General features: G+C 71.4%; 54 protein-coding genes (1 of these 54 cut by a window edge). 34 read left to right on the top strand and 20 right to left on the bottom strand.

The genetic code is table 11. From position 1 onward, the window contains the following. Nucleotides 1–56, bottom strand: the 5' end (the start) of a protein-coding gene (locus tag A5481_RS01415; protein ID WP_048434440.1) for a DUF3297 family protein. Its footprint begins 226 nt before the window's first position; only the first 56 of its 282 coding nucleotides appear in the window; its start codon is at nucleotides 54–56; its stop codon lies beyond the left edge, outside the window. A gap of 232 nt (nucleotides 57–288) precedes the next feature. On the opposite strand from A5481_RS01415, the gene A5481_RS35645 reads away from it, so the two are divergent. The 4 genes from A5481_RS35645 to A5481_RS01400 all read left to right on the top strand — a co-directional run bounded on the left by A5481_RS35645 (nucleotide 289) and on the right by A5481_RS01400 (nucleotide 1,915). Beyond that, nucleotides 289–423: a hypothetical protein gene (locus tag A5481_RS35645; RefSeq protein WP_280818851.1), complete on the top strand. Its 135-nt coding sequence runs from the start codon at nucleotides 289–291 to the stop codon at nucleotides 421–423. After that, nucleotides 420–770 carry a hypothetical protein gene (locus tag A5481_RS01410; RefSeq protein WP_245238872.1) on the top strand — a complete coding sequence of 117 codons (351 nt, stop codon included), beginning with the start codon at nucleotides 420–422 and terminating at the stop codon, nucleotides 768–770. The genes A5481_RS35645 and A5481_RS01410 overlap by 4 nt, the downstream gene beginning before the upstream one ends. 572 nt (nucleotides 771–1,342) lie before the next feature. Then, complete coding sequence (locus A5481_RS01405) at nucleotides 1,343–1,606, top strand: type II toxin-antitoxin system RelE/ParE family toxin (protein ID WP_245238870.1); 264 nt, start codon at nucleotides 1,343–1,345, stop codon at nucleotides 1,604–1,606. A 9-nt stretch (nucleotides 1,607–1,615) separates the two neighbouring features. After that, nucleotides 1,616–1,915 carry a helix-turn-helix domain-containing protein gene (locus A5481_RS01400; protein ID WP_048434438.1) on the top strand — a complete coding sequence of 100 codons (300 nt, stop codon included), beginning with the start codon at nucleotides 1,616–1,618 and terminating at the stop codon, nucleotides 1,913–1,915. A gap of 186 nt (nucleotides 1,916–2,101) precedes the next feature. Here A5481_RS01400 and A5481_RS01395 read toward each other — a convergent pair whose 3' ends face one another. From A5481_RS01395 to A5481_RS01380, 4 genes are all read right to left on the bottom strand, one after another. Next, the gene (locus A5481_RS01395; RefSeq protein ID WP_048434437.1) at nucleotides 2,102–2,476 is read right to left on the bottom strand and encodes a hypothetical protein; all 375 of its coding nucleotides are present in this window, start codon (nucleotides 2,474–2,476) and stop codon (nucleotides 2,102–2,104) included. Continuing rightward, a complete protein-coding gene (locus A5481_RS01390) occupies nucleotides 2,476–4,044 on the bottom strand; it encodes a GMC family oxidoreductase (RefSeq protein ID WP_048434436.1) in 1,569 nt (522 codons plus the stop codon). Before A5481_RS01390 ends, A5481_RS01395 begins: the two co-directional genes overlap by 1 nt. 90 nt (nucleotides 4,045–4,134) lie before the next feature. Beyond that, entirely contained in the window at nucleotides 4,135–4,683 is a 549-nt protein-coding gene (locus A5481_RS01385; protein WP_048434435.1) for a twin-arginine translocation signal domain-containing protein, read from the bottom strand. A gap of 92 nt (nucleotides 4,684–4,775) precedes the next feature. Next, nucleotides 4,776–5,171, bottom strand: coding sequence for a VOC family protein (locus tag A5481_RS01380; RefSeq protein WP_048434434.1), 396 nt, complete (start codon nucleotides 5,169–5,171; stop codon nucleotides 4,776–4,778). A 307-nt stretch (nucleotides 5,172–5,478) separates the two neighbouring features. On the opposite strand from A5481_RS01380, the gene A5481_RS01375 reads away from it, so the two are divergent. The 5 genes from A5481_RS01375 (at nucleotide 5,479) to A5481_RS01355 (ending at nucleotide 9,074) form a co-directional block, all read left to right on the top strand. Next, entirely contained in the window at nucleotides 5,479–5,742 is a 264-nt protein-coding gene (locus tag A5481_RS01375; RefSeq protein ID WP_048434433.1) for a hypothetical protein, read from the top strand. A 287-nt stretch (nucleotides 5,743–6,029) separates the two neighbouring features. Continuing rightward, the gene (locus A5481_RS01370; RefSeq protein WP_048434432.1) at nucleotides 6,030–6,341 is read left to right on the top strand and encodes a hypothetical protein; all 312 of its coding nucleotides are present in this window, start codon (nucleotides 6,030–6,032) and stop codon (nucleotides 6,339–6,341) included. Nucleotides 6,342–6,420: 79 nt separating this feature from the next. Then, the gene (locus A5481_RS01365; RefSeq protein ID WP_048434431.1) at nucleotides 6,421–7,170 is read left to right on the top strand and encodes a YidB family protein; all 750 of its coding nucleotides are present in this window, start codon (nucleotides 6,421–6,423) and stop codon (nucleotides 7,168–7,170) included. Between the two features lie 44 nt (nucleotides 7,171–7,214). Continuing rightward, the gene (locus tag A5481_RS01360; RefSeq protein ID WP_048434430.1) at nucleotides 7,215–7,922 is read left to right on the top strand and encodes a glutathione S-transferase; all 708 of its coding nucleotides are present in this window, start codon (nucleotides 7,215–7,217) and stop codon (nucleotides 7,920–7,922) included. A 465-nt stretch (nucleotides 7,923–8,387) separates the two neighbouring features. Then, nucleotides 8,388–9,074, top strand: coding sequence for a response regulator transcription factor (locus A5481_RS01355; RefSeq protein WP_048434429.1), 687 nt, complete (start codon nucleotides 8,388–8,390; stop codon nucleotides 9,072–9,074). Between the two features lie 125 nt (nucleotides 9,075–9,199). Here the strand turns inward: A5481_RS01355 and A5481_RS01350 are convergent, their stop codons facing one another. Then, the gene (locus A5481_RS01350; protein ID WP_048434428.1) at nucleotides 9,200–10,975 is read right to left on the bottom strand and encodes a flagellin N-terminal helical domain-containing protein; all 1,776 of its coding nucleotides are present in this window, start codon (nucleotides 10,973–10,975) and stop codon (nucleotides 9,200–9,202) included. A 559-nt stretch (nucleotides 10,976–11,534) separates the two neighbouring features. Beyond that, nucleotides 11,535–13,313, bottom strand: coding sequence for a flagellin N-terminal helical domain-containing protein (locus A5481_RS01345; protein ID WP_048434427.1), 1,779 nt, complete (start codon nucleotides 13,311–13,313; stop codon nucleotides 11,535–11,537). 449 nt (nucleotides 13,314–13,762) lie between these two features. Between A5481_RS01345 and motA the strand changes: the two genes are divergently transcribed. The 8 genes from motA (at nucleotide 13,763) to A5481_RS01305 (ending at nucleotide 20,221) form a co-directional block, all read left to right on the top strand. After that, complete coding sequence (gene motA, locus A5481_RS01340; RefSeq protein ID WP_048434426.1) at nucleotides 13,763–14,635, top strand: flagellar motor stator protein MotA; 873 nt, start codon at nucleotides 13,763–13,765, stop codon at nucleotides 14,633–14,635. Between the two features lie 19 nt (nucleotides 14,636–14,654). After that, nucleotides 14,655–15,593, top strand: coding sequence for a flagellar motor switch protein FliM (locus A5481_RS01335; protein WP_048434425.1), 939 nt, complete (start codon nucleotides 14,655–14,657; stop codon nucleotides 15,591–15,593). Next, complete coding sequence (locus A5481_RS01330; RefSeq protein ID WP_048434424.1) at nucleotides 15,577–15,885, top strand: hypothetical protein; 309 nt, start codon at nucleotides 15,577–15,579, stop codon at nucleotides 15,883–15,885. Before A5481_RS01335 ends, A5481_RS01330 begins: the two co-directional genes overlap by 17 nt. Nucleotides 15,886–16,116: 231 nt before the next feature. Beyond that, on the top strand, nucleotides 16,117–16,470 hold the full coding sequence (gene fliN, locus A5481_RS01325) for a flagellar motor switch protein FliN (protein WP_048434423.1): 354 nt from the start codon (nucleotides 16,117–16,119) through the stop codon (nucleotides 16,468–16,470). A gap of 10 nt (nucleotides 16,471–16,480) precedes the next feature. Continuing rightward, on the top strand, nucleotides 16,481–17,512 hold the full coding sequence (locus A5481_RS01320) for a flagellar motor switch protein FliG (protein ID WP_048434422.1): 1,032 nt from the start codon (nucleotides 16,481–16,483) through the stop codon (nucleotides 17,510–17,512). A gap of 191 nt (nucleotides 17,513–17,703) precedes the next feature. Continuing rightward, nucleotides 17,704–18,768, top strand: coding sequence for an EscU/YscU/HrcU family type III secretion system export apparatus switch protein (locus A5481_RS01315; protein ID WP_048434421.1), 1,065 nt, complete (start codon nucleotides 17,704–17,706; stop codon nucleotides 18,766–18,768). After that, nucleotides 18,765–19,205, top strand: a complete 441-nt coding sequence (locus A5481_RS01310; protein ID WP_048434420.1) for a hypothetical protein — start codon at nucleotides 18,765–18,767, stop codon at nucleotides 19,203–19,205. Before A5481_RS01315 ends, A5481_RS01310 begins: the two co-directional genes overlap by 4 nt. Before the next feature lie 305 nt (nucleotides 19,206–19,510). Next, entirely contained in the window at nucleotides 19,511–20,221 is a 711-nt protein-coding gene (locus A5481_RS01305; protein ID WP_048434419.1) for a response regulator transcription factor, read from the top strand. 173 nt (nucleotides 20,222–20,394) lie between these two features. Here A5481_RS01305 and A5481_RS01300 read toward each other — a convergent pair whose 3' ends face one another. From A5481_RS01300 to fliF, 6 genes are read right to left on the bottom strand one after another with little or no spacing between them, the layout of a single operon-like run. Continuing rightward, complete coding sequence (locus A5481_RS01300; RefSeq protein WP_048434418.1) at nucleotides 20,395–20,997, bottom strand: transglycosylase SLT domain-containing protein; 603 nt, start codon at nucleotides 20,995–20,997, stop codon at nucleotides 20,395–20,397. Then, a complete protein-coding gene (fliK, locus tag A5481_RS35040; RefSeq protein ID WP_245298612.1) occupies nucleotides 20,951–23,506 on the bottom strand; it encodes a flagellar hook-length control protein FliK in 2,556 nt (851 codons plus the stop codon). Before fliK ends, A5481_RS01300 begins: the two co-directional genes overlap by 47 nt. Then, nucleotides 23,503–24,822, bottom strand: a complete 1,320-nt coding sequence (locus A5481_RS01290) for a chemotaxis protein (RefSeq protein WP_048435932.1) — start codon at nucleotides 24,820–24,822, stop codon at nucleotides 23,503–23,505. The genes fliK and A5481_RS01290 overlap by 4 nt, the downstream gene beginning before the upstream one ends. Beyond that, a complete protein-coding gene (locus A5481_RS01285; protein ID WP_048435933.1) occupies nucleotides 24,819–26,150 on the bottom strand; it encodes a MotB family protein in 1,332 nt (443 codons plus the stop codon). Before A5481_RS01285 ends, A5481_RS01290 begins: the two co-directional genes overlap by 4 nt. Before the next feature lies 1 nt (nucleotide 26,151). Next, nucleotides 26,152–27,126 carry a hypothetical protein gene (locus A5481_RS01280; protein ID WP_053082518.1) on the bottom strand — a complete coding sequence of 325 codons (975 nt, stop codon included), beginning with the start codon at nucleotides 27,124–27,126 and terminating at the stop codon, nucleotides 26,152–26,154. Further along, entirely contained in the window at nucleotides 27,126–28,829 is a 1,704-nt protein-coding gene (gene fliF, locus A5481_RS01275; RefSeq protein WP_048435934.1) for a flagellar basal-body MS-ring/collar protein FliF, read from the bottom strand. Before fliF ends, A5481_RS01280 begins: the two co-directional genes overlap by 1 nt. A gap of 183 nt (nucleotides 28,830–29,012) precedes the next feature. On the opposite strand from fliF, the gene A5481_RS01270 reads away from it, so the two are divergent. Next, nucleotides 29,013–30,806, top strand: coding sequence for a L,D-transpeptidase family protein (locus tag A5481_RS01270; protein WP_048435935.1), 1,794 nt, complete (start codon nucleotides 29,013–29,015; stop codon nucleotides 30,804–30,806). A 393-nt stretch (nucleotides 30,807–31,199) separates the two neighbouring features. Continuing rightward, nucleotides 31,200–32,573: a TadE/TadG family type IV pilus assembly protein gene (locus tag A5481_RS01265; protein ID WP_156312001.1), complete on the top strand. Its 1,374-nt coding sequence runs from the start codon at nucleotides 31,200–31,202 to the stop codon at nucleotides 32,571–32,573. 15 nt (nucleotides 32,574–32,588) lie between these two features. On the opposite strand, the gene A5481_RS01260 is transcribed toward A5481_RS01265, so the two are convergent. Further along, on the bottom strand, nucleotides 32,589–33,635 hold the full coding sequence (locus A5481_RS01260; protein ID WP_048435936.1) for a YeiH family protein: 1,047 nt from the start codon (nucleotides 33,633–33,635) through the stop codon (nucleotides 32,589–32,591). 75 nt (nucleotides 33,636–33,710) lie between these two features. After that, nucleotides 33,711–34,031, bottom strand: coding sequence for a hypothetical protein (locus A5481_RS01255; protein WP_048435937.1), 321 nt, complete (start codon nucleotides 34,029–34,031; stop codon nucleotides 33,711–33,713). A 172-nt stretch (nucleotides 34,032–34,203) separates the two neighbouring features. On the opposite strand from A5481_RS01255, the gene A5481_RS01250 reads away from it, so the two are divergent. The 3 genes from A5481_RS01250 (at nucleotide 34,204) to A5481_RS01240 (ending at nucleotide 36,386) form a co-directional block, all read left to right on the top strand. After that, nucleotides 34,204–34,902, top strand: a complete 699-nt coding sequence (locus A5481_RS01250) for an HAD family hydrolase (RefSeq protein WP_048435938.1) — start codon at nucleotides 34,204–34,206, stop codon at nucleotides 34,900–34,902. A 139-nt stretch (nucleotides 34,903–35,041) separates the two neighbouring features. Beyond that, entirely contained in the window at nucleotides 35,042–35,620 is a 579-nt protein-coding gene (msuE, locus tag A5481_RS01245) for an FMN reductase (protein WP_064503738.1), read from the top strand. Nucleotides 35,621–35,867: 247 nt separating this feature from the next. Then, nucleotides 35,868–36,386, top strand: a complete 519-nt coding sequence (locus A5481_RS01240) for a hypothetical protein (protein WP_048435844.1) — start codon at nucleotides 35,868–35,870, stop codon at nucleotides 36,384–36,386. Between the two features lie 273 nt (nucleotides 36,387–36,659). Here the strand turns inward: A5481_RS01240 and A5481_RS01235 are convergent, their stop codons facing one another. Continuing rightward, nucleotides 36,660–37,682, bottom strand: coding sequence for a gamma carbonic anhydrase family protein (locus tag A5481_RS01235; protein ID WP_048435843.1), 1,023 nt, complete (start codon nucleotides 37,680–37,682; stop codon nucleotides 36,660–36,662). 139 nt (nucleotides 37,683–37,821) lie between these two features. On the opposite strand from A5481_RS01235, the gene A5481_RS01230 reads away from it, so the two are divergent. The 3 genes from A5481_RS01230 to A5481_RS01220 all read left to right on the top strand — a co-directional run bounded on the left by A5481_RS01230 (nucleotide 37,822) and on the right by A5481_RS01220 (nucleotide 40,034). Then, nucleotides 37,822–38,286, top strand: coding sequence for a molybdenum cofactor biosynthesis protein MoaE (locus A5481_RS01230; protein WP_064503737.1), 465 nt, complete (start codon nucleotides 37,822–37,824; stop codon nucleotides 38,284–38,286). A 70-nt stretch (nucleotides 38,287–38,356) separates the two neighbouring features. Then, a complete protein-coding gene (locus A5481_RS01225) occupies nucleotides 38,357–38,779 on the top strand; it encodes a hypothetical protein (protein WP_064503736.1) in 423 nt (140 codons plus the stop codon). Between the two features lie 88 nt (nucleotides 38,780–38,867). Then, the gene (locus tag A5481_RS01220; protein ID WP_082984882.1) at nucleotides 38,868–40,034 is read left to right on the top strand and encodes an AI-2E family transporter; all 1,167 of its coding nucleotides are present in this window, start codon (nucleotides 38,868–38,870) and stop codon (nucleotides 40,032–40,034) included. Between the two features lie 24 nt (nucleotides 40,035–40,058). Here the strand turns inward: A5481_RS01220 and gshB are convergent, their stop codons facing one another. Further along, on the bottom strand, nucleotides 40,059–41,015 hold the full coding sequence (gene gshB / locus A5481_RS01215; RefSeq protein ID WP_048436067.1) for a glutathione synthase: 957 nt from the start codon (nucleotides 41,013–41,015) through the stop codon (nucleotides 40,059–40,061). A gap of 350 nt (nucleotides 41,016–41,365) precedes the next feature. After that, nucleotides 41,366–41,827, bottom strand: a complete 462-nt coding sequence (locus tag A5481_RS01210; RefSeq protein WP_245239074.1) for a YcgN family cysteine cluster protein — start codon at nucleotides 41,825–41,827, stop codon at nucleotides 41,366–41,368. Nucleotides 41,828–42,238: 411 nt separating this feature from the next. Between A5481_RS01210 and A5481_RS01205 the strand changes: the two genes are divergently transcribed. From A5481_RS01205 to A5481_RS01195, 5 genes are all read left to right on the top strand, one after another. Beyond that, nucleotides 42,239–44,392: a transglycosylase domain-containing protein gene (locus tag A5481_RS01205; protein ID WP_048436068.1), complete on the top strand. Its 2,154-nt coding sequence runs from the start codon at nucleotides 42,239–42,241 to the stop codon at nucleotides 44,390–44,392. A 439-nt stretch (nucleotides 44,393–44,831) separates the two neighbouring features. Further along, nucleotides 44,832–45,818 (top strand): glycosyltransferase family 2 protein, encoded by a 987-nt coding sequence (locus A5481_RS32070; RefSeq protein ID WP_082173376.1) that lies wholly within the window; start codon nucleotides 44,832–44,834, stop codon nucleotides 45,816–45,818. Between the two features lie 303 nt (nucleotides 45,819–46,121). Then, entirely contained in the window at nucleotides 46,122–46,778 is a 657-nt protein-coding gene (locus tag A5481_RS32065) for a glycosyltransferase (protein WP_167350090.1), read from the top strand. Nucleotides 46,779–47,033: 255 nt separating this feature from the next. Next, the gene (locus tag A5481_RS01200) at nucleotides 47,034–47,726 is read left to right on the top strand and encodes a DUF1214 domain-containing protein (protein WP_064503735.1); all 693 of its coding nucleotides are present in this window, start codon (nucleotides 47,034–47,036) and stop codon (nucleotides 47,724–47,726) included. Beyond that, nucleotides 47,723–48,304, top strand: coding sequence for a DUF1254 domain-containing protein (locus A5481_RS01195; protein ID WP_048436154.1), 582 nt, complete (start codon nucleotides 47,723–47,725; stop codon nucleotides 48,302–48,304). Before A5481_RS01200 ends, A5481_RS01195 begins: the two co-directional genes overlap by 4 nt. Nucleotides 48,305–48,321: 17 nt before the next feature. On the opposite strand, the gene A5481_RS01190 is transcribed toward A5481_RS01195, so the two are convergent. Continuing rightward, nucleotides 48,322–49,110: a hypothetical protein gene (locus A5481_RS01190; protein ID WP_048436155.1), complete on the bottom strand. Its 789-nt coding sequence runs from the start codon at nucleotides 49,108–49,110 to the stop codon at nucleotides 48,322–48,324. Between the two features lie 499 nt (nucleotides 49,111–49,609). Here A5481_RS01190 and A5481_RS01180 point away from each other — a divergent pair, with 499 nt between their 5' ends. The 3 genes from A5481_RS01180 to A5481_RS01170 all read left to right on the top strand — a co-directional run bounded on the left by A5481_RS01180 (nucleotide 49,610) and on the right by A5481_RS01170 (nucleotide 52,657). Continuing rightward, nucleotides 49,610–50,722: a DUF2336 domain-containing protein gene (locus A5481_RS01180; RefSeq protein WP_064503734.1), complete on the top strand. Its 1,113-nt coding sequence runs from the start codon at nucleotides 49,610–49,612 to the stop codon at nucleotides 50,720–50,722. A 181-nt stretch (nucleotides 50,723–50,903) separates the two neighbouring features. Then, on the top strand, nucleotides 50,904–52,202 hold the full coding sequence (locus A5481_RS01175) for a 2-oxo acid dehydrogenase subunit E2 (protein WP_064503733.1): 1,299 nt from the start codon (nucleotides 50,904–50,906) through the stop codon (nucleotides 52,200–52,202). Nucleotides 52,203–52,255: 53 nt separating this feature from the next. Next, the gene (locus A5481_RS01170) at nucleotides 52,256–52,657 is read left to right on the top strand and encodes a GNAT family N-acetyltransferase (protein ID WP_082173605.1); all 402 of its coding nucleotides are present in this window, start codon (nucleotides 52,256–52,258) and stop codon (nucleotides 52,655–52,657) included. A 7-nt stretch (nucleotides 52,658–52,664) separates the two neighbouring features. Here the strand turns inward: A5481_RS01170 and A5481_RS01165 are convergent, their stop codons facing one another. Next, nucleotides 52,665–53,573: a LysR family transcriptional regulator gene (locus A5481_RS01165; RefSeq protein WP_048437392.1), complete on the bottom strand. Its 909-nt coding sequence runs from the start codon at nucleotides 53,571–53,573 to the stop codon at nucleotides 52,665–52,667. Between the two features lie 267 nt (nucleotides 53,574–53,840). Here A5481_RS01165 and benA point away from each other — a divergent pair, with 267 nt between their 5' ends. Beyond that, nucleotides 53,841–55,169: a benzoate 1,2-dioxygenase large subunit gene (gene benA / locus A5481_RS01160; protein WP_048437391.1), complete on the top strand. Its 1,329-nt coding sequence runs from the start codon at nucleotides 53,841–53,843 to the stop codon at nucleotides 55,167–55,169. The last annotated feature ends 8 nt before the right edge of the window (nucleotides 55,170–55,177 follow it).

Genomic DNA, 55,177 nt, shown 5'->3' with positions numbered 1-55,177 from the left:
TCGTGGAAGGGGCTGCGCGGGTCGGTGCTGAGGCGGTCGGGCGGGGTATCGGTCATCGGGCAAGGCTCCGGAACGGAATCGGCGCCCCAGGTAGCCGCTCCCGGCGCCGCTGCCAATCCGCCTCCGGTCCGGGCCGCTCCTTGGAATTTTCATAATTCGCACGATAATACAGAATAGGATCTCCAAAATAGAAATCCTCCAATATTTCGGTGTGATCTTGCGCCGTCCCGTGTCGTGCTGCATTCAGGGCGAGCCGATCCCCGGCACTATCCCGACCAGGATCCCGACATGGAGGCCGCGATGGCGCGCGCGCTGATGCTGATTCACGGCTGTGCCGGACTGATCCGGGAAGGCTGGCCCCCGGTCGGCCTGTCCTGGGAGCGGCTGGTCGTCCTGTTCAGCGAGGCGGAGGGCGCACGATGACGACGATGAAGACCGACGCGACGACCCTGCACCGGCGCGAGCGCCTGCGGAGCGAGGCCGAGGCCCGCGGCCAGGCCGCCCTCGAACAGGCCCTGACGCTCGCCTTCTGGGACGCGCTGGAGCGCGGCCCGCTGCCGCCGATGGCGGCGCTCGAGGCCGCTGCCCGCACCGTCGGCGCGCTCTATCGCCAGATCGCCTCCCTGCACGGCCCGTCGCCGCGCTGCGGCTGCGGCTGGAGCCCCGAGCCCGACGAGGACCTGATCCGGCTCGAGGCGATGCTGGCGGCGACCCTGGTCGAGCGGCCGCGGCCGGCCTTGGCCGACCTGCCGGTGCAGGGGCGGGCGTGAGGGCCTGCTTACCCTGTACGGCGGATCCGACGCCATCCCTCGTCGTGCCGCGATAGCGAAACTCGGCCTGATATCGATCCTGCCGAGGCCTCGTCCGGTGCAGTGAACGCCGGCTCGTCGGACGATGCCTCGCATTCATCGATCCGTCTCGGCGCGATCGGGCAGGCATCGACACGGTCCACGACACCGCGACCTAAGCCCGCGCGCCTTGCCCGGACGCCTCGGCGCCGACGCGAGGAGAGAGACCTCGCGGGCTTAGCCAGCACCTTCGAACGGCTCCGTCCGAAGGCGCGGCGGTATCACAGGATGACGATCCTCATAGGCCTGCCCCTGTCACCGACGGCTGAACCGAAGCGGAAGGAGATCCGGGAAAGAAGTGCGATGCATGAAGGATCTTGCGTCTGCCGGAACCACGCTTGCCGGTGCCCAACCAAGTGCCGAGCCTACTGGGTGCCGTGCCTGCTGGTCGGCACCGTTGACGCATATGCGCCATTGGCGTACAAGCCCACGTGCCCGACGAATTGCACACCGTCATCGAGACCGAAACATACCTTCGCTCGGCCGAGAGGCTGATGACCGAGGCGGAGCGGGCGGCCGTCGTCGACTTCTTCGCCGGCAATCCGCAGTCAGGAGACGTGATCCCGGGCGCCGGAGGGCTGCGCAAGGTCCGCGTTCCCCTGGCGGGCCGCGGCAAGCGGGGTGGAGCCCGGGTCATCTCGTGCTTCGTCGGCCGGCGCGGCGTCTACCTGCTCCTCGCTTACGCGAAGAACGAGCAGGTCAACCCGACCCCGGAGCAAGCCCGCATCCTGGCCCGGCTGGTCGAAGACCTGTCCTGAGGAGGCTTCATGGACGACGCCCTGTTCAACGATCTCACGCGCAGCCTGGAGCAGGCTGCCGTCCATGCCCGCGGCGAGAGCGTGCCGGGCCTGCAGGTCCACGTCCCGCGTGAGGTCGATATCGCGGCGATCCGGAAAGCGGCCGCACTCTCTCAGGATGCGTTCGCCAGGCGGATCGGCGTCGCCGTCGGCACCCTGCGGAACTGGGAGCAAGGCCGCCGCAGACCCGAGGGACCCGCACGTGTGCTGCTGGCGCTCCTGGAGCGGAATCCCCGCCTCGTCGAGGAGACCCTGGAGCCGCAGAGATAATGCCGCCGCGCCCTCGAACGGACTCGTTCGCGGGCGCGGCGGCACAAGGCCAGCGGTCGCCGAAGAACGATCGTCGGTTCCACGCTCGGGATTTCGATGCCGGATCGACGACCTCCTCGATTCCTGGCGGGCCCGGGATCGAATCCGGGTGACGATCGAGGGCGTCGACACGACGCCCTCGGCCTCTCACCGCGGCGCCGTCCCGTCCGGCCGGTTCGACGGCATCCCGCCGGGGGCGTCGGGATAGGCGGTGCTCGGCACCGGGCCGGCCTGGCCGACCGAACTGCTCGGCGTCGGCGTCCGGCTCGCATCCGCCGCGCCCGAGGGGCCGGGCGCCGCCGGGCACGGGCCCGAGCCCGGGCAGGCGGCGTGGTCGGTGGCGACCGGGCGGCCGTTCCGCTCGGCGGCGGGCTGGCCGCCCGGGCTGTCCGGGTAGGCCGCGGCCCCGCCGGGCTGGCGCGAGGGGGCGGCCGGGGTCGGCGAGCCCTGGGCGAGGGCCGGGGCCGCCGGGAGAGCGCCGGCGGCGAGGGCGGCGAGCAGGGCGAGGGATGCTCGGCGCATCAGATGTCCCGCCTCTGCATCGCGCCGGCGATGTGGTCGGCCTGGCGGAGCGCCAGCGCCACGATGGTCAGGGTCGGGTTGCAGGCCGCCCCTGACGTGAACTGGCTGCCGTCGGAGACGAACAGGTTCTTCACGTCGTGGGTCTGGCCGAACTTGTTCAGCACGCCGTCCCGCGGCTTCGCGCTCATCCGGTTGGTGCCCATGTTGTGGGTGCTCGGATAGGGCGTGACCGGGTAGGTGACGGTGGCGCCGACCGCCTCGTAGATCGCCGCGCCCTGCTTGTAGGCGTGGTTGCGCATCGCGACGTCGTTGGGGTGGTCGTCGTAGTGGACGCTCGCCACCGGCATGCCGTGCTTGTCCTTGACGGCCGGGTCGAGGGTGATGCGGTTCGTCTCCTGCGGCATGTCCTCGCCGACGAGCCACATCCCGGCCATGCGCGGGTACTGCTCCATCGCGCTGGTGAAGGAGCGGCCCCAGGCGCCGGGATTGAGGAAGGCCGCCATGAACGGCACGCCGAGCGACACCGTCTCCATCTCGTAGCCGCCGGAGAAGCCGCGCTTCGGGTCGTGATGGGCCTCGTCCCGGATGATGCCCGCCATGGTGGTGCCGCGGTACATGTGCACCGACTTCTCGAACACGCCGTAGACGCTGCCGGTCATGTGCCGCATGTAGTTGCGGCCGACCTGCCCCGAGGAATTGGCGAGCCCGTCCGGGAACAGCGACGAGGCGCTGTTGAGGAGCAGCCGCGGGCTCTCGATCGAGTTGCCGGCCACCGCGACGATGCGGGCCTTCTGGCGCTGCAGCTTGCCGTCGGCATCGGCATAGACCACGCCCGTCACCTTGCCGGCGGCGTCGTGCTCGATGCGCAGCGCCATGCAGTTCGGGCGGACCTCCAGGTTGCCGGTCTCCTCGCCGCGGGGGATCTCGGCGATCAGCGTCGACCACTTCGCGCCCGATTTGCAGCCCTGGAAGCAGAAGCCGATCTGCTGGCACGCGCCGCGGTCGTGGCGCTCCTCGCTGTTGATCGCCATCCGGCCGGTATGGACCTCCTTGTAGCCGACGCGGCGGGCGCCGGCCTCCATGACCTTGAAGTTGTTGTTGCCGGGCAGGCCCGGGATGGCGTTGGTGCGGGTCACGCCCATCCGGTCCTCGGCCTTCGTGTACCACGGGTCGAGCTCGGCCCGGGTGATCGGCCAGTCGAGGAGGTTGGCGCCCGGCAGCGCGCCGTAATGGTCGCGGATGCGGAACTCGTGCTCCTCGAAGCGCAAGCTCGCGCCGGCCCAGTGCACGGTGGAACCGCCCACCGCCTTGACGATCCAGGCCGGCAGGTTGGGGAAGTCCCGCGCCACCCGCCACGAGCCCGAGGTCGTGCGCATGTCGGTCCAGGCGAGCTGGGCGAAGCTCGCCCATTCGTCGTTGACGAAATCCTCCATGTTGTGGCGGGCGCCCGCCTCGAGGATGACGGTGCGGATGCCCTTGAGCGCCAGCTCGGTCCCCAGCGTGCCGCCGCCGGCGCCGGAGCCGACGATGACGACGAGACCGTCGTCGTTCAGGTCGAATGTGGCCATGGTTTCCTCCGGTCCGCGCGGCCGGGCCGGCGCGGTCGTTCATTGATTGTTCTTATGATGACGGTCAGCGGAAGTGGCGTGCGAGACCGGTCAGACCTTCGGCAGCCAGTCGATGTCGTTGAAGCCGCGGTTGATGTAGCCGCCCTTGTCGGCCGAGGATCCCTCGTAGCCGAATTTCGGCCAGATCTCGGGCTGGTTGTAGAGCGAGACGACGAGGTCGGAGCGGATCTTCTTGAAGAAGTCGGTGTGGCTGATGCCGTCCAGCACCGCGACGCGGTCGGCCTCCCAGCCGATCTGGGCGTAAGGGACCTTGTGGCGGGCCTGCGCATCCTCGTCGAGGCGGCGCACGCCGGAGGTCAGCAGCCCCTTCACGGCCGGGTCGGCGGCGGCCTTGCCGTCCCAGGGCTTGATCGCCGTGACGTAGTAGACGTCGGCGAGGAAGTCGTGCGGGTAGATGTCCCGCGCCATCTTCACCAGGGTCTTCAGCTCGGCCGGGGACAGGGCGGCGCCGTTCTCGGCCCAGGCCTCCGACACCTGGAGCCCGGCGCCGGTGGCGAGCGCGGCGGCCGGCGCCGCGACGGCGGCGCTCTGCAGGAAGCCGCGGCGGCTGAACCGCGTGCGCGGATCGACTTCTCTCATCGGGTGTCTCCTCGGATGGTGGTGTTATGGTGTGCTCGTCCCGGCCGGCGCGGGGCGCGTCTGCGCGCGCTCCCGCACCGCCCGTCGTCGGGTCAGGCGAAGCGGCCGCCCTTCTGGATCACCTCGATCTTGTAGCCGTCGGGATCGGTGGCGAAGAAGAACCGGGCCAGCGTCCTGCCCTGGTGTTGGAAGTCCTTGACCGGGGTCGCGGGCAGCCCCTCCTTCGTGAAGCGGGCATGCTCGGCATCGACGTCGTCGACGACGACCGCGAGGTGGCCGTAGCCGTTGCCGAGGTCGTAGGGCTCGGTGCGGTCGAAGTTGACCGTCAGCTCCAGCTCGAACGGCGACGAGGGGTGACGCAGGTAGAGAAGCGCGAAACCGTCGAAGCCGATGCGCTCGGCGAGCTCGAGGCCGAAGGCGCGGGCGTAGTAGGCGCGGGAGCGCTCCTCGTCGAGGACGCGGATCATCGAGTGGACGGGCTTGGCCATCGGCAGCGGGAACCTCGTTGCGGTGCGGGCGCCGCGCCGTGCGGCCGCCCTCTCGCCCTTAGACTAGCTCCAGGGAGCCGGCCCGGGTGGTAGCGGGATGTGACGCCCGCCGCGGCATGGGCGCGGGGCGCGCACCTCGCGCAGCGAAACGGCAGGCCGGCGCACGCCGGGCGAGCGGTTCTTGTTCCGCGCCGCCGCGTGCGCGGGGACACATCACGGGGCTCGGCGCATCCCTATATTCCAATCATCGCAGCAGAGGCGGGCCACGACGACCGGTCCGCACAACGTCAAGGAGCCTGAATACCACATGAAGACCCGCATCGCCGCCGTCGTCACCGCGTTTGTCCTTGGCGCCGCTCCGATCTCGTCCGCCATGGCATTCAGCGCCAACTCTCCCGCTACCCCGTTCGCCCCCCGCGACGTCGAGATCACGGGTTCGATCGGTTCGGCCAATACCAGCGTGCCGTTCTACGGCGCCTGCCCGATGAGCTCGGCCTCCGAGGGCAACGCCAACCAGCAGAACTTCCCGGTCAAGCAGTACGGCCAGACCGCCGGCGGGCACCGCTGCTGATCCACGCGACCGACCCGGCCCTTCGAACGGAGATTTTTCCATGAGCGACATGAAGCTTCTGCGCGCCGTCTCCTACGGCATGATCGGCGTCCTGGCCGGCGGCCTCGCGATGACGATCGTCGGCACCGCCAACGCCCTGATGAGCATGTGACCGCCAAGAAGGACCGCCCCCGGGGCGGTCCTTTCCGTTCGCGCCGGACCGTTTTGGCGGCTCCGCCCGGAACCGCAGAGCTTCCGGGCGCTTTGCCCTGGTGCCCGCCCGATCGCGAACCGTCCCGGAGCCTGCCATGTCCCCGCTCGTCTCCCCGCTCGTCCGCCCCGGCCTGACGGCCCTGCTCGCGATCCTGGCGATCGCCACCCCGGCCCTCGCGATCTCGGATCGCCGCGACCAGCCGACCCAGGCCGATGTTCCGGACACGGCGCGGGGCGGATCGTCCGAGGTGGCGCCGCCGCAGGCGATCCGGCCCGACACCAAGGTGATGCCCGGCGATACCGGCCTGAGCGGCAATGCGCGGGCGCGCACCAACCCCCTCGAGCAGCTCGACGCCAAGGACCGCCGCGCCACCGGCGGCGGCGACGGGGCCGGCGACCGGCGCTGAGGCAACCGCGGCGGGGCGTTGCGGTTTAACCCTGGCGCGCGGCGAACCTCCCGCGCGGCACGTGCGACGGGAGACGCCCATGGGACTGCTCGACCAGGTCATCGGTTCGGTGCTCGGCAACGTGCTGGGGGGCGGGAGCCGGCAGGGCGGCCATCCGGATAGCGGCGGCGGGGCGATGTCGCCCCTCGTCAAGGCGCTGCTGATGCTGCTCGCCGCCAAGGCGATGAACGGCGGCTTCGGCGACATCTTCGGCGGCGGCCGCCGCCCGGTGCCGCAGGCCGGGCCGGAGGACGGCTACGCGCCCGATCCGCACGGCTACGGCGCGCCCGACCCGCGCGACGAGGCGCCCCGCTCCCGGCGCGGCGAGGACCCGAACAATCCCTATTCCGACCTCGCCGGCATGCTCGACGGCCCCGGCGGCGGCACCGCGTCCCCCTCCCCGTCGGCCGGCGGCGTCCGGAACCCGTTCGACCAGGACCCCTCCGGCCGGAGTTCCGTCGACAACGGCGCCGGCCCCTATTCCCGACTCGACCGGGAGCAGCCCGACGACGCGGGCGGCGGCGGCCTCGACCACCTCATCGACCGCTTCCGCCAGGGCGGCCTCGGCGAGATGATCGAATCCTGGATCGGGCCGGGCCACAACCGGCCGATCCAGCCCCAGCAGCTCGCCCAGGCGCTCGGGCCCGACACGGTCGACACCCTGAGCCGCCAGACCGGCCTGGGCCGCGACGACCTCCTGGCGCAGCTCGCCCAGGTGCTGCCGGGCGTGATCGACGGGCTGACCCCGCAGGGCCGGCGGCCGAACCACGACGAGATGCGCGGCTGGTGAGCCCGCGACCGCCGCGAGAGGGGTGAGGCCGAGAGGGTGAGACGATGACCTACGAGCTTCATTACTGGCCGGCGATCCAGGGCCGGGGCGAGTTCGTCCGCCTCGCCCTTGAGGAGGCCGGCGCGGATTACGTCGACGTCGCCCGCCAGGACGGCATCGACGGCCTGGTGGCCGGGCTCGACGCGCCGCCCCGCCCGCCCTTCGCCCCGCCCTACCTGCGCGACGGCGACCTGGTGATCGGCCAGACCGCCGCGATCCTGCTCCATCTCGGGCCGCGCCTCGGCCTCGTGGCCGAGAGCGAGGCCGACCGGATCTGGACCCACCAGATCCAGCTCACCATCGCCGACGCGGTGGCGGAGGCGCACGACACCCACCACCCGATCGCCTCCGCGCTCTACTACGAGGACCAGAAGCCCGAGGCCGCGCGGCGGGCCGAGGATTTCCGCCGGAACCGGATCCCCAAGTTCCTCGGCTGGCTCGAGCGGGTGCTGGCGACGAACCCGGCCGGCCCGCGCCACCTCGTCGGCGACCGCCTGAGCTACGCCGACCTGTCGCTGTTCCAGCTCGTCGAGGGCCTGGCCTACGCCTTCCCGCGGGCGACCGAGCGGGCGCTCGCCGACACCCCGAAGCTCGTCGCCCTCCACCGCCTCGTGGCGGCCCGGCCGCGCATCGGCGCCTACCTGGCGAGCGACCGGCGTGTTCCGTTCAGCGAGGACGGGGTGTTCCGGCGCTACCCCGAGCTCGACGGCTGAGCCTCGGGCGTGTCGCGGCACCCGGGAGCGGGGCCGCGGCGGCTTTCGGGTGCGGGTTAATCCGCAAATTGAATTGCGCTTGTTAAACAATCTGAACGTGTATTCGTCCGATCCGATCGAGCGCTGCCCGGGCTGTCGCCCGTCCGCAACAGCCGGTCGCGGCTCGCGACCCCGCGCCAACTCATTGATCTTACAGCATTCTCCCTGAAGCGCGTTGCGGCCGCGCAACAGGCTGTGTCCGCAAATGAACGCCCTACCTTGGCTGTTAATAGAAAATTAACCATTTCGGCGCGAAACTCCCCTTAACAAATCGTTCACCACATCGCGCCTCGACGCGCGGGCCGAAAGACGTCGCAAGTCCACCGCGACGCCTCGGCACCACTCCGACATGACGAGAATAAACAGAACCGCTGCCTTGATTGGCAACGGAACACGATAACTCGTCGACAAATCCTGGGGGCTGGCGTGTATATCGTCGTCGACGAGCGGCAGAGCGTGGCCGCGCAGTACGTGGAAGGCTTCGGCTCGGAAGGCGTGGCGGCCCGCGGGCTGGACGTGCGGGACGTCCGGACCTGGATCGACGCCACGCCGGTCCAGGACCTCGAGGCAGTGCAAGGCTTCGTCATCGGCGACTGCGCCGACCGCACCGCCTTCACCGAGCTGCTGCGCGGCCTGTCGCGGGCGCCGATCATCGCGCTCAACGAGACCCGCTCGCTGGAGCAGACCCTCGCGCTGTTCACCGCCGGCATCGACGACGTGGTGCGCAAGCCGGTCCACGTCCGCGAGATCATCGCCCGGGCCGGCGCGATCCGCCGCCGGACCAACCGCAGCGAGGCGACGAAGCCCGCGAGCACCCCGGACCGCAGCGGCCGCCTGACCGTCCACACCGACGGGCGCGACCCCGAGATCGACGGCCAGAGCCTGCTCCTGCCCCGGCGCGAGCGCGACATCCTGGACTACCTCGCCCGCAACCGCGGCCGGCCGGTGACCAAGGGCCAGATCTTCAAGGCGGTCTACGGCGACCTCGACACCGCGGTCGACGAGAGCGTGGTCGAGGGCCACATCAGCAAGCTGCGCAAGAAGCTGCGGATGCGCCTGGGCTACGACCCGATCGAGGCCAAGCGCCTGGCCGGCTACACCTTCGTCGGCTGAAGCCCCAGTCGGGTCCCGCGATGCGAAAGAAGGGCCGCGCTCGATCCGAGCGCGGCCCTTCCTCGTTCGTCCAAAGGACCAGCCGTCCAGAAGACCGGGCGGTCCGCGGACCGCCCTCCCCCGGCTTACCGGAACAGCGAGAGCACGTTCTGGCTCGCCGAGTTGGCGATCGACAGCGCCTGCACCGCCAGCTGCTGCTGCGTCTGCAGCGCCTTCAGCTTCGTCGACTCCTCCTCGACATCCGCGTCCACCAGGATGCCGATGGTGCGGTCGTTGGCCTTCATCAGCGTGTCGACGAAGGTCTTCTGCCCGTCGATCTGCGTCTTGTTGGCGCCGAGCTTGGTGCCGGCGTCGGTCATGGCGGCGATCGCCTTGTCGACCATGTTGAGGATGTTCGAGACGTCGGTGTCGCCGTTCGTGCCGACCAGGGTCGAGATGTTGAAGGTCGCCACCGAGTAGGCGCCGCCGCCGAACGAGGCGTTGTAGGTGCCGGAGGTCGTGTCGAGGATGCCCTTCCCGGTGGTGGTGGTGGAGGCCGTGCCGGCGCCGGCGGCGGTGTTGGTGCCGGTGATCGTCTGGCCCGAGGTGAAGCCGAAGCTGGTCACGTCGGTGCCCGCCACCGTCACGGACGCGCCGGTGCCGGCACCCGTGGAGGTGAAGCTGAGCTTGCCGCCCGCGAAGGTGGCGAACGCGGTGCTGCCCGAGGCCTTGAGCTGGGAGTTGATCAGGGTCGCCGCATCCGCGCCGCTCAGCGTGGCGGCGCCCGAGCTCACCGTCGAGCCGGCCGCCGAGTAGGCCGCCGCGTTCAGCGTCACGGTCTTCACGCCGGCGCCGTCGTTGACGGTGATCACCTTGCTGCCGGTCGAGATGTCGAGCGCGGCGTAGGCCGTGCCGGCGGTCAGGACCGGGGCGTTCGAGGTCGTGCCGAAGCCGATATCGGCCGCGGCGAACTTGGTGGCGTCGGTCGTGTTGGCGTTGCCGACCTTCAGCGAGACGGTCGAGCCGGTATCCACGGTGGCGAAGGTCAGGCGACCGGCGCTGTCGAGGCCGGCGGTCACCTTGCCGCCGAGCTTGGTCGCGCCCGAGGCGGCGATCTGGTTGTTGATCGCGGCCAGCAGCTCGTCGGTGGTGACGGCCGCGAGGTTCTTGGCCGTCGACCTCAGGGTGTCCTTGTCGAGCTGGATCGCCGCGCTGGCGCCGGCGCCGAGGTCGATCACGAAGTTGATCTGCTTGGTCTTGCCGCCGCCGTCGACCGTGGAGAAGTCGGCGGTGCCGCTCGAGAACGCCGCGGTGCCGGTGAGCGCGGTCGAGCCAACCACCTGGGCCGCGGTCGCGGGCTTCGTCACCGTCGTGCCGGCATTCCGGTCGTAGAGCTTGATCGACGCGACGTCGACGTTGACCATCGAGAAGGTGATGTTGCCGTCCGAGCCGCGGGAGAAGCCGGCCACGACCTTCTGCGTCGCCTGGTAGGAGCTGTTGCTCGGGCTCGAATCGACCGAGAGCCAGTTCTGGCCGCTGGCGTTCGACGAGTCGGCGGTGGCCTTCATCTTGGACTGGATGGCCGAGATCTCGGTCTGGACCTTGGCGCGGTCGACGCCCGGGGTCATCGCGCTCTGCAGCTTGCCGCGGATGTTCTGCAGGTCGGCGATGATCGAGTTGAGGCCGTTATAGGCGGTGTCGACCGACGAGGAGCCGAGGCCGAGCGAGTCCTTGACCGCCGAGAGCGAGGCGTTGTCGGTGCGCACGGTGGTGGCGATCGACCAGTAGGCGGCGTTGTCGGACGCGGCCGAGACGCGCTGGCCGGTCGAGACCCGGTTGCTCGTCATGTCGAGCTGGGAGTTGATCGACTTCAGGGTGGTCAGCGCCGTCATCGCGGCGTTGTTGGTCAGCAGGCTGGTCACGGGTCAGTCTTCCGGAAACGGAGGAACGGGAGGAGGGCTCGGATTACCGGGCTCGCACCGGTGCGGCCTGTCGGCCCCTTGGGGACCGGGACGGACCTGCGAGGATCCGTCCACCGCGCAATCAAACCTCCGGACTCGCACCGGATCAGCGGACCGACATCATGTCCGTGGGTCTCGCCGGAGACCCACCCACTGGCCTATTCTCGCAAGGGCTTCCGCATGGTTGCCGGAGGCGCCTCTCGATATCGCGAGAATGCCGGCACAGCCTTACAAACCGATTAACCAAACCGGAGCGCCGCTGTCCCGATCGCGACGATCATCGACCAGGAACGACGCGCCGATCGTCCGCACGGGCGGCAAGCCGATCCTGTGATCGCCAGGGGAAATCGGTGGGAATACATTAACCATGATTTCACTGATCGACACCGGCCGCTGCCGCTCTGTTGCCCGCGCCCGAACGAGGAAGGGCCGCGCTCGACCCGAGCGCGGCCCTTCCTCGTTCGTCCAAAGGACCAGCCGTCCGGGACCGGGCGGTCCCCGCGGACCGCCCTCCCCCGGCTTACCGGAACAGCGAGAGCACGTTCTGGCTCGCCGAGTTGGCGATCGACAGCGCCTGCACCGCCAGCTGCTGCTGCGTCTGCAGCGCCTTCAGCTTCGTCGACTCCTCCTCGACATCCGCGTCCACCAGGATGCCGATGGTGCGGTCGTTGGCCTTCATCAGCGTATCGACGAAGGTCTTCTGCCCGTCGATCTGCGTCTTGTTGGCGCCGAGCTTGGTGCCGGCGTCGGTCATGGCGGCGATCGCCTTGTCGACCATGTTGAGGATGTTCGAGACGTCGGTGTCGCCGTTCGTGCCGACCAGGGTCGAGATGTTGAAGGTCGCCACCGAGTAGGCGCCGCCGCCGAACGAGGCGTTGTAGGTACCGTTATTGGTATCGAGGATGCCCTTGGCGGTGGTGGTGGTGGAGGCCGTGCCGGCGCCGGCGCCGGCGTTGGTGCCGGTGATCGTCTGGCCCGAGGTGAAGCCGAAGCTGGTCACGTCGGTGCCCGCCACCGTCACGGACGCGCCGGTGCCGGCACCCGTGGAGGTGAAGCTGAGCTTGCCGCCCGCGAAGCTGGCGGTCGCGGTGCTGCCCGAGGCCTTGAGCTGGGAGTTGATCAGGGTCGCCGCGTCCGCGCCGCTCAGCGTGGCGGCGCCCGAGCTCACCGTCGAGCCGGCCGCCGAGTAGGCCGCCGCGTTCAGCGTCACGGTCTTCACGCCGGCGCCGTCGTTGACGGTGATCACCTTGCTGCCGGTCGAGATGTCGAGCGCGGCGTAGGCCGTGCCGGCGGTCAGGACCGGGGCGTTCGAGGTCGTGCCGAAGCCGATATCGGTCGCGGCGAACTTGGTGGCGTCGGTCGTGTTGGCGTTGCCGACCTTCAGCGAGACGGTCGAGCCGGTATCCACGGTGGTGAAGTTCAGGCGACCGGCGCTGTCGAGGCCGGCGGTCACCTTGCCGCCGAGCTTGGTCGCGCCCGAGGCGGCGATCTGGTTGTTGATCGCGGCCAGCAGCTCGTCGGTGGTGACGGCCGCGAGGTTCTTGGCCGTCGACTTCAGGGTGTCCTTGTCGAGCTGGATCGCCGCGCTGGCGCCGGCGCCGAGGTCGATCACGAAGTTGACCTGCTTGGTCTTGCCGCCGCCGTCGACCGTGGAGAAGTCGGCGGTGCCGCCCGGCGAGAAGGCGCCGGTGCCGGTGAGCGCGGTCGAGCCGACGACCTGGGCCGCGGTCGCGGGCTTCGTCACCGTGCTGCCGGCATTCTTGTCGTACAGCTTGATGGAATTGACGTCGATGTTGACCATCGAGAAGGTGATGTTGCCGTCCGAGCCGCGGGAGAAGCCGGCCACGACCTTCTGCGTCGCCTGGAAGGCGCTGTTGGTCGCGGTCGAGTCGACCGAAATCCAGTTCTGGCCGCTCGAGTTCGACGAGTCGGCAGTGGCCTTCATCTTGGACTGGATGGCCGAGATCTCGGTCTGGACCTTGGCGCGGTCGACGCCCGGGGTCATCGCGCTCTGCAGCTTGCCGCGGATGTTCTGCAGGTCGGTGATGATCGAGTTGAGGCCGTTATAGGCGGTGTCGACGGCGGACGAGCCGAGGCCGAGCGAGTCCTTGACCGCCGAGAGCGAGGCGTTGTCGGTGCGCACGGTGGTGGCGATCGACCAGTAGGCGGCGTTGTCGGAGGCGGCCGAGACGCGCTGACCGGTCGAGACCCGGTTGCTGGTGGTGTCGAGTTGCTGGTTGATGCCCTTGAGCGTCGTCAGGGCGGTCATCGCGGCGTTGTTGGTCAGCAGGCTGGTCACGGCGAATGCTTCCGGTGTTGCGCGTGGGCGGGAATGTGCAAGAATCCGGGCTCGTACCGGTGCAGCGGATCGGCATCTCTGCCTGCGGGCGCTCGACACCCGACCGTCTGAGCTTTCAACACATCCGGCTTCTCACCGGGGTCAGCGGGTCGACATCATGTCTTGAGCTTGGGAAAGCCCATCCGCTGCGCCTGCCGCCGCGGCCGTTACGTGCCCCGGCGACAGGGAGGACTATCGCGACCGCCGCCTTATCAAGCGATTAAGCCGCCCGCCGGGCTCCGGGAGGCCTGGGGAAAACCGGGGTAACCCCGGGATAATCCTCGGGAGACTCAGCAGAAACGCCGCCAGGCGGCCCACGGGATAACCGGCGGCGGGGCCACCCCTCGAAAAAGCCCCGCGCAAGCCACCGGCCTTAGAGCCGTACCCGTCAAGACGGAGCGTTGCGGGACATGGGAATCCTCGTCGGCCTGCTCATCGCCATCGGCTGCATGCTCGGCGGCTTCGTGGCCATGGGCGGCCACCTGATCGTGATCTGGCAGCCCTGGGAGTTCGTCATCATCGGCGGGATGGCGGCGGGCACCTTCGTGATCGCCAACCCGATGAAGACCGTGGCCGATTCCGGCAAGGCGACCATGGAGGCGTTCACCGGCAAGGGGCCGAAGCGCAAGGACTTCCTGTCCCTGCTCGGCCTGCTCCACGCCCTGCTGCGCGAGATCAAGACCAAGCCGCGCAACGAGGTCGAGTCCCACTTCGACGATCCGGCGAATTCCGAGATCTTCAAGAACTACCCGGACGTGGTCAAGGACCAGAGCCTGGTGCTGTTCATCTGCGACTACTGCCGGCTGATCCTGATCGGCGGCGCCCGCTCGCACGAGATCGAGGCGCTGATGGAGGAGGAGATCGGCACGCACAAGAAGTACGCGCTCAAGCCCTACGGGGCGATCAACACGGTGGCGGAGGCGCTGCCGGCGCTCGGGATCGTCGCGGCGGTGCTCGGCATCGTGAAGGCGATGGGCGCCCTCGACCAGTCGCCGCAGATCCTCGGCGGCCTGATCGGCGCGGCCCTCGTCGGCACCTTCTTCGGGGTGTTCGCCTCCTACGGCGTGCTGGCGCCGCTGGCCCTCAAGGTGAAGGGCGTGCGCGAGAAGCAGTGCTCCGTCTACACCATCGTGAAGCAGAGCCTGATCGCCTACATGAACGGCGCCCTGCCCCAGGTCGCGATCGAGCACGGCCGCAAGGGCATCGCCGCCGCCGACCGCCCGACCATCGACGAGGTCGAGGCCGCCACGGTGCCGGGCGCCCAGAACCGCGAAGCGGCCTGAGAACCGGTCGACAGCCCCCATGGAACCGACGATCCTCACGAGCCCCGCCGACATCCGCGCCCGCATCCAGGAGGCCGCCGGCCTCTCCCTGGACCGGCTGCCGATGCTGCAGCTCATCTTCGACCGCCTGGCCACCGCCTGCGGCGACGGCCTCAAGCACCTCGCCGCCTCGTCGATCCTGTACTCGCTGAGCGGGGCCGAGACCGGGCGCTTCGGCGAGTTCCTCGACGCCTACGACGGCAACGCGGTGGTGGGCATCTTCCAGGCGCCGGCCTGGGACGGCCACATCCTGGTCGGCCTCGACCGCGACTTCATCTTCACCATGGTCGAGGTGCTGTTCGGCGGCGACGGCTCGGAGGAGCCCGCCGACGACGAGCGGACCTTCTCGGCGATGGAGCTGCGCATCGCCCAGATGGTGCTCGAGCAGGTCGGGCGGGCGCTCGAAGCCTCGTTCGGCCTCGTCTCGAAGACGGCGTTCGTCCTGGAGCGCACCGAGACCCGGATGGAATTCGCGGTGATTGGCCGGCGCACCAACAAGGCGATCCAGGCCAAGTTCCTGCTCCAGGCGCTCAACCGCGGCGGCGAGATGTTCGTCGTCATCCCGCAATCGGTGCTCAACCCGCTGCGGCCGAGCCTCGCCAAGGTGCTGACCGGCGAGACCAGTGCCCGCCGCGACCCGCGCTGGATGAGCCAGATCGCCGCCGAGGTGCAGAAGACCGCGGTGCAGCTGCGCGCGGTGCTCGAGGAGCGCCACCTGACGCTCGGCGAGATCGCCGGCCTGAAGGTCGGCCAGGTGATCGCTCTCGACGCCACCCCGGCGACGCGGATCAAGCTCGAGGGCAACGACAAGCCGCTGTTCTGGTGCCATGCCGGACAGTCGCAAGGGGCCTACGTCCTGCGGATCGACGAGGCCATCAACCCGGACAAGGAAGGGGCGGAGCATGGTGTCGCTGGTTGACGGAGTGCTGCTCGCCGCCCTCGTCGGCACCACGGCCTGCGTGCTGCCGCTCTACCTGAAGCTCAAGCGCCTCGACCGCGCCCAGGCCGAGTACGGCCGGGCGGTCGCGGCCTCGGGCCACGCGCTCGCCAGCGCCGGGGAGGCGGTGCGCAACTTCACCGGCGAGGGCCGCGAGATCCTGGAGGCGCTGAGCGCCAAGATCGAGGAGGCGCGGGCCACGATCGACGCCCTCGAGGCGGGCCGGCGCGCCGCGGCAAGGGATGCCACGGCAAGGGACGCGGCGAAGACGTAAGGCGGCACGGCCGACGGTGGGACGTGGCCGAATCGCGCCCGGGCCCGTCCCGGGCTCGCCGCCCAAGTAGCGACGATCGGCCAAGCACGAACGACCGACTGCACGCGGTCCGCGCCCGGACGCTCCTCGACGACAAGCTCCTCGACGGCAAGCCCCTCGCCCGCAAGCCTCGGATCAGCTTGATCGCCTAGAACCGTCCGGGACATTTCGAGACTTCCACGCGAGCCCGCGATGAGCAGCAGCCCCTTCCCCGATGCCGGCGCCAGCCCGGTCTTCCCGAGCCAGGGCGCGAGCGCCGCGCCCGCGCCGGCCGAGGACGGGCGCAACCTCGATTCGATCCTGCGCATCCCGGTGCTGGTGCAGGTCGTGCTCGGCTCGGCCACCATGCCGGTCGCCAACCTGATGAAGCTCGGCCGCGGCGCGATCGTGCCCCTCGACCATCGGGTCGGCGAGCCGGTCGACGTGATGGTCAACGGCCGGGTGATCGCCCGGGGCGAGATCGTCATCGTCGAGGAGGACAATTCCCGGTTCGGCATCTCGCTGACCGAGGTGGTCGGCCCGGCCGACGCGGCGCAGAACGGCTGATCGCGTGAACATGGCGGCGCCCCCTCCGGCCCTGCGCGGCGCCCCCCGGGAGCTCGCGCCCGTCGACCAGGTCGCGACCCTGCTCCTGGCGATGGGCAAGCCCGCGGCGGGGCGCCTGCTGAAGTATTTCGAGCCGGACGAGATCAAGCGGATCACCCGCTCGGCCTCGAAGCTCGGGGCGGTGAGCCCCGACCAGCTCGACGTCGTGGTCGAGAGCTTCGCCGAGGAGTTCTCCCACGGCTCGAGCCTCGTCGGCACGGTGCAGGAGGTCGAGAAGCTCCTGACCGGCCTGCTGCCGGCCGACCAGGTCGCCGACATCCTGGCCGAGGTGCGCGGCAACGCCAACCGCTCGGTCTGGGAGCGGCTGGCCACGGTGCAGGAGAGCGTTCTGGCGAGCTACCTCGTCAAGGAGCACCCGCAGACCGCCGCCCTGATCCTGTCGCGGGTCAAGCCCGCCATCGCCGCCAAGGTGATGGGGCACCTGCCGCTGCCCTCGCGCAACACCGTGATGCGGCGGATGCTGAGCCTGAAGCCGGTGGTCGACGAGGTGATGCAGGCGCTCGAGCGGACCCTGCACGAGGACTTCATGATCAACGGGTCGCGCAATTCCGGCGCCGACACCCACGCCAAGATGGCCGACATCATCAACAAGATGGACCGGCAGCAGATGGACGAGGCGCTCTCCAGCCTCGCCGAGGCGCGGCCGAAATCGGTCGAGATCCTCAAGGGGCTGCTCTTCACCTTCGACGACATCGTCAAGCTGGCGCCGCGCGCCCGCACCACCCTGTTCGACGCGGTCCCCAACGACCGCCTGGTGCTGGCCCTCAAGGGCACCGAGGCGGAGTTCCGCACCGTGGTGCTCAGCGCGCTGTCGGCCCGCGTGCGCCGCATGGTCGAGCACGAGCTCAACGGCGGCGACCCGGCGGCCCAGCGCGACGTCATGGAGGCGCGCCGCAGCATCACCGACCTCGCCATGGAGATGGCGGGCCGCGGCGAGATCGAGATCAATCCGGGAGGCGAGGATGACGCGCTCATCCGCTGAGCGGAGCCCGGGGCGCGATCCCGTGTCGCGGCCCCGCGGCCCGGCCCCGGGCCTAGAGCATTCTCCGACGAAGCGGAGACCGGTTCGTCTCGGAAAATGCCGCAAAATCAAAGGCATAGAGAGCTTCGCGATGGCAACGCGATCGCGAAGCTCTCTAGCCAGGGCGGGGCTCGCGTCCCGCGCGCCGGCGCATGTCTGACGAGACCGACCAGGAGAGCAAGACCGAGGCCGCCACCGAGAGCAAGGTGCGCGACGCGATCGAGAAGGGCAACGTGCCGTTCTCCCGCGAGGCGCCGGTCTTCGCCTCGATCCTCGGCCTCCTGGTCTGCCTCAGCCTGGTGGTGCGGGGGCAGGCGGCGGCGCTCGCCCGCGACCTCGCCGCGTTCCTCGACCATCCGGGCGGGTTCTCCCTCGCCAGCGGAGAGGACGCGCTGACCCTGATGCACGCGACGGGCTTCGCGCTCGCCCGCTTCCTCACCCCGATCCTCCTCGTGCTCGCGGGCTTCGGGCTCGTCGCCTCGCTGGCCCAGAACGTCCCGCGCCTCGTCGCCGACCGCATCGCCCCGAAATGGAACCGCGTCTCCCCGGCCTCGGGCTGGAGCCGGATCTTCGGGCGCTCCGGCCAGATCGAGTTCCTGAAAGCCGTCCTTAAAGTCTCGTCGGTCAGTCTCGTCGTCCTCCTGCTCCTGCGCTCGGAACAGGCCAAAGCCGTGAGTGCCATGTTCGTCGACCCGAGCCAGCTTCCCGAGCTGATCCTCACCACCGCGATCCGCCTGGTCTCGGCCGTGAGCATCGCCACCATCGTGATCGTGGCCGGCGACCTCGTCTGGGCGCGCCTGCGCTGGCAGCGCTCGCTGCGGATGTCGCGCCAGGAGATCAAGGACGAGCACAAGCAGATCGAGGGCGACCCGAGCGTCAAGGCGCGCCTGCGCTCGCTGGCCCTCGACCGCACCCGCAAGCGCATGCTCGGCCAGGTCGACCGCGCCACCGTCGTCATCGCCAACCCGACCCACTTCGCCGTGGCGCTCCGCTACGAGCCGTCCGAGGGGCCGGCGCCGATGGTGCTCGCCAAGGGCCAGGACCTCATCGCCCTGCGCATCCGCGAGATCGCCGAGCAGAAAGGCATCCCGGTGATCGAGGACAAGCCTCTGGCAAGGTCGCTGTACGATGCTGTCCAGGTCGACCAGATGATTCCCGCGGAGTTCTACCGCGCGGTCGCGCAGATCCTGTTCTTCCTGTTCGCGAGACAACGATGATCCCTCTCGACCACGATCTCGCGCAGGCCCGGTTCGTCTCCGGGGACGTGATCGCGGCGGCCGAGGAGGTCTTCGCGACGACGATCCGCGACTTCATCACCGAGTTCTGCCTGCTCGACGGCAGCGTGCTGATCGGCTGGGTGCGGGGCGAGCGCCACGGCAACATCGCCGACCTCGTCGCGTCCTCGGCCGAGCCGTTCTTCAAGGACGCCACCCTGACCTATGCCGACGCCGCCGACGTCTGCCTCCAATGGGGCCGCTCGATGCAGGTGGTGCTCGACATGGAATTCGCCGCCAAGCCCGTGACGGTGTTCTTCAAGCTCGTCCTCGACGGCTGCTTCGTCGGCGTCGCGATCCAGCGCATCCTGGCCGAGGACGGGCCGCCGCTCCGCCTGGACGCCTTCGCCCGCGCCCTGTCGGGCGCGCGGCTCTCCTGAGCCACGGCGCGGGCCGCGGCCCGACGAGTTAACGCCGGGCTAACGCATCCCCGCGCACACACCCCAGGGGTTTGTTCGAAAAAGTCCCTCGACGCGGGCTTGCTGCGGCGCGGCGGTCATTGACCGGCCACGATCGCGGGGACATGACTTCCCTAGGCGCAAATCGGACACCGCAGGATTTCGGAACGGCCCTCGCCCCTCGGCCATCGAGGGCGGTAGGTTCCGTGCCGGCGGGAGAAGACGGGGGACAGGTTGGTGCGGCGCATCTCGGCGCCGTCCGGCCCGGCTCGATGAGGGTACGACAGATGTATTTCTTGGTCGACGCCAGGAAATCAGTGAATGCGGGCTTCAAGGCCGGATTCGACCGGGAAGGAGTTTCTTCCTTTCCGTTGTCGCCGGAGGAATTCACGAGCTGGATCGAGTCGGCGTCCCGCAGCGACCTCGACGCGGTCCAGGGCTTCCTGCTCGGCGATTTCGAGGAGCGCGCGCGCTGCGCGAGCGCGATCCGCCGCCAGTCGCGCGCGCCGATCATCGCGCTCGCCGATTCGCGCTCGCTCGAGCAGACCCTGGTGCTGTTCGACGCCGGCATCGACGACGTGCTCCCCAAGCCCGTCCATGTCCGCGAGATCCTGGCCCGGGCCGAGGCGATCTGGCGCCGGGTCAACGGCGCGTCGGCCCGGAGCGACCCGGACGGCGCCGCGCCGGAGCCGCCGCCGGGCGAGCCGGGCCCCGAGCGGCTGCGGGTGTTCTTCGACGGGCGCGACCCCGAGATCGACGGCGTGCCCCTCTCGCTGCCGCGGCGCGAGCGGCACATCCTGGAATTCCTGGTCCGCAACCGCGGCCGGCGGGTGACCAAGACCCAGCTCTTCAACGGCGTCTACGGCGTCTACAGCGACGGCGCCGAGGAGAGCGTGGTCGAGGGACACGTCAGCAAGCTGCGCAAGAAGCTGGCCCTGCAGCTCGGCCACGACCCGATCGAGGCCAAGCGCTACATCGGCTACACCTATGTCGGCTGAGACGTGGGCGACCGGCCCGTCGCCCGCCGTCCCGCGCCACGGCTTCGCAAGGACTTAACGGGGGACGCCCCGCCCGTCGATCCCCGCAGACTGCGTAGCTGACGCAGGGGCAGGATGCGGCGCCGGGGCAACCGGCGTCGTGCCGGTCGAGCGCCCTCGCCGGCGAATCGTCGTCACTTGCAGAACGTCCTGGCCCCCGGAGTCCACTGGCCGAAGCCGCTCGCCACCATGTTGGCGATCACCCGGCAGACATACTGCTTCTGCGCCGGGTTGTTGTTCGGCCCCGCATGGTAGCGCGCCACCGCCAGGGTCCAGCTGCCCTCCCGGGCCTTGAGTTCCTTGAGGAAGGTCGTCGCGTACTCGACGTTCTGGCGCGGGTCGATCATCGCCTCGATCGAGGCGAACTTCGCCCGGTGGTAGTGGTGGTTGATCTGCATGCAGCCGAGATCGACCAGGCGTACGCCGCTGGCCTGCGCCTCGCCCAGGCGGCGGATCACGTCGGCGGCGCTCGCGCCGAAATAGGCCTTGCCGCCGATGTTCATCGCGAAGGGCTGCAGCGAGCCGCGGTTGCCGCTCTCGGTCAGGCCGACGGCGTAGAGCATGCCCAGCGGCACGCCGTGGCGGGCGGCCGCTTGGGCCATCTGCTGCTCGCAGACGTTGCCGGTCGCCGGCAGCGGCGCCTTGGCGGCACCCGAGACCGTCGCGGCGGCATGGACGCCGGTGACGGCGCTAAAGGTACAGGCCGCCGCGGTCGCGATCGCCGGAATGCGCTTCATCTTTCTGCTCCATGGTCCGGCGTCCGCCTTCCTCGGGCGCGTCGGGGGTGCGGCGGGCCGGCTGGTCCGGGCTCGCGCCGCCCTGCTGCCCGCCGGCGAAGGCCGGCAGGGACGGGTTGCCGCCGGGCGCGCCGCTCGGGGCCGGGGTCTCCTGGCCCGGCACGCGCCCGGCCTCTACGGTGACGAGGTCGGGCTGGTAGCCGGCCTCGCGCACCAGGGCGGTCAGCAGGCCGCCGTCGCGCCGCAGCAGCTCCGCCGTCTCCTCGCGCTCGGCCCGCAGGCTCATCTCGAGGCGACCGTCCTGGAGCCGCATCCGGACCAGGACCTGGCCGAGCTCGGCCGGGCGCAACTGCAGCGTGAGGAGCCGCAGCGGCCCCTCCGCCTGGGCGGCGGCGCTGAGGGAAGCGGCGGCCGCCCCGGCCCGGAGCGCGGCGGAATCCGGCAGGGACGCGGCGCCCGACGTCACCGCGTCGGCGATCTGGCGCAGGGTGGCGGCGGGCAGGGCCGTCGGCGCCGGGGCGGCGGCCTCGGCGGCAGGCGGGGCCGACACCACGACCGCAGGATCCGACGCCCCCTCGGCGCGACGCTCGGCGGATGCCGTCGCTCCGGCCCCGGGAGCGAGCTTGGCCTCGGGCGAGAGCCGCACCTCGGAGGCGGGGCGCTCGGTCTCGACGGGACGCAGCGGCTGCGCCGTCCGGGTCGATTCGGCCGTCTCCGGGCGAGCCCCGAGGCGCTCCGCGACCTCGGCGGTCCCGGACGACGCTCCGCCACCCGTGGCGGGTGCCTGGGCCATGGGAGACGCCTGGGCTGCGGGCGGGGCCTGGGCTGCGGGCAGGACCTGGGCTGCGGGCAGGACCTGGGCTGCGGGCAGGACCTGGGCTGCGGGCGGGGCCTGGGCTGCGGGCGGGGCCTGGGTCGAGAGCGAGACCTGGGGCGACGCAGCGGGCGGGGCTTCGAGGGTGTGGCTGGCCGGCAGCGGAGACGGGGTCGCGGGCGGGGCCTCCCGGACCGGCTGCGATGCCGCCTGAGGTGCCGCCGGGCCGGTCGAGGCCGGAGCCGGGCGGGCAGGAGCGGGCGCCGCAGCGGACCGGTCTTCCGCAGGCTGCACGTCCGTCCCGTCCGGGAGCGGCGACCGGGCGGCCGCGTGTGCCGCGACGGCCGGGAGCGCAGCCGGACTGGCAGCGACCGGAATCGGGGAAGCCGCGGAAACCGGCGGAGCGGAGCCGGGCACCGCGGCGGCCGACGACGGAATCGGCGGGGTCGGGACACGGGCGAGCGCCGCGGCCAGCCCGGCGGCGATCGGGGCGGGGGCGACAGGTGCCGGAGCCGCGGGAGCGGAGGGGGCCGGGGATGGGTCCGCCGGCCGCGGGAGGGAGGCGGCGATCGGGGCGGGATCCGGCACAGCGACGCCCTGCACCACCGCGGCAAGGGCGGGTGCGGCAAGGGCGGGTGCAGCAAGCGAGGCCGGCTCCGCCGCCGCGGATCGGGCCGCGCCGGCGGACGGCATCGCGACCGGGGCGAAATGGGTTTCCTGAGCGATCACGGCCGCGATCGGTCGGGACGCGGCCCCGACGATCGCCTGCACGACGGCCGGCAGCGGCCCGGCGGGTGCCGGATCGGCCGCGGGGCCGGACGTCTGCGCCGCCGGGCCCGGCTGTCCGGGGACGGGCGCCGGGACGGCGGCCTCGAGGCGCACGGGCCAGACCACCGCGGTGAACGAGGCCGCGAGCGGGACGGTGTCGGCCGAGGCGGAGGGCGATCCGGCCTCGGACGTCGCATCGTCCTCCGGACCTGCGGCGCCACCGCCGTCCGCGGAGATCCGCGGCCCGTGCGTGCGGTCGCCGTGACGGGGGGCCGCGTCCGGCCGCAGCGGCAACGCGGGCGCCGCGGAATCCGGCTGCGGCCGGACGGCGGGCGGCGGGACGGGGGTCGGCAGGCCCTCAGCCGGCTCGGCGACCGGCATCTGGTCTCCCGTCGGGACGACGGCCGACGGCGCGGTGGCCGATGCGACCGCGGCGGTGAGGCCCGGTCCGGCGGAGGGGATCGCGCCCGGCGCGACGGGCGGCACGGCCGGGGCGGTCGCGAGGCTCGGCGCCTTGCCCACGGGGCTCGGGACCGTGCCCGCGGGGCTCGGTATCGTGCCCGCGGGGCTTGGTACCGCGCCCGGATCGGTCGCCGCGCGGCCGGCGGCCCGCTCCATCAGGGCGGCGATGTCCGCCGCGCCCGTCCGGAGGGGCGCCGCCGGGACCGTGCCGGCGAGGAGCGCGCCCAGGGTCGCGGGACGCGGCGCCTCGCCGCGCGGAGTCGGGTCTTGCGGGGCCGGTTTTTGCGCGGCCGCCTCCTGCGGGGCCGGATCGGCCTCCGGCGGGCCGGCGGGGTCGCGGCTCTCGAGCCGTTCGAGGACGGCGTCGAATCCGGGGCCGACCCCGGGGCCGGTCGGCTCGCCGGGCCGGCGGGCGCCGTCGAGGCGCGGCCTCACGCCTGTCGGCATCGCGTCGAGTGGGGTCACGGGTCGGTCCTGTCGATCATCCGGTCGACCTGGGCGAGCGCTTCCCGCGCCCGGGCGATCGACGCGGCCTCGGGAATCTGGCGCCGGCCGGCGGGCGCGGCGGCGTCGGCGACCGGCGGGGCCGGCGGGGCGCCGCCGCGGATCTGGCCGGCGGTGGAGAGCGCGGCATCGAGCAGCGCGCGATCCGACGGATCGAGCCCCGCCCGGTCGACGCCGCGCAGGGATTCGAGCCCCTCCTCGTAGCGCCCGTCCACCACGATGAGGGCGGCGGCGCGGTAGAGCCGGGCCCGGGCGGCGGGCTCGCTGTCGGGGCCGGCGAGGCTCAGCGCCCGCTCGGCCGCGAAGATCGCGGTCTCGCGCCGGCCCTGCTCCAGCCCGGCCCGGGCGACCAGCAGGTAGAGGTCGCGCCGCTCGCCCGGCTCGATCTCGTCGAGCATCCGCTCGAGCCGGGTGATGCGGGCACGGTCGCTGTCGAAGTCGAGCCGGGTCAGCGCGGTCGCGAAGCGCTGGCGGAAGTTGCCGGCATAGACCGAGCGCCGGAACCGGCGCAGGTACTGGATCGACAGGGTCTCGAAACGGGTCGCATCCCCGCCCTGGGCGTGGATGAAGATCTCGCGGCGCAGCGCGCCCTCCTCCACCAGGGTCCCGGGAGCGAGCAGCCGCGCGAGGTCGAGGAGCTCGATCGCCTTGCGGGGCGCCTCGCGCACCGTCACCGCCGCCTGGGTCAGGGCGAGCTGGCCGGCGAGGCCGGGGGGCTGGAGCCGCGCGTCGAAGCGGCCGAGCAGGGTGCGGGCCTCGCGCTCGCGGCCCTCGAGATAGGCGAGCGCGCCGAGCACCAGGGGCGAATCGCCCTCCGGCAGCTTCGCCGTCTCGAGCATCCGCCGCAGGAGCCCCGGCCCGCCGCCGCTCAGCGCGAAGGTGACGGCCGCCCGCACGTTCCCGGGGACGGCCCAGGTCTCGGGCTCGAGGGCGGCGAGGCGCTGCTCGATATGGCCGAGGAGCTGGCGCTGGGCGAGGTGGGCCTGGGTCGAGCCGCGGGCGATGCGGTCCTGCAGCAGCTGGAGCGTGCGCACCATCTCGACCGGCACGCCGCGGGGCGCGACCGGCAGCGGCTCGATCGGCTTGGCCGGCGCGCCGTGGCCGCCCCCATCACCATGCCCGCCGCCGCCATGCCCGCCGCCGCCATGCGCGTCGGCGGCCGGCGCGGCATGGGCGTCGCCGTGGCCGTCCGCGGCGCGGGCCGGCCCGGTCGCGGCGATCGGCCCGGCCGCGAGGAGGAACCCGGCGAGCGCCAGGCCGGGGCCGAGGCGGCTCATTCGGGCAGCCCCCGGACCAGGATCTCGATGCGCCGGTTCTCCGCCGCCTTCGGGTCGGCCGGGTTGCGCGGCTGGCGGTCGGCGTAGCCCTCGATCCGCTCGATCCGCGATTCGTCGACGCCGCCGCGCACCAGCATGTAGGCGGCCATCTGCGCCCGGGCGCTCGACAGGCGCCAGTTGTCGTAGGTCTCGGAGCGGAACGGCCGCGCATCGGTGTGGCCGCGGACCACGATGCGGCCGGGCCGGGCGTTGATCACCTTGGCGATCGTCTCGATCGCCCGCACCACCTTCGGGGTCGGCTCGGCCGAGCCGATGCCGAACATGCTGAAGTCGATCTCGTCGGTGATGCTGATCAGGATGCCCTCGCCGGAGCGGCGCACCTCGACCTTCGGCACCGGCGTGCCGGTGGCGAGCGGCGCCACCGCCTTGGCGATCTCGGCCTTCATCGCGGCGACCGCGGCGGTCTCGGCCGCCCTGTCCCTGGATTGCTCCTTGGGCTGATCCTTCGCGGCGTCCTTGGGCGCCGGATCCTTGAGGGCCGCGACCTTCGCCGCGTCCCTGGATTGATCCTTGACCGGGTCCTTGACCGGATCCCGCGGGGTGAGCGGCAGCCCGTCCTCGGCCGAGGCGACGCGGACGGGCGCGTCCTTCGGGTCGCGCGCCGCGTCCCGGGCCTTGCCCGCGGCGGCCACCTGGCCGCCGGCATCGAGGCGGTTCTCCGCCGGCGCCGCCACGGCGGTGCCGACCTTGCCGGGCCGCTCGGTGCGGTGGCGCGGCAGCGGCTCGACCTGCCAGTAGAGCGGGTCGAACGGATCGCGCGCCGCGTCGCCGCCGCTGATGCCGGGCTGGCCGGTCTCGAGCGCCGCCGCGTCGGCGCTCGCCGTGTCGCCGCGATCGGCCTCGGCGGAGAGGCGCGCCAGCACCGCGTAGGGGTCCTGGAACAGGGCCGATTCCCGCGCCCGGCTGCCCGGCGCGGCCTCGCTCGCCTTGTCGCCGGCCTTGCCCTCGCCCTTCCCCTCGCCCTTGCCCTCACCCCCCCTGCCCTCGGCCTTGCCGCCCTCGGCGCCGGGCTCGGAGGGGGTGTCGTGGGGATCGCGCAGGCCCTTCTTGTCGTGGGTGACCTCGGCGAGCTTCACCGGGTTGAAGTACTCGGCGATGGTCTGCTTCTGCTCCTTGCTGGTCGAATTGATCAGCCACATCACCAGGAACAGCGCCATCATGGCGGTCATGAAGTCGGCGAGCGCGATCTTCCAGGCGCCGCCGTGATGACCCTCCTCGTGGTCGCCGTGGCGCTTGATGATGATGATTTCCTGGTGGCCTTCGGACATCTCAGGTCTCCGCCACCGCCGCCGCGATGAGGCGCGTCCAGGCGCCGAGCTGGGTATCGATCACGGTCTGGTCGGCGCTCACCTGCACCTCGGCGGTCTCGGCCGGGGTGAACGACACGGCAGCGGCGAGCGGCCCGAGCCGCGCGGCGAGGGCCGCCAGCAGGTCCTCGGGTCCGCTCACCCGGACGTTGGCGGCCTGCGGCTCGGCGAGGAGCCGCGCCAGGGCGCCGCTCAGCTCGGCGACGGCCCGGCGGCGCAGCGCGTCGGTCAGCACCGGCACCAGCAGCCGGGCGATCCGGTCCGAGAGGGCCGCGTCGAGGGCGCGCAAAGCCGCCGAGAAGCCGTCCGCGAGCGCCGCGGCCTCGGCCTCGCTCCAGTGCCGGCGCGCCTCGGCGAGGCGGGCCTCCGCCGCCTCGGCGGCCTGCAGGCGGGCGGTCTCGGCTTCCTGCCGCGCCTCGGCCAGGCCCTGGAGCCGGCCGCGCGCCTCGGCCTCGGCGATGAGCGCCGCGCGCTCCTCCGGGGTCTCGCGCTTCTGCGCGGGCGGCTTGACCAGGGGGTTGGTCGCCACGGGATCGGGACCGGACGGCCGGGTGGCGGGCGCCCAGGTGGCGGACGGCTCGGCGAAGGACGGCGGCGCGGATGACGGGGCGACGAGCGCGTGCAGGCCCTCGCGCCAGACCTCGGCCAGGTTCTGCACCAGGCTCTCGACCGGGTTCCCGGGCACGCCGTCGGGCGATCCGGCCCGGGCCGGCGCGACCGGTCCGGCCTCCGGCGCGTCCCGGAGCGGCGCGCGGGCGAGGCCGGCCCAGGGATCGCCGAAGGTCGGGGAGGCCGGGTTCGCGCCCTGCGCCCGGGGAGACGGCAGCGCGGGAGCCTGCGCCGCCCCCTTGTCCTGCGCCGGCCCCTTGACCTGCACCGGCGCGGGGACCTCGTCCGGCGGGAATTCCGGCAGGTAGCGGGCGATCACCGCGCTCATCAGGCCGGCTCCTCACGCAGCAGCCAGCGCTTGAGGATGGCGGCGACCTGCTCCTCGTTGAGGTCGATCATCTGCTCCAGGCGCTTCTGCGGCGAGCGGGCGGCCTGCTCGGCCATGCTGTCGATCAGGCTGGCCATGGCGGGCATGCCCTCCGGCCCGGCGAGCGCCGGCTGGCCCGGGATGACGCCGCCCGGCGCCGGCAGGGCGCCCGCCTCCGCGGCGCCCGGCAGGGCGGCGGCACCCGCGGCCTCGAGCGCCGCCATCTCGGTCTGGGCCGCCTCCGGCACCGCCAGGATGGCGCGGAGCGCCGGGCGCAGGCCGAACCAGATCAGGAGGCCGGCCACCACCAGGATGGTGGCCGCGTTGATGAGGGTGGCGGACTGGCGCACCATCACGTCGGCGATGCTGAGCGGCGGGACCGGCTCGAGGGCCTGGCCGTCGTTGATGAAGCCCACCGCCGCGACCTTGACCGTGTCGCCGCGCTCCTTGCTGGCGCCGGCCGCCGAGGCGACGATCTGCTCGATCTCGGCGATCTGCTTGTCGAGGTTGACGCTCGCCGCGTCCGGGTTCGGCTGGCCCGGCTGGCCGGCCTGCGCGGCGAGGCGCGAGCGGTTGACCAGCACCGCCACCGAGAGGTGCTTCATGGCGTAGCCGTCGCTCACCGTCTGGATCACCTTCTGGGAGATCTCGTAGTTGGTGAGGTCCTCCTTCTTGGAGGTCTCGTTGCTGGCGGTGTCGTTGCCGTCCGAGCGGGTGCGCTGATCGGGCAGGTTCTGCTGCGCGCTGGTCGGCCGCTGGGCGCTGCGGTTCTGGCTGTTCTCGTTCTCGCGGGTCGAGCGGACCGAGCGGGCGACCTGCTGGTCGGGGTTGTAGATCGTCTCGTTGGTCGAGGTCTTGTCGGTGTTGAGCTGGGCCGCGACGCTGACCTCGAAGTTGCCGAGGCCGAGATAGGGCGTCAGCGCCCGGCGGATCCGGTCCTGCACCTCGCGGCTGACGTCCTTCTCCAGGCTCGCCATCTTGCCGGTCGGGGCCTGGCCGCCGTCGTCGCCCGACAGCAGCAGGGTGCCGTCGGCGCCGATCACCGTCACCCGGTCGGGCTTCATGCCGGGGATCGCCGAGGCGACGAGCTGGCGGATCGCCTGGGCTCCGCTGCGGTCGTCGGCGGGCTCGGTGCGCACCACCACGGAGGCGGAAGGGGGCTGCTGGTCGCGCCGGAACGAGCCGCGCTCGGGCAGCACGATGTGGACCCGCGCCGCGCGCACGCCCTTCATGCCCTGGATCGTGCGGGCGATCTCGCCCTCGAGGGCGCGAACCCGGGTCACCTCCTGCATGAACGAGGTCATGCCGAGCGAGCCGAGGTCGTTGAACAGCTCGTAGCCCGACTTCGAGCTCTGCGGCAGACCCTTCTCGGCGAGCAGCATCCGGGCCTGGGCGGTATTGCCGTAGGGCACCAGCACCGCGGCGCCGTCGGCGCTGACGTCGAAGCGGATGCCCGCATCCTTGAGCACGCCGCCGATGCGGGCGACGTCCTCGCGGGACAGGCCGGTATAGAGCGTCTCCTGCGCCGGCCGGCTCAGGTAGTAGGCCCCCAGGCCCACCGCCAGGAACACCACGAGGCCGATCAGCCCCAGGGCGGCGATGCGCCGGGGGCCGAGTTCGACGATGTTGCTCCACAGCCTCTCGGCTTGCTCGCGACCGGACATCCCTTGCGCCAATCCCGTCCCAGCACAGGCGACACTGCCTCAGCGCTCTGTGGCGCCCCAGCCTTGTGCGGAGGTTGCGGCGGCGCCGGCGCCGGGGCGCCCGGCGGCCCCCGAGTCAGGCCGGCAGGCTTTTGGTAACCCTGGCATGACCATCCTGGGGGGCGTCCTTGTCCGAGGCCGGTGATGGTGTTGCGTGTTGCGTTTCCGTGCCTGCCCTCGGCGGCGGCCTTCGCCTGGGTGCTCGGCACCGGGCTCGCTGCGGCGATCGAGCCCGCCCCCCCGGTGCCGCCCGCCCCGGTGCCGGGCCAGGCTGCCACGGCACAAGCTTCCGCGGCTCAAGCTGCCGGGGTTCAGGCCGCCCCCGTGCCGCCGGCGCCGGTCGAGCCCGCCCGGCGCGAGGCGGCGCCCGCGCCCGAGGCCCCGCCCGGCGGCGCGGCGCCCCTGAGCGTCGGCCCGATCCAGCCCGGCGCCGCCCCGCGGACGGGCGAGCCCAGGGCCGTCGAAACCAGGCCCGCGGATGGCAAGCCCGCGGCCGGCGAAGGCAAGCCCGCTCCCAAAAAAGTCTCGCGCGAGCTGCCGCCGCTCGTGGTGGCGCGGATGTCGCAGGACACCACCCCGACCCTGACCCCGGCGACCTTCCTCGACACCCTGCGGGCGGCCGAGCGCTACCAGGCCCTGGTCGAGGCCGGCGGCTGGCAGCCGCTGCCGGCCGAGCTGACGCTCAAGCCCGGCGAGCGCAACCCGGCGGTGCCGGCCTTGCGCCGCCATCTCGTCCTGACCGAGGATCTGGCCCCCGGCGGGCCGGAGACCGACGCGCTCGATGCCGGCCTCGTCGCGGCGCTCAAGCGCTTCCAGGCCCGGCACAACCTCGCCGAGACCGGGCTCCTCGGCCGCCAGACCGTGGCCGCCCTCAACGTGCCGGCGAGCGTGCGCCAGCGCCAGCTCGCGGCCTCGGCCAACCGGCTGATCGGGTCGAGCTTCGCCTTCGGCGACCGCTACGTCGTGGTCAACATCCCGGCGGCGGCCGTCGAGGCGGTGGATCACGGCGGCGTGGCGCGCCGCTACGTCGCCGTGGTGGGCAAGCCCGACCGCCCCTCCCCGGCGGTCGAGACGCGGATCACCAACATCAACTTCAACCCGACCTGGACCGTGCCGGTGTCCCTCATCAAGAAGGACATCATCCCGCACATGCGCAAGGATCCGGGCTACCTCGCCAAGATGCACATCCGCATGCTCGACGGCCAGGGCCAGGAGGTGCAGCCGACCGCCGTCGACTGGTCGACCGGGCGGGCGGTGAACTACACCCTGCGCCAGGATCCGGGCTTCGACAACTCGCTCGGCCAGGTGCGGATCGACATGCCGAACCGGCACGCGGTCTACATGCACGACACGCCCTCGAAGGGGCTGTTCTCGCGCGACGTGCGCTTCCACTCCTCGGGCTGCGTGCGCGTCGCCGACGTGAAGGCGCTGGTCGGCTGGCTGCTCGAGGGCACGCCGGGCCCGAACGGCACCGGCTCGACCTGGGGGCCGATGGAGATCGAGACCGGCATCGCCACCGGCGAGCGCCGCGACATCAAGCTGGCCAAGCCCATCCCGGTGACCTTCGTCTACCTCACCGGCTACGCCACCCCGGACGGCCGGGTGCATTTTCGCGACGACGTCTACGGCCTCGACACCGGCAAGCCGGCGGAGCCGGCGGTGACCGGGGCGCTCGCCAAGCCGGCCAGGGCCGCTCCGGCGAAGGCGGGCGCGGTCAAGGGAGGCGACAAGGCGGGCGACACCAAGGCGGGCGACAGCAAGGCCGGCGCGACCGATGCGGCGCCGGGCCGATCCGCCCCGGCGAAGCCCGACGACGCGGGAAGCGCCGCACGGGCCAAGGCCGCGCCGAAGCCCGCCGCCAGGGGAATTCCGGCTCCCGCGGCACCGGGCGCGAAGGCGACCCCGTCGGCCGAGCGGCGCGCCGTTCCCCCGGCCTGATCCGGGCGCCCGCTGGCCCGAAGGACGAGGCGGCGAAGCGTTGCTCTCGCCGCTGCGCCGAGTTCGTCGCGCATCCCCAGGACAGCCGCATGCTGTTCCTGCCGATCGAGAGCGTCGTCGCCGCCCTCGATTGAGGCCGGCCGTGCACCGGCCGCCCGGTCGGGCCGGCGGATCGCCGGACGGGGACGATCCGTCCCGCCGGGGGCGGCATCCCCGTCGCCGCCGTACCGCCCCATACTCACGCCGGGTACGGATTCTTCACGAATCGATGGCACGGCTCGAACTCGCGACGGCGCAGGGCACGCGCCCGTCCGCACCCGTCGCCCGGGCCTTCCGAGCCAGCATGACGCACCGCATCCCCCGCCGGCCCGTGACGGCCGCTCATCTCCGTCGATGAGGCCGCTGCCCGGCCGCCTCCCGCTCCGGCCCTTCGCGCGCGACCGCCGCGGGGTCTTCCTGATCGCCTTCGCGGTCGCGCTGCCGCTGCTGCTCGGATCGGTGAGCGCCGCCGTCGAGTACGGCCGCCTCCTCTACCGCAGGGCGCAGCTGCAGACCGCCGCCGATGCCGGGGCGCTCGTCGGCGCCAACATGCTCAAGCTCGCCAATTCCGACGATGCCTCGGTGACGAGCATCGCCCGGCAGGCGGTCGACGCGCAGGCGCGCACGCCGGCCGACCGGCGCAGCACCGTCACGGCCACGGTCGGCGACAGCCGCAGCTCGGTGTCGACGGTGATCGAGGAGACGGTCCCGTCGATCATGGGCAAGCTGCTCAGCCTGCCCTCGACCACCCTCATCGTCCGCGCGACGGCGCAGCTCGTTGGCTCCGTCCGCCTGTGCCTGCTCGCCCTCGACCCCTCGGCCAAGGGGGCGTTCGACCTCGAGAAGAACGCGAAGGTCACCGCCGAGGGCTGCACGCTCTACTCGAACTCGACGAGCCCGAGCGGCCTCCAGGGCAAGGACAGCGCGACGGCCCGGGCGCTTTCGATCTGCTCGGCCGGCGGCTTCGACGGCGCCAAGGCGCTGTTCACGCCGGCGCCGATCACCGACTGCACGCCGATCGGCGACCCGCTGAAGGACCGCCCGCTGCCGACGCCGGACCTCGACTGCCTGGTGCTGAGCCCGAACGCCGATCCCGCCGCGAAGTCGCAGTCGCGGCACACCAACGTGGTGACGGCCACCATCACGCTCGATCCCGGCACCTATTGCGGCGGCCTGCACATCACCGAGACCGCCATCGTCGCCCTGCGCCCCGGCACCTACATCATGAAGGACGGCCCCCTGGTCGTCGACAAGAAGGCCAGCATGTCCGGCCAGGGCGTGGCGTTCTTCTTCACCGGCAACAAGGGCGGGATGCTGTTCGACAAGGACACCACGATCAGCCTGACCGCGCCGACGGGCGGCCTGATGGCCGGCCTGCTGATGGCCGAGAGCCGCACCGTCGCGAACCCGATCCCGGTCCCGATCGACATCGACCTGACGCCGCCGCCCCCGCCCCCGCCGGGCCCGGCGCCGCCGATGCGCCAGTACCGCATCATCAGCGACAACGCCCGCACGATGCTGGGCACGATCTACCTGCCGGCGGGCCGGCTCATCGTCGACAGCAGCCGGCCGGTCGCCGACCAGTCGGCCTACACGGTGATCGTCGCGCGGCAGATCAACCTCTACGAGGGCCCCAACCTCACCCTCAACGCGAATTACGGCGCGACCTCGGTGCCGGTCCCCGACGGGGTCGGGCCGAAATCCGGGATGGCGGCGCTTCGGAACTGAGGCCGGCGCCCCGGCTCACGAGACCCCGAGACCCCGCACCAGCGCGATGCTGACGAGGAGCAGGACGCCGAGCGAGGCGGTGACCGCGAGCGTCACCCGGCCGCCGACCCGGGCCACCACCCGCACGTCGACGCCGAGGCCGAGCGCCGCCATGGCGATCACCGTCAGGATGCCGGCGACCCGGGTGAGCGGCGCGAGGGCCGCATCGGGCACGAGGCCGAGCGAGCGGGCGGCCGCGAGGCCCAGGAACCCGAGGATGAACCACGGCACCAGCTTGAAGAAGCCGAGCTTGCGCGGCGCCCCCGCCCGCGCGCCGGGCTCGTCGCGCAGGCGCGAGGCGACGAGCGACAGGCCGAGCACCACCGGCCCGAGCATCAGCACCCGCACGAGCTTGACCAGCGTCCCGACCTGGGTGCTGACGAGGCTCACCGGCACGGTGGCGGCGAGCACCTGCGGCACCGCGTAGACCGTCAGGCCGGCGAGCACGCCGTACTCGGTCGGGTTGGTGCCGAGGAGCGGGATCAGGAGCGGCAGGCCGAGCACCACCAGCACGCCGAGGATCGCCGTGAAGGCGATCGAGGAGGCGACGTCGTCGCCGCTCGCCCCGATCACCGGCGCCACCGCGGCGATGGCCGAGTTGCCGCAGATGGCGTTGCCGCAGGCGATCAGGATCGACATCCGGGCCGGCAGGCCGAGCAGGCGGCCGATGGCGTAGCTCGCGCCGAGCGCGATCACCACGGTGGCGACGATGCCCGAGAGCAGCGCCGGCCCCGAGGCGACGAGGGCGGACAGGCTGATCGAGGCGCCGAGCAGCATCACGGCGACCTCGAGCAGCTGCTTGGCGCTGAAGGCGATGCCGATGCGCCAGCGCGGCCCGGGCTCCCAGACCGAGCGGATCGCGATGCCGGCGAGGATCGCGATCACCAGCGCCTCGACGTAGGGGTGGTGGACGAGGCGCTCCTCCGCCGCCTGGACCAGGCTCGCCGCCGCCGTGACGGCGACGCACAGGGAGAGGCCGGGCAGGACCGCGATCGCGGTCCGCCCCATCGTGTCAGGCCGCATCGCCGGGCATGCTCGCGGGTAGGGAATGTTCGGGAAGGGGGCGTCGGGGCGTCCCGCGGGACGGCCGGCCGGGGCTCACGGGCGGAAATCCGTGCCGATCCCGGCCCGCGGCGGCTGGCCGAGCCAGAGCAGGACCAGGCCGAGGACCAGGGCGACCGGCGCCGCCGGCGAGAGCGTGAAGGGGAGGCCCAGCAGCTTCCACAGGGCCGGCTGCCCGCCCTCGGCCATGGCCTGCAGGCTCGCGGCCCGGTCCTTCATCAGCGCGGCCGCGACGTCGCTGACCGAGGTGACGAGCACGGCGTTGCTGGCGATCGAGCGGGCGCCGTCATAGACGATCCCGACGAAGCCGGCGGCGAGGAGCAAGAGGCCGAGGCAGCGGCACAGGAAGCGGATCATCCAGGGCTCCGGACCGCGCCCGTCAGCGGGGCGCGCGGGACCTTGAGTAGAGAGAGGCCCCTGCGGGCGCAAGAAGTGACGGGCCGGCCCGCGCGCGAGCGCGGCACCGTGGCGGGTTGATCCCGGTATCCCCGGCATGCCACGGCGGCGCAACCGACGGAAGGGGAGCGGCATGGACGGCAGGACGGGCAGGGCACGGCCGGAGCTGGTGATCTTCGATTGCGACGGGGTTCTGGTCGACAGCGAGCCGATCAGCCTGGCGCGCCTGACCGAGGCCCTGCAGCGCATCGGCGTGCCGATCGACCGCGACACGGTGGCCCGGCGCTTCACCGGCACCAGCATGACCTCGATCATGGCGCATATCGACGCCGATTACGGCGTGCCGACGCCCGAGGGCTTCGTCGACGCGGTGCGGGCCGACACCCTGCGGGCCTTCGACGCCGAGCTTGAGGCCATCGCCGGGGTCGCGGCGGTCCTGGAGGCGATGCCGGAGCGCCGCTGCGTCGCCTCGAGCAGCGACCCGCAGCGCCTGCGCCACGCGCTGTCGCTCACCGGGCTCCTGTCCCATTTCGACGGCCACGTCTTCAGCGCCACCATGGTGGCGCGGGGCAAGCCCTTCCCCGACCTCTTCCTCTACGCCGCCGGGCAGATGGGGGTGGCGCCGGAGGCCTGCGTGGTGATCGAGGACAGCGTGCCGGGCGTCACCGCGGCGCGCGCCGCCGGCATCCCGGTCCTCGGCTTCTGCGGCGGCGGCCACTGGGCGCACGACCGGGCCGGGGCGGATCTTTTGGCCGCAGGGGCCGTCCGGGTCTTCGACGAATTCGCCCGGCTGCCCCATCTCCTGGAGAGCTGGGACGCCGCGTCCCGTTAAGGGACGGGGAGCCCTGGCACCGGTTTCGCATTGACCTCCCGCGCGTGCGCGGCACATTCGAGGTCGACGCGACCGGCCCGGGACCTTCCCCGAAAGCCCCTCGACCGTGCCAGGATCGTCCCGCCAACCGGAGCCCGCCGTGAGACCAGCCCGCATCGTCGCCTTCTCGGGCAACGTCCGCCGCCCCTCCCGGACCCGCGCGCTGGTGGAGGCGGTCGCGGCCGAGCTCGGGCGCCGGCGCCCGATCGACCTGAAGGTCTACGACCTCGCCGAGATCGGCACGGGGCTGGGCGCCACCGCCCGCGAGGCCCTGCCGCTGCCGATCGCCCACATGATCGAGGCGATCGAGGCGTCGGACGGGCTGATCGTCGGCTCGCCGGTGCATAACGGCTCGTATTCGGGGCTGTTCAAGCACGTGATCGACTTCCTCGACCCCGCGGCGCTGGCCGGCAAGCCGGTGGCGCTCACCGCCACCGGCGGCGGCCCGCGCCACGCCCTGATGGTCGAGCACCAGCTGCGCCCGCTCTTCGGCTTCTTCACCGCCCACGTCGCGCCGACCGCGGTCTATGCCGGCGAGGCGGAGATCGAGGACGGACTCGTCACCGACGAACGGGTCGCCGAGCGGGTGGCGGCGGCGGCGAGCGAACTCGCCCATCTCCTCGACGTGGCCGAGGCGGCCCGGCGCGCGGCGGGCGGGCGGGCGGCGGCGGGGCTTTAAGACCGGGGCATGCTCGATTCGGCTGTCGGGGGTCCGTTCGCGCCCCCTTCGGACCGTCGCGTTTCATGCGCAGTTGTGCGGAAAACAGGTGTTTTCCGTCATCCAAGATGGCCAGTCGGGCATGTTGGATGACGCCTGACGCTGACGAGCGCTTCATGGGTCTGCGGGCGACCCCAAACGGACACGTAGGTGACGCGCGCGATAGCGCCTTCTGCTACAGGCAACGCTTCAGCGAAACCGGCTCAAAATGCTCATCGCAAGGCTTCTGCTGGCCGCACTCGCCTATGTTTTGGTGACGGCGGTGCTGTTCGGCAATCCGTTGCAACCGATCGCCTTCGCCACATTCTGGTCAGATAGGCTCGGCGTCCCTCACTGGCGGGTGATCGCTCTCCTCTGCGTCGCGGCATCGGCCTTGATCTTCGCGAGACCCCTCAAAAACACCGTCACGGCTCTCCTCCGGCCTTTGGTGTTCGTGATCCTTGCCGTTCTCCTGCCAACCGCGGTCGTAGGTCACCACACGGACGGGATCAGGCATCGCGCGGTTCTCGCCTTCGGCGCGGACGAGGTCGAAGAGCAATCCTTCTTTACATCCATCCGCGAGGCCCCTTCGGAATTCCAGTTTTTCTTGCACACGGTGGCGCTCAAGGGATGCACGCCCTACGCCTGGAGCTATCGGAAGATGGCATTCTTCGTGGTGCCGCCGAACGTGGGGGCAAACGTCTTACCGCAGCACTGGATCACGCGGTGTGGGATCGTCCGGATTTGATCGACAGATAGAGCCACCGTCCGCTTCCCACCCCATGCGGTCGTTCCGCACATCAGCTCAAGTGCACGGAAAACATGTGCTTTCCGACAAAGGCCCAGCCAATCCAGCCGCACGCCGGCCTCCGTCATAGGCAGTATGCGACAAACCCTGTCGGATTGATGCCATGTGCGGAAACGGGGCTCGAGGGGGTTTTCCGCTCAGGCCGGGCACTCCGCAGCCAGTCCCGTCAGCCAAGCCGATCGGGTCCGGCCCCTGACCTTCCCCCATTTTCCACTATCCCTGGACCCGCCCCTGCAATCGGCGATACGCCCGCCCATACGCCGCATAGCCCGCCACCGTGCGGGCCATCGTCGCGCGGCGCTCCGCGTCGAGGCGCGACAGGGGCCGGGCCGGGCGGCCGCCCCAGAGCCAGCCGGAACCTAGCACCTGCCCGGGATCGGTGGCGCTGCCGGCGGCGAGGAGCACGTCGCCCTCCACCACCGTGCCGGGGCCGAGCATGGCCCCCATGCCGATGAGGGTGTTCGGGCCGATGCGGCCGTCGGCGGCGCGCACGTTGTGGCCGAGGGTGGTGTCGCGCTCGATCACCAGCCCCTCGCCCCGGGTGTGGAGCGCGCAATTGTCCTGCACGTTCACGTTGGGCCCGATCACGATCGGGCCCGCCGCCGCGTCGAGGACGCAGGAGAAGAACACGCTCGCCCCCGCGGCGAGGCTGACCCGGCCGCGCAGCCGCGCGGTGCGGGCGACGAACACCGCCGGGTCCGGCACGAGGTCGTCGCCCGCGCCCGGAGCGGACTCGCTGGCCGCGGCCTCGCGCAGGCGCTCGGCGCGCTCGGCCAGCTCGCCGGGCTCGAGCGCCCGCACCGGCCGGGCCGGGCTGCCGGCGCATACATGGCCCGCCGGCAGGGTGGTGCGCGGAAACACCGTGCTGCCGGCCTCGAGCAGCACGCGGTCCTCGATCAGCGACCCGTCGAGCACGACGCACGCATCCTCGATCACGCACTCGTCGCCGACCGTGCAGGCATGCACCACCGCGTCGCGGCCGACCGTGACCCGGTCGCCGACGATGCACGGATAGACCTCCGCGGCGATGTGCAGGGTCGAGCGGGCGCCGAGCCAGAACCGGTCGCCGACCACGATGTCGTGGCCGTCGGCGCGGATCACCGAGTCGTCGCCGAGCCAGGCCTGGGCCCCGAGGCTCGCGCGCCCGATCACCGCGCTGCCGCGGCCGCACCAGACCGGCCGGGCCGCGAAGGTCGGATCGGTGTCGTCGAAGGAGAGGAGGAGGTCTGGGGTCACGGGCGGTCCTCCGTCCGGCCGCGTTCGGCCGTTCCTGGTCCTCACATCTACGCCGATCCGCGGCCGCGGCCAGCCCCGGATCCCCGCGCGGACCGTTCGTGGTAAGAGGCGGGCCACCCCCGCGCAGCCCGGACCCGCCATGACGCCCCGCCTCTCGATCCAGCCCGAGCCCTTCGACGTCGCGGCCGAGATCGCCGCCCTCACGGCGGAGCTCGGCGGGCGGGCGGGCGCCATCGTGAGCTTCACCGGCCTGTGCCGCGACGAGGACGGGCGGCTCGCCGCCCTCGAGCTCGAGCATTATCCCGGCATGGCCGAGGCCGAGATCGGCCGGGTGCTCGCGGAGGCCGCCGCGCGCTGGCCGCTCCAGGGCGCGGTGGCGATCCACCGCCATGGCCTCGTCCGCCCGGGCGAGGGCATCGTGCTGGTGCTCGCGGCCTCGGCCCACCGCACCGCCGCCTTCGAGGCCGCGAGCTTCCTGATGGACTACCTCAAGACCCGCGCGCCGTTCTGGAAGCGCGAGCACCGCGCCGACGGCAGCCTCGGCGGCTGGGTCGACGCGACGGAGCACGACGCGGCGGCGGCGGCGCGCTGGTCGGGCGTGTGAAACGGGGATTACCGCGAATTCGAGCGATCGGGCTGACGAATCGCTGACCGGCCTGCGGCAGGATCGCCTCATGCTCCGCGATCACCGCCCGCCCGATCCGCTTCCCTTCGACCCGCTCAGCGCGCGCACCCTCGCGATGGCCTGCGCGTTGATCGGGCTCGGAACCATCCTGCTCTCCGAGCGGCCGACGCCGGGAGGCGTGCTCCTCGCCTGGGGCGGACTCGCCGGCTGGGCGCTGCTGCGGATGTTCGGCGGCCGCCCGGCCCAGCCGGCGCGCCGGAAGGTGCCGCCGCAGCCGCCGCGGCTGCAGCCGGTCGAGGTCGTCGAGGTCAAGGAGTGGGAGGTGAAGGACTGGACGCCCCGGCGCCCGGCCCCGACGCTCGCCCTGCCCAAGCCCATCGCCGTCGACCCGCCGGAGGCGGGCCCCGCCTGGACGACCTCCGCCCATCCCGCCGTGCTCGCCGGCGTGCGGCGCCGGCGCGAGGAGGCTTGAGAGGACGACGGGATCGCCGAACGGCCGCGCGCGGCTATCTCTCCGGCTTCGAGGCGGGCCGCACCGCCGGCGGAAGAGATCATCGGACATGCCCGTTTCCCCACCCCAGGCCGGCCCCCGCCCCGACACCGCCCGACCGGCCTGGGGCAGTACCCGCTCGCTCGTCCTCGCGGGCATCGCCGTGGTGGTGTTCACGGCCCTGATGCTGCTGGCCTGGCGCTCGGCCGACACGCTGCTCCTGATCTTCGCCGGGATCCTGTTCGCGGTCTTCCTCGACGGGCTGACGCATTATCTCGGCCGCGTCGTCCCCCTCGGGCACGGGTTCCGGCTCGCGATCGTCAGCCTGCTGCTCACGGTGCTGGTGCTCGGCATGGTCGGGCTCGGCGGGGCCACCGTGGCCGACCAGGCGGCGCGGCTGGGCCAGACGCTGCGCCAGCAATCCGGCACCGTGAAGTCCTGGCTCGACGCCCGCGGGATCGACACCCGCTTCCTCGATTTCGGCAAGCTCAAGGACGCGGCGGCGCAAGGCGGCGAGAGCACCGGCGGCGAGGCGGGCGCGGAGGCCCCGGCCGCCCCGAAGGCCGGCGGCCTGCCGAGCCCCGGCACGCTCCTGTCGGGCGCCGGCAGCGTGCTCGGCCAGGCCTCGACGGTGGCGCTGGCGGTGTTCGGCGCCATCGGCAACGTGTTCATCGTGGTGGTGCTCGGCCTGTTCGTGGCGGCCGAGCCGCGGACCTACCGCGACGGGCTCCTGCGCTTCGTGCCCTCGCGCCACCGCACCCATGCGGCCTCGGTCGCCGACGACATCGGCATCACCCTGCGCCACTGGCTGTTCGGGCAGCTCGTGGTGATGGCGGCGATCTTCGTCTGCGTCTGGCTCGGGCTGACCCTGGTCGGCATCGACGGCGCCCTGGTGCTCGGGCTCCAGGCCGGACTGCTCTGCTTCATCCCGACCATCGGGGCGCTGGTCGCCGGCATCATCATCGTGCTCGCCTCCCTGGCCTCGGGGCTCAAGGGGGTGGTCGCGGGCCTGTGCGTCTACCTGCTGGTGCAGACGCTGGAGAGCTACGTGCTGACGCCGTTCGTGCAGAAGCGCGCGCTCGACATCCCGCCCGCCACCCTGTTCGCCGGCCAGATCCTGCTCGGCGTGCTGTTCGGCCTCTGGGGCGTCGCCCTGGCGCTCCCGCTGATGGCGGTCGCCAAGGTGCTGCTCGACCGGCTCTACATCGAGGACACGCTGGGGGAGGATGCGGGCTGAAGCGCCCTCCCCCTCCGGGTGGCGTCAGGCGCTCTGCGGTTTCGTCACCTTGGCCTCGATCGCGTCCCAGACCGGGCCCGCGAGGTCGGGGCCGCCGAGGCGCTTGATCGCCCGGATGCCGGTCGGCGAGGTGACGTTGATCTCGGTCAGGTTGCCGTCGATTACGTCGATGCCGACGAGGATCAGGCCGCGGCGGCGCAGCTCCGGGCCGATCGCCGCGCAGATCTCCTGCTCGCGCGGGGTGAGCGCGGTGGCCCCGCCGGTGCCGCCCCGCACCATGTTGGAGCGGATGTCGTTGGCCGCCGGCACCCGGTTGACGGCCCCGAGAGGCTCGCCGTCGACCAGGATGATGCGCTTGTCGCCCTCGGTGATCCGCGGCAGGAAGCGCTGCACCACCCAGGGCTCGCGGAAGGTGACCGAGAACAGGTCGAACATCGAGCCGAAATTCGGGTCGTCGGGCAGCACCCGCAGCACCGCGGCGCCGCCATGCCCGTGCAGCGGCTTCATCACCACGGCGCCGTGCTCGGCGCGGAACTCCTCGATCTCCCGCTTGTCGCGGGTGATCAGGGTCGGGGGCATCAGCTCGGGATAGGCGGTGACGAACAGCTTCTCGGGGGCGTTGCGCACCTCGAAGGGATTGTTCACCACCAGCGTCTGCGGGTGGATCCGCTCGAGCAGGTGCGTCGCCGTGATGTAGGCGAGGTCGAAGGGCGGGTCCTGGCGCATCAGCACCACGTCGACCTCGGCGAGGTTGACCCGCTCCTGGGCGCCGAGGGCCGCGTGATCGCCCTCGACGTCCTGCACCCGCAGCGGCTCGACCCGGGCGGTGACGCGCCCGTCGCGCATCGAGAGCCGGTCGGGCGTGTAGTGCAGGAGCGTGTGGCCGCGGCTCTGAGCCTCCAGCAGCAGCGCGAAGGTGGTGTCGCCGGCGATGCGGATCGCCTGGATCGGGTCCATCTGGACCGCGACGGTGAGGGCCATGTCGGGGGTATCTCCGGTCGCCCGGGTTATCGGGCGGCCCGCGCCCGATGGCAACGGCCCGGGACGAAGGAGGGCCCCGCGCGCAGCGGGTGCGGCGGGGCCCCAAGTCGAGGGAGGAAACGCCCATGAGGGCCTGGGAGGGCATCGCAAGTCGCGTGCCAACGCAGCGAGCGACGCCGATCGGGGTCTCGCCGGCCAAGTGACCGTCGCCGGCCAAGTGCCCCCCGTCGGCCAAATGACCGCGGCTGCGCCTGGGGCGGGCGGAACGAGCGTGCGGGGCGGAACGCCTGACGCACGGCCGGGCAACGCCGGGGGGCCCGGACCCGTTCCTCAAAAACTCCGGGCGAGTATCATCGACCCGATTGCGGGTCGCGATCCCGGCTCTCGGTATCGCCGGCCTCGGGATCGCGGCCCGGCCAGTCGACGATGCGGTCCGGCAGCTCCTCGGTCTCGAACTCCTCCTCGGTGCCGCTGACGCGCCCGCGGACCGAGATGCCGGCCTCGTGCACGGTCGCGCGGGTTCCCGAGACGAGCGGGTGCCACCAGGGCAGGTCGTGCCCGTCGCGCACCAGGCGGTAGCCGCAGGTCGGCGGCAGCCACGGCAGGCTGCGCACCGCCTCGGGCGTCAGGCGGACGCAGTCGGGCACCTTGCGCTGGCGCCGCGCGTAGTCGCGGCAGCGGCAGGTGCCGGCGTCGAGCAGCGTGCAGCCGATGTCGGTGTAGTGGATCTCGCCCGAATCCTCGTCCTCGAGCTTGAGCAGGCAGCAGCGGCCGCAGCCGTCGCACAGGCTCTCCCATTCCTGCAGAGTCATCGCCTCCAGGGTCTTCTCGCGCCAGAACGGGGTCGCGGCCTTGAGGGAGACGGGCGGGCGCGGGGTCTTGCTGCGGGCTTTGGCCACGGGTGCTTCAGGCCTTCGGGGCGCCGGATCGGCGGCGCCTGTGAGGGATCGACGGGCGGGAATGCCCTTACCCTGTGCCGCGGGCGGGGGCCGGGGGCAAGCGCGGCCGGCGGCGCCTGCGCAATCCTGCGACGTCGTGTCGGTGCGCGGGCGCCCCATATAGGCCGCGGAGGCCTGCGACGGCCGCACCGCCTCGCGCTACGATGCGAGGTTTGCTAGACCCGACATCGCGCCACCCGAGGACCCGCCGCAGTGCCCGACGATCGGCCCGAGACCCCGCCCACCGACCGGCCGACCCGGCTCCGGACCCGCCTGTCGCGCGGGATGCTCGGCTTCGACGCCTGGCTGAACGACGGCCTCTACAGCGGCGGCCGCTCCTTCGGCGAGGCCTATGGCCGGTTCTCCGAGGGCGTCCAGCGGCGCTTCCGCACCCGGGGCGCCAAGCGCGTCGCCCTCGACCTCGCGAGCGAGGCGGTGACGCTCGGGCTCGCCGGCGGCGTGGTGATGCTGACCCTCGCCCAGCCCGCCTTCAACCAGACCAGCGAGAACTGGCTGAAGGCCCCGGACCTCGCCGTGACCTTCCTCGACCGCTACGGCACCGAGGTCGGGCGGCGCGGCATCAAGCACGACGACTCGCTGCGCATCGACGAGTTTCCCGACATCCTGATCAAGGCGCTGATCTCGACCGAGGACCGGCGCTTCTACGAGCATTGGGGCATCGACCCGATCGGGACGCTGCGCGCCGTCACGGTGAATGCGCGGGGCGGTGGCCACGTCCAGGGCGGCTCGTCGCTGACCCAGCAGCTCGCCAAGAACCTGTTCCTGTCGAACGAGCGCTCGCTCGAGCGCAAGGTCAACGAGGCGTTCCTGGCGCTCTGGCTCGAATGCCACCTGACCAAGAACGAGATCCTGAAGCTCTACCTCGACCGCGCCTACATGGGCGGCGGCACCTTCGGGGCGGCGGCGGCGGCGGATTACTATTTCGGCAAGAACCTCAAGGACATCACCCTGCCGGAAGCCGCGATGCTGGCCGGCCTGTTCAAGGCGCCGACGAAGTACGCCCCGCACGTCAACCTGCCGGCGGCGCGCGCCCGGGCGGCCGACGTGCTGCACAACATGGTCGAGGCCGGCTACCTGACCGAGGGCCAGATCCAGTCGGCCCTGCGCAACCCGGCGACCCCGGTGACGCGCTCGCGCGACATCAGCGCCGACTACTACCTCGACTGGGCCTTCAACGAGATCAAGAAGCTCGCCGACGAGGGCAAGCTGAAGAAGGAGCGGGTGCTGGTCGTGAAGACCCCGCTCGACCTCGCGATCCAGAAACGGGCCGACCAGGCGGTGGAGAACGTGCTGCGCCAGTTCGGCGACGCCTTCGACGTCGAGCAGGCGGCCCTCGTGACCATGGACCCGGACGGGGCGGTGCGGGCGATGGTCGGCGGGGCCGATTACGGCCAGAGCCAGTTCAACCGCGCCACCGACGCGCTGCGCCAGCCCGGCTCGTCGTTCAAGCCCTACGTCTACGCGGCGGCGCTCGCCACCGGGCAGTGGCGGCCCGAGAGCAAGGTGGTCGACCGGCCAGTCTGCATCGGCAACTGGTGCCCGGCGAATTACGGCCGCTCCTTCGCCGGCACGGTGCCGCTCTGGGTCGCGGTGGCGAAATCGATCAACACCATCCCGGTGCAGTTCTCGATCGCCATGGGCAAGCAGCTCGGCGAGACCCACGACGCCCGCGCGGCCAAGCTCGGCCGGGCCAAGATCATCGCGCTCGCCCACAAGATGGGCGTCACCTCGAACCTCGTCGATTCGGTCTCGCTGCCGATCGGCTCGGCCGAGGTGACCGTGCTCGACCAGGCCGCCGGCTACTCGGTCTTCGCCAACGGCGGCCGGCAGGCCAGGCCCTACGCGGCGACCGAGATCCGCACCGGCGCCGGCGAGGTGATCTACCGCCACGACACCAGCGAGGCGCCCCCCGAGCAGGTGCTCTCGACCCGCGTCGTCGCCGACATGAACTTCATGCTCAACAAGGTCGTCGACGAGGGCACCGGCCGCAAGGCGGCGATCGAGGGGGTTCGCACCGCCGGCAAGTCGGGCACCACCAACGCCTACCGCGACGCCTGGTTCGTCGGCTTCACCGGCAACCTCGTGACCGCGGTCTGGTACGGCAACGACGACCATTCCTCGACCAAGAACCTCACCGGCGGCTCGCTGCCGGCGATCACCTTCCACGAGGTGATGGCCCCGGCCCACCAGGGCATCGAGATCAAGCCCCTGCCGGGCTTCGAGTCCGACAAGGCCGGCGCCCGGACCGCGCAGGGCCCCGCCCCGACCGCGCCGCCCCCCGGGGCACCGGCCGGCGCCCTGTCGCGCCGCTCCTTCGAGGTGCTGGGGGGCCTCGGCCACCTGTTCCGCTCGGTCGAGAGCCCGGTGCCGGGGCGGGCGGCGTTCAATGCGGTCGGCGGGCAGGTCGGGGTGCCGTGAGGCCTGCCCCTGGCCCCTGGACATCACAACCTTGGATTTTCGCAGTCTCCCGTCGGTGGAGTTCGCGCCAAAGCAAGGACATGCGATCCGCCGAGCGGTCTCAGCCATGCAGCCATGGCGGGCGGCCGGGAACGGCGACAGATGGACTTGCGCCGTGCAATCCCGAGACCGAATCCTCGGATAAGCCGGCAGGGCGATCAGACCCTCTCTCACGTCATCCGGCCGCACGCGGTTACGGAAGCAATCCGGCCCTCACGGCATCGACCTGCCACCCGGCTTGTCGAGACGACGGCACGATACCGCAGTGGCGTCGAGCTGGACCCGTTCGATCGCGTTGACGGGCCGGACGCTTTCGCGTCGTAGTGAAGGCACAAGGGTAGGAGGGTTGATATCGGCAGCCCCTTCATTCTAAATGCCGATCGATTTTGGGGGACGTGGTATGCGCATTGTAGCGGTCAGCCGAATATTAGACGAAGCTGATATTATTGAGGCTTTCCTGCGACATACCGCAACATTCGTTGACCATCATGTTGTTCTCGATAACGGCAGCCGGGATGGTACGCTGGAAATAATGAAAAATCTTCACAATGAAGGTTTGAATTTATCGATTTATAGCACGAATTCCATTTGTTTTTCGGAAAGAAATCTCAATAACTGGCTCTTTAACGAAGCTCTCGACAATCATGGCGCCGATTGGGTCGCCTGCCTGGATGGTGACGAATTCTACGACGACTCTCGCTTGGCTGGAGGATTGTCGAGCTATCTAAGAGATCTAGACTCCTCTCAGAGCCACGTTGTTGCCGTTCAAGCACCATGGGTTCATTATAATTATACACGCACCGACAAAACATCGGAAAATCTTGTACCGAGACGGATGGTCCATCGGAACAAAGATTACCATGACTTCAAGGTTCTCGTCAGCAAACGTCTGCGCGATGTAGGCGGGCTGATCTCCGAAGGCCAGCACGTCGTCATCCTTCCCGACGGGAGCGGAGGCGCCATTAAAATTGAACCTAATTTGTGGATCTGCCATTTCGGCGAGAGAGGCCCAGCGCAATACGTCACGAAAGTCGTCCGCGGCTGGTCGAAGGTGCTGGCCGCCGGCCCCGATATGGTACAACAGGGATTCTCCGCGCATTACAGGGGGCCCTTTGAAACGATACGCGATCGCCCACAGGACCTGCTGCGTTCGGAGTGGTTCCTGACCCGGAAGAACGAAGGGTCACATCTCGTCCACGATCCGATGCGCTACCGAGGCGGCGAGCTGAGATATACCCCAGCCAACGACCCCGAGATGAGCGCTGTGAAAGCGCTGGTCGGTCATCTGAGCGAGCTCTCCTCGCGATACGGGCAAATGATTCAGGCGGTGCCCGAAGCGCGATCTTACTCGGAAGCCATCGAGACACGTATCACCAAACTCACCTAACGAAATTACATGGCGAGAGCCGGCTTGCGGTGCAGGCCGGCAGCCTGCCTCTTCGTCACTCGATCCAGCCAACGCCTTAGGCGTTCGACGACATGGTCCGAATCATCGATGTTCGACATCGAAACGGTCGCTGCATGGACGGATACGGTAGCGCCAGCGGTCTGATTGCCGCGCGACACTCCATCGGAGGACCGAGATGCCGGCATATGGACGCGCCGAAGCCGAGCGAGTATCGTTGCGTCCATCAACTCGGCGAACGAATAGGCAGATTAGATGCCGTTTATGTACTGGACAAGCAACGAGGTGAGCACGGCGCCGGCCGCGGCGGCCTGGAGAGAAATTTTTCCTGAGTTCAGAGTTTTTACTGACGAAGATGTCATCCCGCTGCTTCCTCAAAATTTTGTCCAAATTTATAAATTAATTAGACTTCCGTCGGCAAAATCGGATATTGCTCGCTTAATTTTACTGCGTGAGTTCGGCGGTTTTTACCTCGACGCGCATATGGGACCTACAGCTCCAAGTGATCTTCTCGTAACACTTGATAAAATTTTCGAATATAACGTTATATTATTTGGCAAGGGATGGTTGATACAAAAGCCGACCGATTTTGATTTAATGAATGGCGCCATCGCTGCAAGGAAACACGCCCCTGAACTCGATCCTCTCATCAACCGAATTATCGACAACATTGAGCATCAATGGCAGAAAGAACAGAGCACCCCTGATTATGTTCCGTACAGTCTGTTCGGCCTGACTGGAACTTATACATTTCTGCAGTCTTTCTTTGAAGAAACAGAATCTCGCCCCAAGCTAAAACCTGAATTTGAGAAAACAATATTTTTGCACTTCATGAAAGATAATCGTCAATCCGGATTCGAAATTGCGTCCCACTACAGCTATCGCAAACCCGGAGGGCACTGGAGTGAACGCCAAACGCACGAGAGATTCTTTTTAAAATAATTATCTTAGATTCCAGAACCGGCCCGACCTGTGAGCATCAGCAAGCCGGTCAGGCAGACGCCCTCGATTGCCCCCGATACCTCCACCACGCATCGAACGTGAGGCACGAACCCCAGAACGGTCAGGCAGCACGCATCGCGGAATGCGAGGGCTTCGCTTAGCAGCACGATCAGCCTCGTGCGGCTTTCGATTCTGCGATGCCTCCGCAAAATACCCGTTCGGCCCCGGCCCGACCTGGGCTAGACACGCCCCACGATGCCGACCGAGACACTCGTCCCTCCGCCCCCCGGGCGCGCCGCGTCCCGCCGGCCCCTGCCCCGCCTCCTGCGGCGGCTCGCGCGCCCGCGCCGGCTCGGGACCGTGGGGCTCGTGCTCTACGCCCTCGGCCTCGGGGCGGTCCTGGGGCTGGCCTCCGCCAACTGGGCGACGCGGGGGCGCTACCCGTTCGGGGGCGTCGCCCTCAACGCCTGGACCGCCTGGCCGAAGATCGGCTCGCGCGACGCCGACCCCTACGTGCGGGCGATCCATGCCCGCACCGGCGAGATCCCGCTGGCGCTCGGCGAGGGGCTGCTCCTCACGGCGATCACCGACGATGCCGGGCGGCGGCTCGATCCGTCCTGCCGCTACCGCATCGCCGGCGCCACCCCGCCGGCGCGGGCCTGGACCCTGACGGTGGAGAGCAGCCGCCGCCCGAAGCCCGCCCCTCGAGCCGGCGCCGCCCCGCCGCCGCGCACCGGCTTCACCTCGACCGAGGTGCTGCGCGACCGCGACGGGCGCTTCGCCGTCGCCCTGAGCCCGACCGTGCAGCCCGGCAACTGGCTGCCGATGCCGGCGGGCGAGGGCTCGGTCCGGCTGGTGCTGCGCCTCTACGACACGCCGGTGGCGGCGAGCACGGGCGTGCTCGAGCGCGAGGGCGTACCCTCGATCACCCGGGAGGATTGCCCGTGACGCCGCTCGGCCGCTTCCTCCTCGCCACCCTGTGCGGGCTCGTGCTCGCCGGGCTCGTCCACGTCGCGACGGTGCTGGCGATCCCCTACCTCGCCACCGGCGACGCCTTCGCCCGCTCGCGCGCCACGCTCGCCAACGACACCTCGGTGCTGGTCCACGCTGCCGAGACCGGCGGTCCCGTCGAGCCGGCCGAAGGCTGGCTGCGGCGGCAGGACCCGGCGGCGGCGGTAGGCGTCTGCGCCTACGACCTCGACGACGGCCCGGTGCGGATCACCGCCGAGACCGGGCCGCTCCTCGAGACGATCGCGCTGCACGGGCGCAACGGCGCCTACTACGCCATCACCGACCAGGCCGCCCTGCGCGGCACCGTCGAGCTCGTCGTCATGACCAAGCGCCAGTTCGACGAGGCGCTCGCCACCGCCGACGAGGACGAGCGCAACCGCGACGTGCGCATCGTCGCGCCGAGCCGCGAGGGCTTCGTCAGCGTGCGGGTGCTCGCCGGCCTGCCGAGCCAGCAGGCCCAGGCCAACGAGGCCGCCCGCTCGGTCTCCTGCACCATCGACGGGCCGGACGAGTAGGGGACACCCCCGACCCCTTACCCCTTGCGCACCAGCACCGCCTCGCCGGGCCCCGGCGGGACGAGGCCGCAGCGGATCTCGGCATCGGCCGGCAGCAGCGGCGCGAGCAGGGTGCGGCGCGAATCGAGGAAGGCCAGCGCCCGTTCGCTCGCCACCGCCTCCTCCTCGGGGGCGGCCACCAGCAGGTGCTCGAGGGCGTAGCGGTAGGAGGCGGAGCGCGCCCCGGTCTCCAGGCGCACCCAGGCGATGAGGCAGCGGTTCTCGGCCACCCGCATCGCGGCGCTGCGCACGTCGCGGTCGTCGAGAGTCGTGATGAAAGGCAGGCTCTGCAGCCGCGTCAGGTCGGCGCGCACCACCCGGGCCGCCGTCTCGGCGAAGGCCGGGATCAGGCGCCCGTCCGCCACCAGGTCGTCGGAGAGGCGCCGGTAGCGCGAGACCGGGGAGCGGAACGGCCCGGCGGTGATCGCCTCGTAATAGGCGGAAGGGTCGGAGAGGCGCCAGCCGACGGGCAGCACCCGGGCGCGGGTGAGGTTGTCGAGGGCGGCCTCGAAGACGCCGCGCTCGCGCGCGGGCATCAGGAAGCGCCAGGCCCGGTCGCGCAGCGCCCGCTCGTCCTCCGTGAAGGGAAACGGCGAGGCCGGCTCGCCGCGCTCGTGGGCGGCGAGCGTGCCGGCGGCGTCGATCAGGCTGTTCCAGGCGGTCGGGGCCGGACGGCCGAAATCGCCCTGCTGGGCGCAGGCCGCCACCAGGGGCAGGGCGAGCAGCAGGGTACGGCCGGGAATCCGGAGATGCAGGGAGCGCGACACGGAGGAGCGCACGGGCTCAGCCCCGGCAGCGCCGCTCCGAGGCGGGGCGGGCCGGCTCGGCGGGATCGGGCAGCCTCTCATAGCGCACTCCCGTGAACAGCAGAATCGTGCCGCGGACCGCATCGGTGTCGGGAAAATCGGCCGGGGCGTCATCGGCCCGGGGCCGGCGCGCCGTCCGGAACGCGATGATGTCCGCCGAGGGACGTCGCTGTAGGCCGACCATGTGTCCTCTCCCGCCTCCGCCTGTCCCTCCGGGACCGCCGCCATTCGCGGCCTCGCGGAATCGACCAAACCACGCGCATGGTTAACGGAATGTTTCCAAAGGGCGTCGCCCGAGGGGGAACGGACCTTGCGGCGTAAACCATCGGTGACCGGAGCGGTGCGTCATCCCCGCTGTCCCCAGGCCGGGGCCGGGGCCGTGCCCGCAGGCTTAAGCGTCGCTTTACGCGAGCCCTCGCATTGTCGGGGTCGCCTTCATGTCCTGCGTACCCGATCGCCCATGGCCCGCTCCGCCGCCGACGCTCCGCCGGACCTCTCCGGCCTCCTCGACCTCGCGCGAGACCGGAGTCTCGACCTGAAACCGGTCCTGCTGCGGGTGCAGACGGACCTGTTCCGCGCGGCACCCGTGCGGGACGTCGCGACGATCAAGGCCTTCGAGGCCCTGGCCTGCGGCCTGATCCCGACGGTGGACGACGCCACCGCCGAGATCGTCGCCCAGAAGCTCGCGCCGCTTCCCGACACGCCCCAGAGCGTGCTGGCGCTGCTCGCCGCCCATGGCGGCGGTGCCCGCGACGCGGTGCTGGCGACGAGCCCGGTCCTGTCGACGACGGTGCTGGACGCGGCCGGCAACGGCCCGGAGCTCGACGCGGTCATCGCGCTGCGCCACGATCTCGGCCGGGCCGTGGTCGAGGACCTGAGCCGGCGCGACGAGCCGGAGGTCGACCTGGCGCTCGCCCGCAACGCGACGGCGCCGCTCGCCGGCCTCGCCCTGGAACGGCTGGTGGAGCGGGCGCGCCGGCGGCCGGACCTCGCCGCCCTGCTGCTCACCCGCGACGACCTGCCGGCGGTCGACCTCGCGCCGCTCTACCTCCAGGCCGGGCCGGAGCGCCGGGCGGCGATCCGCGACGGCGTCGCCGCCCGGGCGGCCCTGCGGCCTCAAGGGCGGGCGGGGATGCGCGCCGCCGGCGCGGCGCTGACCGCCTTCGCCGGCCGCGGCGAGCCGGAGCGGTTCGAGGCGGCGCTCGGCGAGGCCCTCGGCATGCCGGGGGTGAGCTTCCGCGCCACCGAGCCCGAGCGGCGCGACCTGCTGGCGCTGGCGCTGCGCGCAGCCGACCTCGCGGAGGAGGAGGCGGTGTTCATCTTCCTGCGCCTCGATCCCTCGATCGCCCGCTCGGTCGAGGCGGTGTTCGCCCTCACCGACCTGTTCCGCGCCATGGACGCGGCCACCGCCCGCGACCTCGTCGCCTCGATCCTCGGCAGCGAGCCGGCGGCGCGCGGCGCCACGCCCGAGCAGCACCGCCCGGCCCACGGCCCGGCCTCGCCGCGCCTGCGCCCGGCCGCCGCCCCGGCCCTGCGCCCGGCCCTGCCGGAACGGACCCGCAAGACCCGATAGGGTCCCGGACCCGCAAGACTCGGTAGGGTCCCACACTCGCAAGACCCGGCAGGGTCGCGGAAGCGCGACGGTTTCCCCTCGGTCGCGAAATCGGCTAGGCACGGCGTCCCGGGCGCCGCGCCGCCTTGCTCGACGGGCCGGCCGCGCCGCGGGACAACGAGAAACGTCTCGGGAGAGCCTCGTGAGTGCCAGCCTGCCGGTCGCCCTGCCCGATATCGGCGACTTCAAGGACGTTCCGGTGGTCGAGATCCTGGTCAAGCCGGGGGACCGGATCGCCGTCGACGACCTGCTGATCAGCATCGAATCCGACAAGGCCACCATGGAGGTGCCCTCGCCGGTGGCGGGCGTGGTGGCGGAGATCCTGGTGGCCCCCGGCACCCGGGTGTCGCAGGGCACGCCGATCCTGATGGTCGACACCTCCGGCGAGAGCGCCGCGCCCCAGGCCGCTCCTGCGAACCCCGCCCCTGCGGCCCAGGCGGCACCGCAAGCCGCCCCCGCGGCCCAGGCCGCCCCGGCGCCCGCGCTTCCCACCTCGTCCGACGCCCACGCCACGCCCTCGGTGCGCGCCTATGCGCGAGAGCTCGGCGTCGACCTCGCCGGCATCCCCGGCACCGGCCCGCAGGGACGCATCCTGCGCGAGGACGTGCTGGCCTTCGTGCGCGGCCAGATGGCCCCCGCCTCGCCCCGGGCGGTCCCCTCCCCCGCCGCGGCGCCGGCGGCGAGCCCCGCGCCGGCCTCCGGGATCGGCGCCGGGCTGCCGGCCTGGCCGCAGGTCGACCACGCCAAGTTCGGCCCGGTGCGGCGCGAGTCCCTTTCGCGCATCCAGCAGATCTCCGGCCAGGCGCTGACCCGCAACTGGCTGACGATCCCGCACGTCACCAATTTCGACCATGCCGACGTCACCGAGACCGAGGCCCTGCGGCGCGAGCTGAACGGGGCCGGCCGGCCGGGCGCCCACAAGGTCACCATGGTGGCGATCCTGATCAAGGCGGCCGCCGCGTCGCTCCGGGCCCATCCGCGCTTCAACGCCGCGCTCGACGGCGACGCCCTGATCCTGAAGGACTCCGTCCATGTCGGCTTCGCGGTCGACACGCCGCGGGGCCTGCTGGTGCCGGTGGTGCGCGACTGCGACCGCAAGGGCCTCGTCGAGATCGCCCAGGAGATGGGTGAGCTCGCCGAGCAGGCGCGGTCCGGCACGCTCCCGCCCGCGGCGATGCAGGGCGGCGGCTTCTCGGTCTCCTCCCTCGGCGGCATCGGCGGCGACGGCTTCACGCCGATCATCAACGCGCCCGAGGTGGCGATTCTCGGCGCGGCGCGCTCGCGCATCGAGCCGGTCTGGGACGGCAGCGCCTTCCAGCCGCGGCTGATCCTGCCCCTGAGCCTGTCCTGGGACCACCGGGCGGTGGACGGCGCCGCGGCGGCGCGCTTCCTCTCCCACCTCGCCGCGGTGCTCACCGACCTGCGCCGGGGCGCGCTGTGATCCGGCCGGCCGCCGAGGCCGACCACCCGGCCCTCGCGCGACTGTTCGAGGAGATGCAGGCCTATTACGGCGTGCCCTGCCCGCCGGGCGCCGCGATCGCGGCGTCGCTGGCCGGGCGCCCGGCCGGGACCGAGATCCTGGTGGCGGACGCGGGCGCGGCGCTCGCCGGCTTCGCGGCGTTCTCGGCGATCTATCCCGGCCCGGGCCTCGCCGGCGGCCTCTTTCTGAAGGAGCTGTTCGTCGGCGCTCCCCACCGCGGCGGCGGCCACGGCCGCGCCCTGATGCGGGCGGTGGCGGCGCAGGCCCTCGCCCGCGGGCTCGCGCGCGTGGACTGGACGGCGGATGCCGGCCAGCCCCGGCTGCTCGCCTTCTACGAGGCGCTCGGCGGAGCGCAAAAGCCCGACAAGGTGTTCTTCCGGCTCGACGGCGCGGCGCTGGCCGCGCTCGGCGGGTGATCCCGCCTCACACCCCGAACCGCAGCCCCTCGCGCTCGTAATCCTCCTTCACGCATTGCAGGATCAGCCCGATCTCCGGCGAGGGATCGTTCTTGCGGTAGCTCATGATGACCGGGATCAGCGCCCGCTCCTCGTCGAGAGGCCGGTAGGCGACGCCGTCGCGGCGCAGGCGCTCGATCGAGGCGGGGACGACGCAGACCCCGGCTTCCGCGGCGACGAGGCCGAGCGCGGTCTGGAGCTCGCGCACCTCGTGGATCACCGGCGGGCGCACGCCGTGCTCGCGAAACAGCGCCAGGATGCGGTCGGCGTTGTTGGGCCGCGCGCTCTTCGGGTAGAGGATCAGCGCCGTGTCGGCGAGGTCGCGGAGCTTCAGGGCGCCCGGCGGGCGGGCGGCGTCCCAGGCCATCGGCACGGCGACGATCAGGCGCTCGTTGCGCAGGAGGACGCGCTCGATCGCCGGGTCCTCGATCTCGACCCGGCCGAAGCCGACATCGATGCGGCCCTCCTTCAGCGCCGCGATCTGCTCGAGGGTCAGCAATTCGAGCAGCGTCATGTCGACGTCCGGGCGCTTCATCCGGTAGCCGCGCAGGATCTCGGGCAGGCGCCCGTAGAGCGTCGAGGCGACGAAGCCGATGCGGAAGCTGTTGCGCTCGGCGACGCGCAGGCGCCGGCCGGTCTCGCGCAGGTCGTCGACCCGCTCCAGGATCTGCAGCGCCTGCTCGTAGATCACCCGGCCCGGCTCGGTCAGCCGCACCGGCCGCGAGCCGCGCTCGATCAGCGCCAGGCCAAACTCCTCCTCGAATTGCTGGACCTGCTTGCTGAGCGCTGGCTGGGCGACGTGCATCGCCTCCGCGGCGCGGGTGAAGCTCTGCTCGCGCGCGACGGCCACGAAGTAGCGCAGGTGGCGCAGCTCCACTCATTCCTCCCCGATTATTCCCGCCCGATCATTCCTGCCAGGAATGGTTTTGTTCCCAATCGGTCTTGGACCTGCTTATGCCGGTTCCTTAGAACCGGAAAAAGAGGAAACGCTCAGGGCGCCAGCGCGGCTCGGGACGGGGCAGTCCCCGCGAGACCACGCCACCCTGCGCAAGACGAGAGCGAGATCCGATCCGGCCCGCACGGCGCGTGGACCGGCAACGATCCTCCTCGTCTCAAGAACAGCCGGCGCGGCAGGGAGAGCATCATGCTGGACGATCTGCATCAGGTGGTCGAGAGCGCGGTCGAGGAGAACCCGGAGACCGGCACGTATCGCTGCCGGCGGGACATCTTCACCGATCCGGCCATCTTCGAATTGGAGATGCAGCACATCTTCGAGGGCAACTGGATCTACCTGGCCCACGAGAGCCAGATCCCGAACCCGAATGACTACTTCACCACCTTCATGGGCCGCCAGCCGGTGGTGATCACCCGCAGCCGCAAGGGCGAGCTGCAGGCCTTCGTCAATGCCTGCAGCCACCGCGGCGCGATGGTGTGCCGGCACAAGCGCGGCAACAAGGCGACCTTCACCTGCCCGTTCCACGGCTGGACCTTCAGCAACGGCGGCAAGCTCCTGAAGGTCAAGGATCCGGAGAATGCCGGCTACCCCGAGAGCTTCAACCGCGACGGCTCGCACGACCTGACCAAGGTGGCGCGGTTCGAGAACTACCGCGGCTTCCTGTTCGGCAGCCTCAACCCCGACGTGAAGCCGCTGACCGAGCATCTGGGCCAAGCGACGCGGATCATCGACATGATCGTCGACCAGTCGCCGGACGGGCTCGAGGTCCTGCGCGGCGCCTCGACCTACGTCTTCGACGGCAACTGGAAGCTCCAGACCGAGAACGGCGCCGACGGCTACCACGTCAGCGCGACGCACTGGAACTACGCCGCCACCACCAGCCGGCGCAAGGAATCGCACGTGGTCGACAAGACCCGCGCCATGGATGCGGGCGGCTGGGCGAAGCAGGGCGGCGGCTTCTACTCGTTCGAGCACGGCCACCTCCTGCTCTGGACCACCTGGGCCAACCCGGAGGACCGGCCGAACTGGGACCGGCGGGCGGAGCTGGCCGACCAGCACGGCCAGGCGATGGCCGACTGGATGATCAACCGCTCGCGCAATCTCTGCCTCTATCCGAACGTCTACCTGATGGACCAGTTCTCGTCGCAGATCCGGACCTACCGGCCGATCGCCGTCGATAAGACCGAGGTGACGATCTACTGCATCGCGCCGAAGGGCGAGGCGCCGGACGCCCGGGCCCGGCGCATCCGCCAGTACGAGGACTTCTTCAACGCCAGCGGCATGGCGACCCCCGACGACCTGGAGGAGTTCCGCGCCTGCCAGATCGGCTATCGCGGCCGCGCGGCGCAGTGGAACGACCTCTGCCGCGGCGCCACCCACTGGATCGAGGGGGCGGACGAGGGCGCGCGGGCGATCGGGCTGGAGCCGCTGCTCAGCGGCGCCAAGACCGAGGACGAGGGCCTGTTCGCGATCCAGCACCGCTACTGGATGGACACGATGCGGCGGCACCTGCCGTAGCGCACCGC

It is taken from the genome of Methylobacterium platani (genome assembly GCF_001653715.1).
In the GTDB taxonomy this organism is placed as follows: Bacteria; Pseudomonadota; Alphaproteobacteria; order Rhizobiales; family Beijerinckiaceae; genus Methylobacterium; species Methylobacterium platani.
Note: the sequence above shows the minus strand (reverse complement) of the source record. Positions and strands in the feature narration are given on the sequence as shown.

What these genes read in the sequence shown, in the direction of transcription:
- A5481_RS35645 (WP_280818851.1), top strand. Translation starts at nt 289, where the DNA reads ATGGAGGCCGCGATGGCGCGCGCGCTGATGCTGATTCACGGCTGTGCC.
- A5481_RS01410 (WP_245238872.1), top strand. Translation starts at nt 420, where the DNA reads ATGACGACGATGAAGACCGACGCGACGACCCTGCACCGGCGCGAGCGC.
- A5481_RS01405 (WP_245238870.1), top strand. Translation starts at nt 1,343, where the DNA reads ATGACCGAGGCGGAGCGGGCGGCCGTCGTCGACTTCTTCGCCGGCAAT.
- A5481_RS01400 (WP_048434438.1), top strand. Translation starts at nt 1,616, where the DNA reads ATGGACGACGCCCTGTTCAACGATCTCACGCGCAGCCTGGAGCAGGCT.
- A5481_RS01395 (WP_048434437.1), bottom strand. Translation starts at nt 2,476, where the DNA reads ATGCGCCGAGCATCCCTCGCCCTGCTCGCCGCCCTCGCCGCCGGCGCT.
- A5481_RS01390 (WP_048434436.1), bottom strand. Translation starts at nt 4,044, where the DNA reads ATGGCCACATTCGACCTGAACGACGACGGTCTCGTCGTCATCGTCGGC.
- A5481_RS01385 (WP_048434435.1), bottom strand. Translation starts at nt 4,683, where the DNA reads ATGAGAGAAGTCGATCCGCGCACGCGGTTCAGCCGCCGCGGCTTCCTG.
- A5481_RS01380 (WP_048434434.1), bottom strand. Translation starts at nt 5,171, where the DNA reads ATGGCCAAGCCCGTCCACTCGATGATCCGCGTCCTCGACGAGGAGCGC.
- A5481_RS01375 (WP_048434433.1), top strand. Translation starts at nt 5,479, where the DNA reads ATGAAGACCCGCATCGCCGCCGTCGTCACCGCGTTTGTCCTTGGCGCC.
- A5481_RS01370 (WP_048434432.1), top strand. Translation starts at nt 6,030, where the DNA reads ATGTCCCCGCTCGTCTCCCCGCTCGTCCGCCCCGGCCTGACGGCCCTG.
- A5481_RS01365 (WP_048434431.1), top strand. Translation starts at nt 6,421, where the DNA reads ATGGGACTGCTCGACCAGGTCATCGGTTCGGTGCTCGGCAACGTGCTG.
- A5481_RS01360 (WP_048434430.1), top strand. Translation starts at nt 7,215, where the DNA reads ATGACCTACGAGCTTCATTACTGGCCGGCGATCCAGGGCCGGGGCGAG.
- motA (WP_048434426.1), top strand. Translation starts at nt 13,763, where the DNA reads ATGGGAATCCTCGTCGGCCTGCTCATCGCCATCGGCTGCATGCTCGGC.
- A5481_RS01335 (WP_048434425.1), top strand. Translation starts at nt 14,655, where the DNA reads ATGGAACCGACGATCCTCACGAGCCCCGCCGACATCCGCGCCCGCATC.
- A5481_RS01330 (WP_048434424.1), top strand. Translation starts at nt 15,577, where the DNA reads ATGGTGTCGCTGGTTGACGGAGTGCTGCTCGCCGCCCTCGTCGGCACC.
- fliN (WP_048434423.1), top strand. Translation starts at nt 16,117, where the DNA reads ATGAGCAGCAGCCCCTTCCCCGATGCCGGCGCCAGCCCGGTCTTCCCG.
- A5481_RS01320 (WP_048434422.1), top strand. Translation starts at nt 16,481, where the DNA reads ATGGCGGCGCCCCCTCCGGCCCTGCGCGGCGCCCCCCGGGAGCTCGCG.
- A5481_RS01315 (WP_048434421.1), top strand. Translation starts at nt 17,704, where the DNA reads ATGTCTGACGAGACCGACCAGGAGAGCAAGACCGAGGCCGCCACCGAG.
- A5481_RS01310 (WP_048434420.1), top strand. Translation starts at nt 18,765, where the DNA reads ATGATCCCTCTCGACCACGATCTCGCGCAGGCCCGGTTCGTCTCCGGG.
- A5481_RS01305 (WP_048434419.1), top strand. Translation starts at nt 19,511, where the DNA reads ATGTATTTCTTGGTCGACGCCAGGAAATCAGTGAATGCGGGCTTCAAG.
- A5481_RS01300 (WP_048434418.1), bottom strand. Translation starts at nt 20,997, where the DNA reads ATGAAGCGCATTCCGGCGATCGCGACCGCGGCGGCCTGTACCTTTAGC.
- A5481_RS01290 (WP_048435932.1), bottom strand. Translation starts at nt 24,822, where the DNA reads ATGAGCCGCCTCGGCCCCGGCCTGGCGCTCGCCGGGTTCCTCCTCGCG.
- A5481_RS01285 (WP_048435933.1), bottom strand. Translation starts at nt 26,150, where the DNA reads ATGTCCGAAGGCCACCAGGAAATCATCATCATCAAGCGCCACGGCGAC.
- A5481_RS01280 (WP_053082518.1), bottom strand. Translation starts at nt 27,126, where the DNA reads ATGAGCGCGGTGATCGCCCGCTACCTGCCGGAATTCCCGCCGGACGAG.
- fliF (WP_048435934.1), bottom strand. Translation starts at nt 28,829, where the DNA reads ATGTCCGGTCGCGAGCAAGCCGAGAGGCTGTGGAGCAACATCGTCGAA.
- A5481_RS01270 (WP_048435935.1), top strand. Translation starts at nt 29,013, where the DNA reads ATGGTGTTGCGTGTTGCGTTTCCGTGCCTGCCCTCGGCGGCGGCCTTC.
- A5481_RS01265 (WP_156312001.1), top strand. Translation starts at nt 31,200, where the DNA reads ATGAGGCCGCTGCCCGGCCGCCTCCCGCTCCGGCCCTTCGCGCGCGAC.
- A5481_RS01260 (WP_048435936.1), bottom strand. Translation starts at nt 33,635, where the DNA reads ATGCGGCCTGACACGATGGGGCGGACCGCGATCGCGGTCCTGCCCGGC.
- A5481_RS01255 (WP_048435937.1), bottom strand. Translation starts at nt 34,031, where the DNA reads ATGATCCGCTTCCTGTGCCGCTGCCTCGGCCTCTTGCTCCTCGCCGCC.
- A5481_RS01250 (WP_048435938.1), top strand. Translation starts at nt 34,204, where the DNA reads ATGGACGGCAGGACGGGCAGGGCACGGCCGGAGCTGGTGATCTTCGAT.
- A5481_RS01240 (WP_048435844.1), top strand. Translation starts at nt 35,868, where the DNA reads ATGCTCATCGCAAGGCTTCTGCTGGCCGCACTCGCCTATGTTTTGGTG.
- A5481_RS01230 (WP_064503737.1), top strand. Translation starts at nt 37,822, where the DNA reads ATGACGCCCCGCCTCTCGATCCAGCCCGAGCCCTTCGACGTCGCGGCC.
- A5481_RS01225 (WP_064503736.1), top strand. Translation starts at nt 38,357, where the DNA reads ATGCTCCGCGATCACCGCCCGCCCGATCCGCTTCCCTTCGACCCGCTC.
- A5481_RS01220 (WP_082984882.1), top strand. Translation starts at nt 38,868, where the DNA reads ATGCCCGTTTCCCCACCCCAGGCCGGCCCCCGCCCCGACACCGCCCGA.
- gshB (WP_048436067.1), bottom strand. Translation starts at nt 41,015, where the DNA reads ATGGCCCTCACCGTCGCGGTCCAGATGGACCCGATCCAGGCGATCCGC.
- A5481_RS01210 (WP_245239074.1), bottom strand. Translation starts at nt 41,827, where the DNA reads ATGACTCTGCAGGAATGGGAGAGCCTGTGCGACGGCTGCGGCCGCTGC.
- A5481_RS01205 (WP_048436068.1), top strand. Translation starts at nt 42,239, where the DNA reads ATGCTCGGCTTCGACGCCTGGCTGAACGACGGCCTCTACAGCGGCGGC.
- A5481_RS32070 (WP_082173376.1), top strand. Translation starts at nt 44,832, where the DNA reads ATGCGCATTGTAGCGGTCAGCCGAATATTAGACGAAGCTGATATTATT.
- A5481_RS01200 (WP_064503735.1), top strand. Translation starts at nt 47,034, where the DNA reads ATGCCGACCGAGACACTCGTCCCTCCGCCCCCCGGGCGCGCCGCGTCC.
- A5481_RS01180 (WP_064503734.1), top strand. Translation starts at nt 49,610, where the DNA reads ATGGCCCGCTCCGCCGCCGACGCTCCGCCGGACCTCTCCGGCCTCCTC.
- A5481_RS01170 (WP_082173605.1), top strand. Translation starts at nt 52,256, where the DNA reads ATGCAGGCCTATTACGGCGTGCCCTGCCCGCCGGGCGCCGCGATCGCG.
- benA (WP_048437391.1), top strand. Translation starts at nt 53,841, where the DNA reads ATGCTGGACGATCTGCATCAGGTGGTCGAGAGCGCGGTCGAGGAGAAC.